The sequence below is a fragment of the Mesorhizobium sp. P2_C5_2 genome (genome assembly GCF_056404535.1).
In genome coordinates this window covers 387,529-440,205 of sequence record NZ_JBFUDV010000004.1, presented here as the reverse complement: position 1 = coordinate 440,205, position 52,677 = coordinate 387,529, and the positions used below count along the sequence as shown (strand labels likewise).

The 52,677-nt window shown below is 63.0% G+C and carries 62 protein-coding genes (2 of these 62 cut by a window edge); 28 read left to right on the top strand and 34 right to left on the bottom strand.

What is annotated here, in order from left to right; genetic code table 11:
• The 3 genes from AC1D1B_RS17335 to AC1D1B_RS17325 all read right to left on the bottom strand — a co-directional run.
• On the bottom strand, positions 1-768 hold the 5' portion of the coding sequence (locus tag AC1D1B_RS17335) for a cysteine desulfurase-like protein (RefSeq protein ID WP_477333688.1). The gene continues 498 nt to the left of window position 1, outside the view; 768 of the gene's 1,266 nt are visible here — the first part of the coding sequence; the start codon lies at positions 766-768; its stop codon lies beyond the left edge, outside the window.
• Between the two features lie 52 nt (positions 769-820).
• Positions 821-1,888 (bottom strand): aldo/keto reductase, encoded by a 1,068-nt coding sequence (locus AC1D1B_RS17330; protein ID WP_477333687.1) that lies wholly within the window; start codon positions 1,886-1,888, stop codon positions 821-823.
• Between the two features lie 113 nt (positions 1,889-2,001).
• Positions 2,002-2,463 (bottom strand): hypothetical protein, encoded by a 462-nt coding sequence (locus AC1D1B_RS17325; protein ID WP_477333912.1) that lies wholly within the window; start codon positions 2,461-2,463, stop codon positions 2,002-2,004.
• Positions 2,464-2,868: 405 nt separating this feature from the next.
• Here AC1D1B_RS17325 and AC1D1B_RS17320 point away from each other — a divergent pair, with 405 nt between their 5' ends.
• Positions 2,869-3,033, top strand: a complete 165-nt coding sequence (locus AC1D1B_RS17320; RefSeq protein ID WP_112395048.1) for a hypothetical protein — start codon at positions 2,869-2,871, stop codon at positions 3,031-3,033.
• 58 nt (positions 3,034-3,091) lie between these two features.
• Here the strand turns inward: AC1D1B_RS17320 and AC1D1B_RS17315 are convergent, their stop codons facing one another.
• Positions 3,092-3,598: a DUF1993 domain-containing protein gene (locus AC1D1B_RS17315; RefSeq protein WP_477333686.1), complete on the bottom strand. Its 507-nt coding sequence runs from the start codon at positions 3,596-3,598 to the stop codon at positions 3,092-3,094.
• A 125-nt stretch (positions 3,599-3,723) separates the two neighbouring features.
• On the opposite strand from AC1D1B_RS17315, the gene AC1D1B_RS17310 reads away from it, so the two are divergent.
• On the top strand, positions 3,724-4,782 hold the full coding sequence (locus AC1D1B_RS17310; protein WP_477333685.1) for a DUF1176 domain-containing protein: 1,059 nt from the start codon (positions 3,724-3,726) through the stop codon (positions 4,780-4,782).
• 15 nt (positions 4,783-4,797) lie between these two features.
• On the opposite strand, the gene AC1D1B_RS17305 is transcribed toward AC1D1B_RS17310, so the two are convergent.
• The 7 genes from AC1D1B_RS17305 to AC1D1B_RS17275 all read right to left on the bottom strand — a co-directional run bounded on the left by AC1D1B_RS17305 (position 4,798) and on the right by AC1D1B_RS17275 (position 11,322).
• Positions 4,798-5,652 (bottom strand): alpha/beta hydrolase family protein, encoded by an 855-nt coding sequence (locus AC1D1B_RS17305; protein WP_477333911.1) that lies wholly within the window; start codon positions 5,650-5,652, stop codon positions 4,798-4,800.
• A 248-nt stretch (positions 5,653-5,900) separates the two neighbouring features.
• The gene (locus tag AC1D1B_RS17300; protein WP_477333684.1) at positions 5,901-7,511 is read right to left on the bottom strand and encodes an NTP transferase domain-containing protein; all 1,611 of its coding nucleotides are present in this window, start codon (positions 7,509-7,511) and stop codon (positions 5,901-5,903) included.
• Positions 7,508-8,212 carry an XdhC family protein gene (locus AC1D1B_RS17295; RefSeq protein WP_477333683.1) on the bottom strand — a complete coding sequence of 235 codons (705 nt, stop codon included), beginning with the start codon at positions 8,210-8,212 and terminating at the stop codon, positions 7,508-7,510. The genes AC1D1B_RS17300 and AC1D1B_RS17295 overlap by 4 nt, the downstream gene beginning before the upstream one ends.
• A gap of 2 nt (positions 8,213-8,214) precedes the next feature.
• Positions 8,215-8,553 (bottom strand): XdhC family protein, encoded by a 339-nt coding sequence (locus AC1D1B_RS17290; protein WP_477333682.1) that lies wholly within the window; start codon positions 8,551-8,553, stop codon positions 8,215-8,217.
• A gap of 45 nt (positions 8,554-8,598) precedes the next feature.
• On the bottom strand, positions 8,599-9,864 hold the full coding sequence (locus AC1D1B_RS17285) for a vWA domain-containing protein (RefSeq protein ID WP_477333681.1): 1,266 nt from the start codon (positions 9,862-9,864) through the stop codon (positions 8,599-8,601).
• 4 nt (positions 9,865-9,868) lie between these two features.
• Complete coding sequence (locus AC1D1B_RS17280) at positions 9,869-10,798, bottom strand: AAA family ATPase (RefSeq protein WP_477333680.1); 930 nt, start codon at positions 10,796-10,798, stop codon at positions 9,869-9,871.
• Positions 10,795-11,322 (bottom strand): flavin reductase, encoded by a 528-nt coding sequence (locus AC1D1B_RS17275; RefSeq protein WP_477333679.1) that lies wholly within the window; start codon positions 11,320-11,322, stop codon positions 10,795-10,797. The genes AC1D1B_RS17280 and AC1D1B_RS17275 overlap by 4 nt, the downstream gene beginning before the upstream one ends.
• A 180-nt stretch (positions 11,323-11,502) precedes the next feature.
• On the opposite strand from AC1D1B_RS17275, the gene AC1D1B_RS17270 reads away from it, so the two are divergent.
• Together AC1D1B_RS17270 and AC1D1B_RS17265 are read left to right on the top strand one after the other, a co-directional pair.
• The gene (locus tag AC1D1B_RS17270) at positions 11,503-12,573 is read left to right on the top strand and encodes a branched-chain amino acid ABC transporter substrate-binding protein (RefSeq protein WP_477333678.1); all 1,071 of its coding nucleotides are present in this window, start codon (positions 11,503-11,505) and stop codon (positions 12,571-12,573) included.
• Entirely contained in the window at positions 12,573-13,592 is a 1,020-nt protein-coding gene (locus tag AC1D1B_RS17265; RefSeq protein WP_477333677.1) for a P1 family peptidase, read from the top strand. The genes AC1D1B_RS17270 and AC1D1B_RS17265 overlap by 1 nt, the downstream gene beginning before the upstream one ends.
• 8 nt (positions 13,593-13,600) lie before the next feature.
• Here the strand turns inward: AC1D1B_RS17265 and AC1D1B_RS17260 are convergent, their stop codons facing one another.
• Positions 13,601-13,855 (bottom strand): DUF2171 domain-containing protein, encoded by a 255-nt coding sequence (locus AC1D1B_RS17260; RefSeq protein WP_477333676.1) that lies wholly within the window; start codon positions 13,853-13,855, stop codon positions 13,601-13,603.
• Between the two features lie 139 nt (positions 13,856-13,994).
• Between AC1D1B_RS17260 and AC1D1B_RS17255 the strand changes: the two genes are divergently transcribed.
• The 3 genes from AC1D1B_RS17255 to purB are packed head-to-tail and all read left to right on the top strand — an operon-like array spanning position 13,995 to position 16,608.
• Complete coding sequence (locus tag AC1D1B_RS17255) at positions 13,995-14,720, top strand: DUF2259 domain-containing protein (protein ID WP_477333675.1); 726 nt, start codon at positions 13,995-13,997, stop codon at positions 14,718-14,720.
• On the top strand, positions 14,717-15,241 hold the full coding sequence (locus tag AC1D1B_RS17250) for a hypothetical protein (RefSeq protein ID WP_477333674.1): 525 nt from the start codon (positions 14,717-14,719) through the stop codon (positions 15,239-15,241). The genes AC1D1B_RS17255 and AC1D1B_RS17250 overlap by 4 nt, the downstream gene beginning before the upstream one ends.
• Before the next feature lie 59 nt (positions 15,242-15,300).
• On the top strand, positions 15,301-16,608 hold the full coding sequence (gene purB, locus AC1D1B_RS17245; RefSeq protein WP_477333673.1) for an adenylosuccinate lyase: 1,308 nt from the start codon (positions 15,301-15,303) through the stop codon (positions 16,606-16,608).
• Positions 16,609-16,819: 211 nt separating this feature from the next.
• On the opposite strand, the gene AC1D1B_RS17240 is transcribed toward purB, so the two are convergent.
• Positions 16,820-17,632: a VOC family protein gene (locus AC1D1B_RS17240; RefSeq protein ID WP_477333672.1), complete on the bottom strand. Its 813-nt coding sequence runs from the start codon at positions 17,630-17,632 to the stop codon at positions 16,820-16,822.
• Positions 17,633-17,878: 246 nt separating this feature from the next.
• On the opposite strand from AC1D1B_RS17240, the gene AC1D1B_RS17235 reads away from it, so the two are divergent.
• Positions 17,879-18,433 carry an RBBP9/YdeN family alpha/beta hydrolase gene (locus AC1D1B_RS17235; RefSeq protein ID WP_112561443.1) on the top strand — a complete coding sequence of 185 codons (555 nt, stop codon included), beginning with the start codon at positions 17,879-17,881 and terminating at the stop codon, positions 18,431-18,433.
• A gap of 20 nt (positions 18,434-18,453) precedes the next feature.
• Here the strand turns inward: AC1D1B_RS17235 and AC1D1B_RS17230 are convergent, their stop codons facing one another.
• A complete protein-coding gene (locus tag AC1D1B_RS17230) occupies positions 18,454-19,227 on the bottom strand; it encodes an HpcH/HpaI aldolase family protein (RefSeq protein WP_477333671.1) in 774 nt (257 codons plus the stop codon).
• A 189-nt stretch (positions 19,228-19,416) separates the two neighbouring features.
• Positions 19,417-19,737, bottom strand: a complete 321-nt coding sequence (locus AC1D1B_RS17225; RefSeq protein WP_477333670.1) for a DUF1476 domain-containing protein — start codon at positions 19,735-19,737, stop codon at positions 19,417-19,419.
• A 275-nt stretch (positions 19,738-20,012) separates the two neighbouring features.
• Between AC1D1B_RS17225 and purC the strand changes: the two genes are divergently transcribed.
• From purC to AC1D1B_RS17200, 5 genes are all read left to right on the top strand, one after another.
• On the top strand, positions 20,013-20,807 hold the full coding sequence (gene purC / locus AC1D1B_RS17220; protein ID WP_013532127.1) for a phosphoribosylaminoimidazolesuccinocarboxamide synthase: 795 nt from the start codon (positions 20,013-20,015) through the stop codon (positions 20,805-20,807).
• A 129-nt stretch (positions 20,808-20,936) separates the two neighbouring features.
• A complete protein-coding gene (gene purS / locus AC1D1B_RS17215; RefSeq protein ID WP_477333669.1) occupies positions 20,937-21,179 on the top strand; it encodes a phosphoribosylformylglycinamidine synthase subunit PurS in 243 nt (80 codons plus the stop codon).
• A gap of 1 nt (position 21,180) precedes the next feature.
• Positions 21,181-21,849 carry a phosphoribosylformylglycinamidine synthase subunit PurQ gene (gene purQ, locus AC1D1B_RS17210; RefSeq protein WP_477333668.1) on the top strand — a complete coding sequence of 223 codons (669 nt, stop codon included), beginning with the start codon at positions 21,181-21,183 and terminating at the stop codon, positions 21,847-21,849.
• Between the two features lie 45 nt (positions 21,850-21,894).
• A complete protein-coding gene (locus AC1D1B_RS17205; RefSeq protein ID WP_477333667.1) occupies positions 21,895-22,305 on the top strand; it encodes a hypothetical protein in 411 nt (136 codons plus the stop codon).
• A 4-nt stretch (positions 22,306-22,309) separates the two neighbouring features.
• The gene (locus tag AC1D1B_RS17200; protein WP_477333666.1) at positions 22,310-22,954 is read left to right on the top strand and encodes a Pr6Pr family membrane protein; all 645 of its coding nucleotides are present in this window, start codon (positions 22,310-22,312) and stop codon (positions 22,952-22,954) included.
• A 12-nt stretch (positions 22,955-22,966) separates the two neighbouring features.
• On the opposite strand, the gene AC1D1B_RS17195 is transcribed toward AC1D1B_RS17200, so the two are convergent.
• Entirely contained in the window at positions 22,967-23,212 is a 246-nt protein-coding gene (locus AC1D1B_RS17195) for a DUF1127 domain-containing protein (protein WP_477266341.1), read from the bottom strand.
• Between the two features lie 93 nt (positions 23,213-23,305).
• Between AC1D1B_RS17195 and AC1D1B_RS17190 the strand changes: the two genes are divergently transcribed.
• Positions 23,306-24,718, top strand: coding sequence for an aminotransferase-like domain-containing protein (locus tag AC1D1B_RS17190; RefSeq protein WP_477333665.1), 1,413 nt, complete (start codon positions 23,306-23,308; stop codon positions 24,716-24,718).
• Between the two features lie 41 nt (positions 24,719-24,759).
• Here the strand turns inward: AC1D1B_RS17190 and AC1D1B_RS17185 are convergent, their stop codons facing one another.
• Positions 24,760-24,924 carry a hypothetical protein gene (locus tag AC1D1B_RS17185; protein WP_477333664.1) on the bottom strand — a complete coding sequence of 55 codons (165 nt, stop codon included), beginning with the start codon at positions 24,922-24,924 and terminating at the stop codon, positions 24,760-24,762.
• 189 nt (positions 24,925-25,113) lie between these two features.
• On the opposite strand from AC1D1B_RS17185, the gene purL reads away from it, so the two are divergent.
• The 3 genes from purL (at position 25,114) to AC1D1B_RS17170 (ending at position 28,207) form a co-directional block, all read left to right on the top strand.
• A complete protein-coding gene (purL, locus tag AC1D1B_RS17180) occupies positions 25,114-27,345 on the top strand; it encodes a phosphoribosylformylglycinamidine synthase subunit PurL (protein WP_477333663.1) in 2,232 nt (743 codons plus the stop codon).
• A complete protein-coding gene (locus tag AC1D1B_RS17175) occupies positions 27,342-27,866 on the top strand; it encodes a hypothetical protein (protein WP_477333662.1) in 525 nt (174 codons plus the stop codon). Before purL ends, AC1D1B_RS17175 begins: the two co-directional genes overlap by 4 nt.
• Before the next feature lie 107 nt (positions 27,867-27,973).
• Entirely contained in the window at positions 27,974-28,207 is a 234-nt protein-coding gene (locus AC1D1B_RS17170) for a BolA/IbaG family iron-sulfur metabolism protein (RefSeq protein WP_010909092.1), read from the top strand.
• A 12-nt stretch (positions 28,208-28,219) separates the two neighbouring features.
• Here the strand turns inward: AC1D1B_RS17170 and AC1D1B_RS17165 are convergent, their stop codons facing one another.
• Positions 28,220-29,026: a phosphodiester glycosidase family protein gene (locus AC1D1B_RS17165; RefSeq protein WP_477333661.1), complete on the bottom strand. Its 807-nt coding sequence runs from the start codon at positions 29,024-29,026 to the stop codon at positions 28,220-28,222.
• Between the two features lie 163 nt (positions 29,027-29,189).
• Here AC1D1B_RS17165 and grxD point away from each other — a divergent pair, with 163 nt between their 5' ends.
• Together grxD and AC1D1B_RS17155 are read left to right on the top strand one after the other, a co-directional pair.
• Positions 29,190-29,525, top strand: coding sequence for a Grx4 family monothiol glutaredoxin (grxD, locus tag AC1D1B_RS17160; protein ID WP_112561431.1), 336 nt, complete (start codon positions 29,190-29,192; stop codon positions 29,523-29,525).
• Positions 29,526-29,642: 117 nt separating this feature from the next.
• On the top strand, positions 29,643-30,911 hold the full coding sequence (locus tag AC1D1B_RS17155) for a multidrug effflux MFS transporter (RefSeq protein WP_477333660.1): 1,269 nt from the start codon (positions 29,643-29,645) through the stop codon (positions 30,909-30,911).
• A gap of 71 nt (positions 30,912-30,982) precedes the next feature.
• On the opposite strand, the gene AC1D1B_RS17150 is transcribed toward AC1D1B_RS17155, so the two are convergent.
• The 3 genes from AC1D1B_RS17150 to rpsD all read right to left on the bottom strand — a co-directional run bounded on the left by AC1D1B_RS17150 (position 30,983) and on the right by rpsD (position 33,457).
• Positions 30,983-31,810 (bottom strand): inositol monophosphatase family protein, encoded by an 828-nt coding sequence (locus AC1D1B_RS17150; protein WP_477333659.1) that lies wholly within the window; start codon positions 31,808-31,810, stop codon positions 30,983-30,985.
• Entirely contained in the window at positions 31,800-32,687 is an 888-nt protein-coding gene (ttcA, locus tag AC1D1B_RS17145; RefSeq protein ID WP_477333658.1) for a tRNA 2-thiocytidine(32) synthetase TtcA, read from the bottom strand. Before ttcA ends, AC1D1B_RS17150 begins: the two co-directional genes overlap by 11 nt.
• Before the next feature lie 152 nt (positions 32,688-32,839).
• Positions 32,840-33,457, bottom strand: coding sequence for a 30S ribosomal protein S4 (rpsD, locus tag AC1D1B_RS17140; RefSeq protein ID WP_023773182.1), 618 nt, complete (start codon positions 33,455-33,457; stop codon positions 32,840-32,842).
• Between rpsD and AC1D1B_RS17135 the strand changes: the two genes are divergently transcribed.
• A complete protein-coding gene (locus tag AC1D1B_RS17135) occupies positions 33,450-33,839 on the top strand; it encodes a hypothetical protein (RefSeq protein ID WP_477333657.1) in 390 nt (129 codons plus the stop codon). The genes rpsD and AC1D1B_RS17135 overlap by 8 nt on opposite strands.
• Positions 33,836-34,045: a hypothetical protein gene (locus tag AC1D1B_RS17130; protein WP_477266350.1), complete on the top strand. Its 210-nt coding sequence runs from the start codon at positions 33,836-33,838 to the stop codon at positions 34,043-34,045. Before AC1D1B_RS17135 ends, AC1D1B_RS17130 begins: the two co-directional genes overlap by 4 nt.
• 71 nt (positions 34,046-34,116) lie before the next feature.
• Here AC1D1B_RS17130 and AC1D1B_RS17125 read toward each other — a convergent pair whose 3' ends face one another.
• Entirely contained in the window at positions 34,117-34,305 is a 189-nt protein-coding gene (locus tag AC1D1B_RS17125) for a DUF3008 family protein (RefSeq protein WP_477333656.1), read from the bottom strand.
• Positions 34,306-34,465: 160 nt separating this feature from the next.
• Between AC1D1B_RS17125 and AC1D1B_RS17120 the strand changes: the two genes are divergently transcribed.
• Positions 34,466-35,848, top strand: coding sequence for an RNB domain-containing ribonuclease (locus AC1D1B_RS17120; RefSeq protein ID WP_477333655.1), 1,383 nt, complete (start codon positions 34,466-34,468; stop codon positions 35,846-35,848).
• Positions 35,849-35,930: 82 nt separating this feature from the next.
• Here AC1D1B_RS17120 and murI read toward each other — a convergent pair whose 3' ends face one another.
• From murI to AC1D1B_RS17105, 3 genes are all read right to left on the bottom strand, one after another.
• Positions 35,931-36,719, bottom strand: a complete 789-nt coding sequence (gene murI / locus AC1D1B_RS17115; RefSeq protein ID WP_477333654.1) for a glutamate racemase — start codon at positions 36,717-36,719, stop codon at positions 35,931-35,933.
• A gap of 147 nt (positions 36,720-36,866) precedes the next feature.
• Positions 36,867-37,475, bottom strand: coding sequence for a hypothetical protein (locus AC1D1B_RS17110; protein ID WP_477333653.1), 609 nt, complete (start codon positions 37,473-37,475; stop codon positions 36,867-36,869).
• A gap of 78 nt (positions 37,476-37,553) precedes the next feature.
• On the bottom strand, positions 37,554-38,402 hold the full coding sequence (locus tag AC1D1B_RS17105; RefSeq protein WP_477333652.1) for an RNA methyltransferase: 849 nt from the start codon (positions 38,400-38,402) through the stop codon (positions 37,554-37,556).
• Between the two features lie 220 nt (positions 38,403-38,622).
• Here AC1D1B_RS17105 and AC1D1B_RS17100 point away from each other — a divergent pair, with 220 nt between their 5' ends.
• Both AC1D1B_RS17100 and AC1D1B_RS17095 read left to right on the top strand, forming a co-directional pair.
• Positions 38,623-39,834: an NADP-dependent isocitrate dehydrogenase gene (locus AC1D1B_RS17100; protein WP_181057229.1), complete on the top strand. Its 1,212-nt coding sequence runs from the start codon at positions 38,623-38,625 to the stop codon at positions 39,832-39,834.
• Between the two features lie 73 nt (positions 39,835-39,907).
• Positions 39,908-40,534 (top strand): glutathione S-transferase family protein, encoded by a 627-nt coding sequence (locus tag AC1D1B_RS17095; RefSeq protein WP_477333651.1) that lies wholly within the window; start codon positions 39,908-39,910, stop codon positions 40,532-40,534.
• Positions 40,535-40,556: 22 nt separating this feature from the next.
• Here AC1D1B_RS17095 and AC1D1B_RS17090 read toward each other — a convergent pair whose 3' ends face one another.
• From AC1D1B_RS17090 to recA, 4 genes are all read right to left on the bottom strand, one after another.
• Positions 40,557-41,036, bottom strand: a complete 480-nt coding sequence (locus AC1D1B_RS17090; protein WP_477333650.1) for a DUF2269 family protein — start codon at positions 41,034-41,036, stop codon at positions 40,557-40,559.
• Positions 41,033-42,346, bottom strand: a complete 1,314-nt coding sequence (locus AC1D1B_RS17085; protein ID WP_477333649.1) for an SDR family oxidoreductase — start codon at positions 42,344-42,346, stop codon at positions 41,033-41,035. Before AC1D1B_RS17085 ends, AC1D1B_RS17090 begins: the two co-directional genes overlap by 4 nt.
• A 10-nt stretch (positions 42,347-42,356) precedes the next feature.
• Positions 42,357-45,023 (bottom strand): alanine--tRNA ligase, encoded by a 2,667-nt coding sequence (gene alaS, locus AC1D1B_RS17080; protein WP_477333648.1) that lies wholly within the window; start codon positions 45,021-45,023, stop codon positions 42,357-42,359.
• Between the two features lie 260 nt (positions 45,024-45,283).
• Entirely contained in the window at positions 45,284-46,384 is a 1,101-nt protein-coding gene (recA, locus tag AC1D1B_RS17075) for a recombinase RecA (RefSeq protein ID WP_112561417.1), read from the bottom strand.
• A 284-nt stretch (positions 46,385-46,668) separates the two neighbouring features.
• On the opposite strand from recA, the gene AC1D1B_RS17070 reads away from it, so the two are divergent.
• On the top strand, positions 46,669-47,613 hold the full coding sequence (locus AC1D1B_RS17070; RefSeq protein WP_477333647.1) for a carbohydrate kinase family protein: 945 nt from the start codon (positions 46,669-46,671) through the stop codon (positions 47,611-47,613).
• A 70-nt stretch (positions 47,614-47,683) separates the two neighbouring features.
• A complete protein-coding gene (locus AC1D1B_RS17065) occupies positions 47,684-48,601 on the top strand; it encodes a pseudouridine-5'-phosphate glycosidase (RefSeq protein ID WP_477333646.1) in 918 nt (305 codons plus the stop codon).
• Between the two features lie 11 nt (positions 48,602-48,612).
• Here the strand turns inward: AC1D1B_RS17065 and AC1D1B_RS17060 are convergent, their stop codons facing one another.
• A complete protein-coding gene (locus AC1D1B_RS17060) occupies positions 48,613-49,587 on the bottom strand; it encodes a quinone oxidoreductase family protein (protein WP_477333645.1) in 975 nt (324 codons plus the stop codon).
• A 110-nt stretch (positions 49,588-49,697) separates the two neighbouring features.
• On the opposite strand from AC1D1B_RS17060, the gene AC1D1B_RS17055 reads away from it, so the two are divergent.
• On the top strand, positions 49,698-50,543 hold the full coding sequence (locus AC1D1B_RS17055) for a LysR family transcriptional regulator (protein WP_477333644.1): 846 nt from the start codon (positions 49,698-49,700) through the stop codon (positions 50,541-50,543).
• Between the two features lie 183 nt (positions 50,544-50,726).
• On the opposite strand, the gene AC1D1B_RS17050 is transcribed toward AC1D1B_RS17055, so the two are convergent.
• Positions 50,727-51,050, bottom strand: coding sequence for a TfoX/Sxy family protein (locus tag AC1D1B_RS17050; RefSeq protein ID WP_477333643.1), 324 nt, complete (start codon positions 51,048-51,050; stop codon positions 50,727-50,729).
• Positions 51,051-51,141: 91 nt separating this feature from the next.
• On the opposite strand from AC1D1B_RS17050, the gene AC1D1B_RS17045 reads away from it, so the two are divergent.
• On the top strand, positions 51,142-51,639 hold the full coding sequence (locus tag AC1D1B_RS17045) for a GFA family protein (protein ID WP_477333642.1): 498 nt from the start codon (positions 51,142-51,144) through the stop codon (positions 51,637-51,639).
• Between the two features lie 37 nt (positions 51,640-51,676).
• On the opposite strand, the gene sufA is transcribed toward AC1D1B_RS17045, so the two are convergent.
• The 3 genes from sufA to AC1D1B_RS17030 all read right to left on the bottom strand — a co-directional run.
• The gene (gene sufA / locus AC1D1B_RS17040) at positions 51,677-52,057 is read right to left on the bottom strand and encodes a Fe-S cluster assembly scaffold SufA (RefSeq protein WP_477317435.1); all 381 of its coding nucleotides are present in this window, start codon (positions 52,055-52,057) and stop codon (positions 51,677-51,679) included.
• A gap of 105 nt (positions 52,058-52,162) precedes the next feature.
• The gene (locus AC1D1B_RS17035; protein ID WP_477333641.1) at positions 52,163-52,549 is read right to left on the bottom strand and encodes an SUF system Fe-S cluster assembly protein; all 387 of its coding nucleotides are present in this window, start codon (positions 52,547-52,549) and stop codon (positions 52,163-52,165) included.
• Positions 52,550-52,554: 5 nt separating this feature from the next.
• Positions 52,555-52,677, bottom strand: partial view of a cysteine desulfurase gene (locus AC1D1B_RS17030; protein ID WP_477333640.1) — the 3' portion only. The gene runs 1,119 nt beyond the window's last position; the window shows 123 of its 1,242 coding nt (coding positions 1,120-1,242); its start codon lies beyond the right edge, outside the window; its stop codon occupies positions 52,555-52,557.

The following is a 52,677-nucleotide window of genomic DNA, read 5'->3' as shown; positions in this document are numbered from 1 at the left end:
CAGGCCGTTGGACGAGCAGCGGCATTTGTAGGGTTGCAACGCGTCGATGACATCGCGACGCCCCCAAAGGATGCCCATATGCGGGCCGAAGAATTTGTAGGCGGAGCAGACCAGAAAATCGCAACCGAGCTCCTGCACATCGATCAGGCCATGCGGGGCGAACTGCACGGCATCGACATAGACCAGTGCGCCGGCCTGTTTGGCGATTGCCGTCAGCGCCTTGACCCGGTTGATCGAGCCGGTGAGGTTCGAGGCATAGTTCAGCGCAACGAGCCTGGTCTTGTCGGTGAGCAGGCCGCTCAGCGTCGCCTCTTCGACCTGCCAGCTGTTCTCGTCGAAGGGCAGGAAGCGAACGACGAGGCCAAGGTCTTCTGCCAGTTGCAGCCAGGGCGAGACATTGCCCTCGTGATCCATGCGGGTGACGATGATCTCGTCGCCCGGCTTGAAGCCGCGGCCGAGCGTGCGCGACATGTGATAGGTCAGCGTCGTCATGTTGGCGCCGATGATGATTTCCTCAGCGCTCGCCGCACCCAGGAAATCGGCCATCGCCGCATGGGCGTCGTCGACCACCTTCTGCGCGGCCAGCGTGGTCTCGAAATAGCCGCCGAGATTGGCGTTGGTGGTCAAGAGGCAGCGCGCTACCGCGTCGGCAACCGCGTGTGGCACCTGCGTGCCGGCCGGATTGTCGAGATAGATGCGCCGGCGGCCTTTGTCGGTCAGGTCCAGCGCCGGAAATTTCCCCCTGACGGTCTCGATCGGAAAATCCATTGCTGTCCCCTTCCCCTTGTCTTTGCTCGGCAATTCTGCCTCGGTGACCTGCCTACGGGCACGGATTGCCGACGCGCTGGTGGATCGCATCCACGCCCCTCTGCATCTCCTCCGTCCAGGTCACGTCGGCTGAGGACAGCGCCATCTCAAGCTGGGCAATCGTCGTCGCGCCGATGATGCTGGAGGTAACAAAAGACCGGCTGGCGACATAGGCGTTGGCGAACAGCGCCGGCTCGAGGCCGAAGGAGCGCGCCAGTTCGTTGTATTCGAGCTGCGCCTCCGCCGCATTCGGCGTCTCGTAACGCTGGCCGCGGTTGAACAGCTGCGAACGCGAGCCTTGCGGGCGGGCGCCGTGGTCGTATTTGCCGGTGAGATAGCCTTGCGCCAGCGGCGAATAGGCAAGAAAGCCAACCTCTTCGCGGTCGCAGACTTCGGCCAGGTTCACCTCAAAGGTGCGGTTGACGAGATTGTAGGCGTTCTGCAGCGAAACGACGCGCGGACCGACGCCCTTGTCGGCCTCGGCGATGAAGCGCATGACGCCCCAGGAGTTTTCGTTCGACAGGCCGAGATGGCGGATTTTTCCCGCCTTCACCAGTTCGTCGAAGACGGCGAGCGTCTCTGCAATCGGCGTCTCGCCTGCCGGCGCGCCGACGGCATCGGCGCGGCGCGGCGTGGCGCCGACGCGGGTCGGATTGGCGCCCCACGGAATGTCGCGCTCCGGCCAGTGGATCTGGTAGAGATCGAGATAGTCGGTGCCGAGCTTGGCCAGCGATTTGTCGATGGCGTCAAAGATGTCGGCGCGCACCAGTTTCGATGGACGGTCGCCACGAAACCAGCTGTTGGCGGTGCGGCCGACCACTTTCGAGGCCAGGATGACCTTGTCGCGATTGCCATTGGCCTTCATCCAGCTGCCGATGATCTTTTCCGTTCGCCCCTGTGTCTCAGCCTTGGGCGGAATCGGGTAAAGCTCGGCGGTGTCGATGAAATTGACGCCACGCTCAAAAGCCAGATCCATCTGCGCATGGCCATCGGCCTCGGTGTTCTGCTGGCCCCAGGTCATCGACCCCAGGCAGATCTGGGTAACAAGAAGATCGGTCCGACCGAGACGGCGCTTGTGCATGGAATTTCTGCTCCGGAGGGAATGCTGGCGCGACTGCGCGGGAAGGAAGTCGCTTTTATAGGGAAAGCAGCGGCGCTCTCCAAGCCTCAGTTGACCGACTTTTGCTTGAAACGTTAGCGCCTTGCACCGGCGACAGCGCGCCGCTTGGCTTCGTCGATCAGCATGTTGGCGACCTGCATGCGGATCATGGCGCGCTGGCGCAGATGCGGCGCGACGCGGTCGGGATGGTTGGCGAAAGCAAAGCTGCGACGCATGCGGCCAAGGTCAGCGCTCTTGACGGGATGGTCGAGGCCGAGTTCGACGGCTATCGCCTCCGGATCGATCGGCGGCAGTTTTTCCTCAGGCTTTGTTTCTTCGCCGGCGAGCGCCAGTTTGGCATGATCGAGAAGGGCTGCAAATTCGGCGGCGAGATCAGCTCCCGCTTCGCGATACTCGGCGGCAAAGGTCTCGCCGGAGACCTTGATGCGGCCGGAGTGAAGTTCGTCGGCCACCGAGAGATAGTCGAACGGGATCGACGGCCGCGCGCCGGTCTCCTCGCCGTCCTTGTCGGAGGCGACGAACAGATCGTCGAGCAAGGAAGCGAAATCCCGCTTGGCGCCGATGTCAGCCTCCCCCTCGTTTTGCGTATGCGAACAGAGCCGGTCGCAGCATAGAACCGGCTCGTTAAAAATGAATGCCACTGATCTTAACCAGTTTAGGCGTTCGCCAGGCTTGCGCGGACCGGTTGATGGTGGGGAAGCTCAACAAAAAGCCGGACTGCACTTTCATGCAGTCCGGAAAATTCGCCAGGAGTGGCGAGGAAAAGCCGGCCATGTGCCAGCGTCTATGCGTACGGTCGGCACCAGCCAAAAGTTTCAGCGCATGAGCCAATTGTGCCGAAAAAAATTAACTCGGCATGGCTGCCATGCAAATGCTGCACTGCACAATCTTCACAATTTTCCTATATTCAGCGTCGTGGAGGATCAACTAGGGGCCGAATCATGGGGTTCTTCACTGAAATGTTTGCTCGTCCGCGTCCGCAGGAGCATCAGCGTTACCGCTCGGCACTGGCATTGCTGCATTCGATGAGCAATGCCGACCGCGCCGACATCGGCATCAAGCCGGCCGATTTTCCGCGCATAGCGCGCGAAATGTCCGTGCGCTGAACCAGCGCGAGATGAGGTCTCCCGGCAGCGACCGGGAAACCTCGGAACGCCGAATTCTTCAACGATTACCGAGATAGGCACCCTTGGTCAGCGGCACGCCATTGTGGCGCAGAATGTCGTAGGCCGTGGTCACGTGGAAATAGAAGTTGGGCATGGCGACCTGCAGCAGATATTGCATGCCGGGCATCGAGACCTCGCGCTGGCCAAACTTCAGTTCGACCACCCTGTCATCCGAACCATCGAATTCGGCAGCCGAGAATGAAGCCAGCAGGTCGAGCGTTTTGGTGAGGCGTGCCTGAAGCTCGGCGAAGGTCGCTTCATTGTCTTCGTATTTCGGTACCTCGCGGCGGGCCAGCCGAGACGGCGCGCCCTTGGCGTGGTCGGTGGCGACCTGCACCTGCCGCACCAGCGCGTACATGTCCGGCGCCAGCCTTGCGGTCAAAAACACCTGCGGGTCGATTTTACGTTCAGTTGCATTCTGTTCGGCCGCCGTCAGCACGCCGGACAGCGCCTTCAGCCTGGCCGAAAACACCGGCACCGAGGCTTCATACATCGATAGTGTCACGTTCAAATCTCCATTGCGGCTGAAGCGCCGACGGCGGGACGTAGCGCCTTCCCCGGCGATTTTTCAAGCGTCACCACGTCGCCGCAATCTCTATGATAGAATCTTGCCGTGGTGGAGATTCTCCGATGAGACGCATCTTTCTGGTGGCGGCCGCCTTTTTTTCCCTTGCTGTATCCGGCCAAGCTGTGTTCGCCGACGATGAACCGGCAGCCGATGACCAGGCGCCTTATGTCGACGACAGGTCGGACGCCGCCGCTGTCATCCGCTCGCTCTACAGCGCCATCAACCGGCACGAATTCGCCCGCGCCTGGGGCTATTACGGCGATACCAAGCCGGCAAAGGATTTCGATACTTTCGTCAATGGCTATGACGGCACCGACAAGGTCGATGTCGAAACCGGTGCGATTTCCGACGAAGGTGCGGCCGGTAGCATCTATTACAGCGTCCCCGTCGCCATCCGTGCCACCGACAAGGACGGCAATGAAGCGGTGTTCGCCGGCTGCTACACACTGCGCCAGGTCAGCGCTCAGATCCAGGCTCCGCCATTCCGCCCGATCTTCATCGACAAGGGCGCGCTGAAGCCGTCCAAGGCCGATTTCGAGGAGGCGCTGCCGGCAAGCTGCGGCGACGGCCCGCCGCCGCCGAAGAAGGACACAGCGCTCGAACAGGCCAAGAAGGCTTTCCTGCCCACCTATGGCGACCAGTGCGACAAACAATTCCTGGCCGATGCACCAACCGTTTTTTCGATCAAATACAAGGACAAGGACGCACAGCCCGGCGATCCCGAAAAAGAGACGCGGCTGTTTCATTTCTCGTGCTCGGCGGCGGCCTACAATGAAGCCTCCATCTACTACATGACCGACGAGGTGTCTGGCGTCCTGCAGTTGCAGTTCACCGAGCCGGAACTGGATATCCGTTACGAGAACAATGACAGCGACGGCAAATTGCTGGGCGTGACCGTCATCGGTTTCCACACTTCGGGCTGGGCGACCAACTCCGATTATGACGAGGAGACCAGGACGATCAGCACGTTCAACAAATGGCGTGGCGTTGGCGATGCCTCGGATGCCGGCACGTATCTGTTTCGCAACGGCAATTTCTCGCTGGTCCAGTACGATGTGGACGCCTCTTATGACGGCGAGGAAAATCCGCAAGCGGTGGTCGACTACAACACCGCACCTTGAGCGATTGCCGTCGGTTCAAGGCGCCTTGGACAGCATCCAGTTCAGCGTTTCGCGCCAGTCGACCATGCGGATCGGCGTGCCATGGGTGCCGGTCTCGAAACGGACGAAACGGGTCGGGTACGGATAGGCTTTCGAGTTCGCAATGATGGAGCGGAAGAAAGCTTCCTGCTTCTCAACGGGAAAAACCGGGTCCTTGCTGCCCTGGCCGAAGAACACCGGCACATGGCGCCTGTAGGCCGGGCTCGACAGGAAACTGTCATCCCATAGCGAGCCGAGCAGCAGCAGCCCGTTTATGCGCCGCCCCGTGTCGTTGCGGCCGGCCAGCTTCCAGCACAGCGTACCGCCCATCGAGCCACAGGCGACGAAGATTTTCGCGTCCGGCGAGGCCTCGGCATAATGGCCGATCAGTGCTGCGACCTGGGCTGCGCCCTTGTCGCCAAAATCGGTGAAATCGGGTGAGAGATAGAGGCCGCCATTCCCGGCCATCAGGTTCTTGATGCGGTTGAAATTGCCGCCGAAGGTGAAGTCGTCGACGCCTTGCTTGCGGCTGCCGCCCTGCCCATGCAGGTAAAGCACGATGATGCCGGCGCCCTCGGTCTTGCCGACGGCCACGTGCCTGACATCGCCGGCATCGGTTTTCAGCATCAAATCCTGCTGCACCTTGCGCACGCCGGTGTCGGTATACTGCGCATGCACGCGCTTTTCCGGCACTTCGTCGCGGGCGTTGATATCGCGCATCTCGCGGTAGTCGATGACGGTGTAAGCGCCCTTGTCCGTGGACGAGAGTGTCGCCGGATAGGCGAAGAGATCGTCCTTGTAGGGTTTTAGCTCGAGCGCGTCGGCGTGGACGCCGGAAAACAGGAAAAGCAGCGCAATCAGAAGGGCATAGAGTGCGGCCACCCCCCTCTGGCCTGCCGGCCATCTCCCCCTCAAGGGGGGAGATTGGACACGCGTTCGGCCTTCGCCAATCTCCAAAGTTACAAGGTGGACGCCGCCATCGAAACTGCCTATCTCCCCCCTTGAGGGGGAGATGGCCGGCAGGCCAGAGGGGGGTAGAAGCGCAGAGGCAAGTGAAGAGAGAACCATCCTTCAGCCATGCGTTTTTCAGCCGGGCTTTGTCAATCCTGCAGCACGCCGCCGGCGCCTTCTAGCGCTTCGCGGGTGTCGACGTCGATCGACGCGCCATCACCGATCTCGACATCGATGACGTCAAGCCCTTCGGCCTCGACCAGATGGCGGGCGCCGGTGTCGCCTTCCAGATGGGCAATGGCTGGAAACAGCGCGCGCGGTAAAAGCACCGGATTGCCGCGGCGGCCGTCATGCGCCGCGCGCACCACCGAATGGCCGCCGGCCTTGCGGAAGGCATCGATCAGCCTGTCGAGGTCGGCTGCGGAGATGCCCGGCATGTCGCCGAGAACGATCATGGCGCCGGCTGCGTCGGCCCCAACCCGGGCAATGCCGGCTTTGAGCGACGAGGACAGGCCGTCGGCGAAATCCGGATTGTCGGCGAAGGTCACGTCAAGGCCCGATAAGGCGTGATGCACCCGCTCACGCTGATGGCCGGTGACGACTACGGTGGCCGAGGCCTTCGAGCCGAGCGCCCGTTCGGCGGTGCGGCGCACCAGCGGCTTGCCGTCGAACAGGGCCAATAACTTGTTCGGCCCGCCCATGCGGCTGGAGCGCCCGGCCGCCAGAAGCACGATGTCGACCTTCAACCCGGCTCTGGCCGGCAGCGGCTCGCGCGGTTGCGGGCGGGTCGGAATTTCCATCAAGAGCCCGCCGACGCCCATGCCGGCAATATCCTTCGCTGTCACCTCGAGGCCGGCGATCAGCCGGTCGAGCACCCAGTCGAAGCCGTTCTCCTTGGGGCTGCGCGCACAGCCCGGCGCGCCGATGACGCGCTTGCCGTCGAGCGTACCGAGCACGAGCAGGTTGCCGGGATCGACCGGCATGCCCGCGCGGATGACTGTACCGCCCGCCCTCTCGATCGCGGCGGGAACGACATCGCTGAAATCGCTCATCGCCGAGGCACCGAAGATCACCACCATGTCGTTGTCACGCGCCAACGCGGCGGCCGCCTCGGCGACGGGCGCAATTTCGTGCGGCGTGCGCCGCTCCGTGGTCAACCGGCCGCCGGAGCGTGCCAGCCGCGCCTCGGTGACGCGCAGCGTCTTGTCGAGCACGCTGGCCTTGATGCCTGGCAGCACGGTCTGGATGACGCCGATGCGCACCGGCCGGTAGGCGTTGACGGCGAAGATTTCGCCGCCGGCGCAGATTTTCGCCACCTCATCGACCAGGGCCGAGGCAACGGCGAACGGGATGATCTTGACCGTCGCCACCATCTGGCCCTGCTCGACCGGCGCGTGCTTCGCCAGCGTGGCGATGGTGATGGTGGGGTCGACGGCGTTGATGGCGTCGATCATGGCCGCGTCGACAGTGAAGACGCCGGCCGCCTTGGCATGGAGGTTGACTCGGCCAGTTGCAGCAGGTTTCGCCTCGATGTTGCGGTGAGCCATGCTGGCAGCAATCTTTTCAGCCGCCGCATCCTCGCTCAGATCATCGGTAGCAAGCACCGCCGCAACGATGTCGGCAATGCCGGCCGCCTTCAACGCCACCACGTCTTCGGCACTCAGCCGGTGTGCCTTGCGAAAGCGTCGCTCGCCGGCCGTGGTGGCATGCGCCAACACCGCGCCTTCAGCCTGATCGATCGGAACTGGCCCGAATTTCACGCCGCAGCGCCTTTCGCTTCCAGCCCGCGCGAGCGGAAGGCATGGATGGTCTGCGCCAGAATGGCGACAGCGATTTCGGCGGGGCTGGCCGCGCCGATGTCGAGGCCGATCGGCGCGTGGATACGGGCGATCTGATCGGCACTGGCGCCCAGCGCCAGCAGGCGCTCGACGCGCTTGGCGTGGGTTTTGCGGCTGCCGAGTGCGCCGACATAGAAGCAATTGGCGTCGAGTGCCGCCTTCAGCGCGAAATCGTCGATCTTCGGGTCATGGGTGACGGCGGCGAGCGCGGTGTAGCTGTCGAGCGGCTGGCGCTCCAGCACATCTTCAGGCCACTCAGCATGCAGCGCGACGTCCGGAAAACGGTCCGGCGTGGCGAAAGCGGTGCGTGGATCGACGATTTCCAGGGGATAGCCGGCGATCTTCGCCATCGGCGCCAGCGCCTGGCTGATATGGACGGCGCCGATCACCACCAGGCGCGGCTGCGGCAGATGCGCGTTGAGAAAGAAGGTGCGCCCCTCAGCCTCGACCGAACCGGAACTGCCTGAACGAAACGCCTTGGCGATCGCTTGCCCGAGTTCGCCGGCGACAGAATCGGCCTCGCGCACGATGCGGTCGCGGCCGTCGCCGAGATCGGTGACCAGGATTGCCGCGCGGCGGGCGCGGCGTTCGGCATTCAGTGTTTTGAGCGCGTACGGATCCATGCTTAACCGAGCCGCTCCACATAGACCTTAATGCGGCCGCCGCAGGACAGGCCGACCTGCCAGGCGGTTTCGTCGGCGACGCCGAATTCCAGCATCTTGGCTTTGCCGGAATCGATGACGTCGATCGCCTCGCTCACCACGGCACCCTCGACACAACCGCCCGAGACCGAACCGTGGAAATTGCCGTCGGCGTCGATGACAAGATGGCTGCCGGCCGGCCGTGGCGCCGAACCCCAGGTCTCGACCACGGTGGCAATGGCGACATCCTTGCCGTCCTTCATCCAGCCTTCCGCGATGATCAGCGGGTCGCGGGCCTCATCGAGATAGATGCTGTTGTCCATGATCGCTTGCCTCAAAGTCTGTTTTTCCGATGGGATAACATATGGCTATGCCGCGCGCCTGACACCAGCGTCCAGCCAGCGGCGAGGATCGACCGAAGCGGCGGACTTCTTGTCCAGCGAGGCGCAGAGGTCGGCCAGCGCGTCGAGATTGTGCACCGAGCGGAACTCATCGACATGCGGCAGCATCGCCTTGACGCCGCGGGCGCGGGCCTCGAAGCCGTCGAAGCGCAGCAAGGGATTGAGCCAGATCAGCCGCCGGCAGGATTTGTGCAGGCGCTCCATCTCTTCCGACAGGCCGGTGACATCGTCGCGCTCCAGCCCGTCGGTGATCAAAAGCACTACCGCGCCCTGCCCGAGCACGCGGCGCGACCACTGCTTGTTGAACTCGGCCAGCGTGTCACCGATACGCGTGCCGCCCGACCAGTCCTTCACCGCCGCCGAACAGTCGGCAAGGGCGGCATCGGGGTCGCGGTGGCGCATCTGCCGGGTCAGATTGGTCAGCCGCGTGCCGAAGACGAAGGTGTGCACGCGCCGGCGTTTTTCGGTCAGCGCATGCAGGAAATGCAGGAAGATGCGCGTGTATTGGCTCATCGAGCCTGAGATATCGGCGAGCACGACCAGCGGTGGGTGAACCTGGCGGGCCGAGCGGAATTTCGGCAAGATCAGCTCGCCGCCGGTGCGCGCGGCCGAGCGCATCATGGCGCGCGGATCGATGCGGCGGCCATGTGCGTCGGCCTTGAAACGCCGCGTCCTGACCATGTCGAAGGGCAGCCGCAGCTGGGCAATCGCCTTCTTGGCATCGGCCATCTCGGCGGCGTTCATCTGGGCAAAGTCCTTGCCGCGCAGTACCTCGTTGCCGGAGAAGGTAAGGCGAGCGTCGACCTCGATCTCGGGGATTTCCCTGACCGGCTGGTTTCTCTCGTGGCCCTCGAACATCGCCTGGCTGACGCGGTTTTCGGCCGCGCGCGGCTTTTGCTTCTCTCTGGTGTCAGGCGCCACCGGCGAGAACATCGCCAGCAGTTTCTCGATCAGTTCGCGCGATTTCCAGAACAGCCGGAAGGCTTCGTCGAAGGTCGGGTGATCTTCGTGCCTGGAAACCAGCACGGCGTGCAGCGTCCAGTAGAAATCGTCGCGCGAGCCGATGCCGGCGGCGAGCACCGCTTCAATGGCATCCTTGACCGAAGCCGGTCCGACCCGCATTCCGGCCTTGCGCAAGGTGCGGGCGAAATAGACGATGTTGTCGGCGATGCGTCCGTCTTCCGTCGCCTCTCTGAGGTCGGCCTCTTTGGGGTAGGCACCCGGCGCGTTCACTGCCCTACTCCGCCGCCGCAAGCTCGGCCTTGACCTCGTCGAGGATGCGCCGGCCCTCGCCCGCGCCGATGCGGGCAATGTCGTCCTGGTATTTCAAAAGCACGCCGATGGTGTCGGAGATGGTTTCGGGATCGAGCGCCACCTTGTCGAGCTCGGTCAGCGCGCCGGCCCAGTCGATAGTTTCGGCAACGCCCGGCGCCTTGAACAGCTCGACCCGGCGCAGCTTCTGGATGAAGGAAACCACCTCCGCCGACAGCCTTTGATTGGCCTGGGGCACCTTACGGCGAACGATCTCCAGCTCGCGCTCGGCATTGGGATAGTCGACCCAGTGGTAGAGGCAGCGCCGCTTCAGCGCGTCGTGGATCTCGCGGGTGCGGTTGGTGGTGATGATGACGATCGGCGGCTCTTCCGCCCTGATCGTGCCGAGTTCGGGCACCGTCACCTGGAAGTCGGACAGGATTTCGAGCAGGAATGCTTCGAAGGCTTCGTCGGTGCGGTCGAGCTCATCGATCAAAAACACCGGGGCGGCACCTGCCTTGCCGGTCAGCGCATCGAGCACCGGTCGGCGGATCAGGTATTTTTCGGAGAAGACATTGCGCTCCATGTCGGAGCGATCGACCTTGCCGGCCGCCTCCTCCATGCGGATTTCGATCATCTGCGCGGCATAGTTCCACTCGTAGACGGCAGACGAAACGTCGAGGCCTTCATAGCATTGCAGGCGGATCAGCCTGCGGCCGAGCGCCTGCGCCAGCACTTTTGCGATCTCGGTCTTGCCGACGCCGGCCTCGCCTTCGAGGAACAGCGGCCGCTGCATGCGCAGCGACAGAAACAGCACCGTTGCCAGCGAGCGGTCCGCGACATAGTCCGCGCCGGTCAGGAGATCGAGCGTTTCGTCGATCGTCCGCGGCGCGGGGCGCGGTTTCAGCTCGGTCATTCTTTCTCCGTTGACGCCTCTGCTCCGCTTTCCAGCACGTGGTAGTCGCGGGCGTGGTAGATCAGCGGCCGCAAATTATCGCCCATGCGCAGGCCTGTCACCTTGCCAAAAAGCACACGATGGGTGGCCAGATCCTTGGTGTCGATCAATTCGCAGTCGAAAACGGCGAGAGCGCCCTTCAAGGTCGGAGCGCCTGTCGATATGACGTCCCACTCGCCGAGCGCGAAACGCTCATCGGACGACAGGTTGGTCAGGCCTGAAAACGCCACCGATAGCGGCTGCTGGTGCGAAGCCAACGTGTTCAGCGCAAACCGGCCGTTTTGCACGAACAGCTCGTTCCTGGAATTCTCGCGGTTGAGACAGACGAGCACGGTCGGCGGCGTGTCCGATACCGAACAGGCGGCGATCACCGTGGTGCCGCGTTTGCCGGCGGGGCCGTCCGTGGTCACCACATGGACGTGGCCGGCAAAATGCGCCATCGCGTCGCGATAGGCCTGCGGCCCTATGTCGTTCAACTTCAACACTGATGATTTTCCATAAGCAGGAACCCAAGCGTTATATATGGCGGCACACAATAGGCCACAAGCGAAGTGCTTGACGCCAATCCGCAAATTCCCGTGTTGCGCCTGGGGCGGGCAGCCTTTAGGTCTTGGCGGAAGTGGCGCTGGAAGCATGCGACCGGCACGGAGGAATTCTTCGTCAGAATGCGACCCCTAACAGTTGCAATAGCGGCACTGCTCTGGCTGCTGCCGGCAAGCGCCGGCGCTCAGACGCTGCTAGTCGGCGTCGCCGCCCCCCTGTCCGGCCCGTCGGCGATCCTCGGCAAACAGATCGAGGCAGGCGCTGGCTTGGCGGCGGAAGCCAATGGCCTGGAGATCAAGACGATCGACGATGCCTGCACCGCCGATGGCGGGGCGGCGGCTGCCAGGGAATTCGCGGCCGCGAAGGTCAATATCGTTGTCGGCTTCCTCTGCACCGAGGCAATCCAGGCGGCGTTGCCGATCCTGAAGGACGCCAACATACCGGTCATTACCGTCGGCGTGCGCACCGAAAGCCTGACCGATCGCCGCGCCAAGACCGGCTGGCCGGTCTATCGGCTGGGTCCGCGCGGCGACGACGAGCGCAATGCGGTGGCCGCCATCCTCACTCGGCTGTGGCAGAGCGAACTGTTCGCCATCGTCGATGACGGCACTATCTATGGCCGCGAAATCGCCGAGACGCTCAGGGCCGCAGCCGAACAGGCGGCGCTGAAGCCGGTCTTCACAGATACGTTCCGGCCGCAGCTCGACAACCAGATCGGGCTGATCGGTCGGCTGAAGAAATCAGGCGCAACGCATGTCTTTGCCGGCGGCGACGGCGACGACATCGCCGTTATGGGCCGCGACGCCGGCCAACTCGAGGCGGGCATTGTTTTTGCGGGGGGCGAGAACATGCGTGCGCCAACCGGCGACGTGCCTTACGCCGTGGGTACGCTGATGATCGCGCCGCCGGAATGGGCCGATGTCGCCGATCCCAAGGTGCTGGCCGCCTTTGCCGCCAAAAACATTGCGCCGGATGGCTACACGCTACCGGCCTATGCGGCGGTGGAGATCGCCAAGGCTGCCTCGGCAGCGTCCGAAACGTCAGGCAAGGGGCTGGCCGACGCGCTCACCGCGCATGATTTCACCACGGCGATCGGGCCGCTGCGGTTCGACGACAAAGGCGATCTGAGCCAGAGCCTCTATCGCGCCTTCCGTTTCGACGGAACGCGTTTTGTACCGGCGGAGACCAACTGATGTTCCGCACCGGGCCGCGCAATCTGATCACCGATGTCACCGGCTTGCGCGTCGGCAACGCCAGCGATGCCCGGTTGAAATCCGGGGTGACGGCGGTGCTGTGCGACGAACCGGCGGTGGGCGGCGTGCAGATCCTCGGCGGCGCGCCGGGCACGCGCGAAACCGACCTGCTCGAACCGCACAATTCCATCGAAGCGGTTCATGCCGTCGTGCTTTCGGGCGGCTCGGCCTTCGGTCTCGACGCCGCCTCCGGCGTACAGGCAGCGTTGCGCGAAAAAGGCATCGGCGTCGACGTCGGCGGCTTTCGCGTGCCGATCGTGCCGGCGGCGATCCTGTTTGACCTGCGCAATGGCGGCGACAAGGATTGGGGTCGTTATCCCCCCTACCGCGACCTCGGCTACGAAGCCGCCCAGACCGCTGCGATCGACTTTCCGCTCGGCACCGTCGGCGCCGGTACCGGAGCGCTTAGTTCCGGGCTGAAGGGCGGTCTCGGCTCGGCCTCGACCGTGCTCGACAGCGGCATCACCATCGGCGCGCTCGCCGCCGCCAACCCGACCGGCTCGGTGACCATTGCCCGAACGCCCTATTTCTGGGCAGCACCGTTCGAAATCGGCGATGAGTTCGGCGGCCTCGGCTATCCCTCACCGATGCCCGACGATGCCAGGCGGATCCTTTTGAAATATCGCGACAAGCGTGTCGGCGGAAATGGCGAGGCCGGCGGCAACACCACCATCGCCGTCATCGCCACCGACGCCGTGCTGACCAAGGCGGCTGCCAAGCGTCTGGCCATCTCAGCGCATGACGGTTTCGTGCACGCCATCTGGCCGGTGCACACCCCGGCTGACGGCGACCTGGTGTTCGCACTGGCGACTGGCAAGAGCGGCATCGAGCTCACCGCCGACGCGGCGGTCGACTTCTTTGCCGCGGCGGGCGCCACCATGGCGCGCGCCATCAGCCGCGGCGTCCATTCCGCGACGCCGGCCGATGGCGATCTGTTTCCGGTCTGGTCGTCGCGCTGAATTGCCGATCAGGTCGGGTCGGATTTTTCTTCCTCGAAGCTGACCGCCACATCAGAATTCGCCGACAGCCAGACTTTCTGGCCATCGACCTCGGCCAGCAGGCTCAAGGGAATGTAGTGGTGATGGCCTTTGTGCACACCCATGCCGCTGTCGGCCTTGGTCAGCTTGATCCGGTCGCCATCGACCCTGTCGACGGTGCCGATGTGAACGCCGTCTGCGCCAACCACTTCCATATGTTCGCGAATCTTGCTGGCCTCGGTCATGGGGTATTCTCCTTTTTGAAAGCGATCGACGATAACAAGCAGAGGTGCAATTGGATGCATCGCCTTTTGGATAGCACGATGTTTTGACTGTCTCATGATAGGGAACGATCGAACCATGGCAGCCGGAGCGGGAATCCCGATGCGAAATCTTGTCCTGATTGGCGTTTGCCTGCTGGTGCAGCTGGCATCTGGCATCGCCGCCCGGGCGGGCGATGTCGCCGAGCTCGAAATTCTCGGCTTTACGAGAGATGGTGTCGTCTTCGCCTTTGAGGAATACGGCGTCGCGGATGGTTCGGGCTTTCCCTATGCCAACCGCTACTACATCGACACCGCCGACGACACGTTCCTGAAGGGCACGCCGATTCGTGTCCGGCTGGAGGACGAGACCGCCTCGCTCGATACGGCCCGCCAGCAAGCCAGGCAGAAGGGCGAAGCGATCATTGCCCAGGCTGAGCTTACCGCCAATCACGGCATCACCGCCGGCTTCAATCCGGTGACCGAACTGTCGGCCGACCCGTTCCGCATAGTGGTCAACCCGCGGCCGATCTTTTCACCGGTCGACCCGCCGCTGGAATTCAGACTCGACGAGATCGGCATGAACAATACGGCAGGCTGTGAGAGCCAAGGCGAGATCAACGGCTTTCGCCTGTTGCGCGTCGAGGCCCGGGATGGCGGCCAGACGCACCTGTTGCACGAGGACAAATCGATCCCGAAAAGCCGCGGCTGCCCGAACGGCTACCGGATGGGCGCGGTGCAGACCTTCTCGATGGACAGTATCAGCGCCTATGCGGTGCTGATCGCGGTGCGCCGGTACGGCTTCGAAGGGCCGGATTTTCGCTGGATCGCCGTGACCGGCCGCCTGTGACATCGTTCGATCAATCCAGCTGGCGCAAGCGCGCCGGCAATCGTGTCAGCCGCGCCGTGCCATCGACGGGCTCGGCGCTTGTCGGCGCCTTGCTGTGGGCGATGGCCATGGGCGCCAGTGCGCTCACCGGCCTTTGGCTCGACAATTGGGAGACGCCTGAAAAGATCCGCTTCGTGGTCTTGCTCTATGCCATGGGTGCAGCAATCGCCTTCCCCATCGGCCTGTTCGCGGCGCGGCTGGTCTCGCTCGACCGGCACTGGGAAGTGGCGCTGGCCGCCGCCTTCGTCTGCCTGCTTGCCGCGACACTTGCCTTCACCGGCGGCCTTTTCGCCCTGCAATACCGCTCCTACTACGCCGAATGGCACGCGGAGGCCTTCACCGTCCGTTGGGCGTTCGAACTGGTGTTCACTTCGCTGACGGCGCTCTACCAATTCGTGGTGCTGGGCGTGCGGCTATACTTTCCACTTGGATTCATCGCGCTTGCCTGCGCCAGCGTGTGGTTTGCGCGCCAGCAGCGTTGAGCATTCGGTCCGGCTCTGATAGGAGGCGCACTTACTCACCGACACATCAGGACTGACGGATGATCCCTCGCTATTCCCGGCCGGAAATGGTCGCCATCTGGTCGCCGGAAACCCGCTTCCGCATCTGGTTCGAAATCGAGGCGCATGCCTGCGATGCGCTGGCCGAGCTCGGTGTCATCCCCAGGGAAGCCGCCAAAACCATCTGGGAAAAGGGCAACGCGGCGAAATTCGATGTCGGCAAGATCGACGAGATCGAGGCCGTCACCAAGCATGACGTCATCGCCTTCCTGACCCATCTCGCCGAATTCGTCGGGCCGGATGCGCGTTTCATCCACCAGGGCATGACCTCGTCGGACGTGCTCGACACCTGCCTTGCGGTGCAGCTCAGCCGCGCCAGCGACATATTGCTGGCCGACCTCGACGGTCTGCTGGCCGCACTGAAGCGCCGTGCCTTCGAGCACAAGGACACCGTCACCATCGGCCGCAGCCACGGCATCCATGCCGAACCGACCACCTTCGGCGTCAAGCTGGCGCAGGCCTATGCCGAATTCTCGCGCTGCCGCGAGCGGCTGGTGCATGCGCGCGAAGACATCGCCACCTGCGCCATATCGGGGGCAATCGGCACCTTCGCCAACATCGACCCCTATGTCGAAGAGCATGTGGCGAAGAAGCTCGGGCTGAAGCCGGAACCGGTGTCGACGCAGGTGATCCCGCGCGACCGCCACGCCATGTTCTTCGCCACGCTCGGCGTCATCGCCTCGTCGGTCGAGCGGCTGGCGACCGAAATCCGCCATCTGCAGCGCACCGAAGTGCTGGAAGCGGAGGAGTATTTTTCGCCGGGGCAAAAGGGCTCGTCGGCGATGCCGCACAAACGCAACCCGGTGCTGACCGAAAATCTCACCGGTCTTGCCCGTATGGTGCGGTCGATGGCGCTGCCGGCAATGGAGAATGTAGCGCTTTGGCACGAGCGCGACATTTCGCATTCCTCCGTCGAGCGCATGATCGGGCCGGACGCCACGGTGACGCTGGATTTCGCGCTGTCGCGGCTGACCGGCGTCGTCGACAAATTGCTGGTCTACCCCGACAACATGCTGAAGAACATGAACAAGTTCCGCGGTCTTGTGCATTCGCAGCGCGTGCTGCTGGCGCTGACGCAGGCCGGCATATCACGTGAGGACGCCTACCGGCTGGTGCAGCGCAACGCCATGAAGGTTTGGGAACACGGCGCTGATTTCCTTGAGGAATTGTTGGCCGACCAGGAGGTCACTGCAGCGCTGCCCGAAGCCGAGATCCGCGAGAAATTCGACCTTGGCTATCACACCAAGCATGTCGACACGATCTTCAAGCGGGTTTTTGGGGAAGCTTAGCTTCCTTCTCCCCGTCACTATACGGGGAGAAGGTGCCGGCAGGCGGATGAGGGGCGGCGCCGACTTCGGCGATGATCGAACCCACTCACGCTTTGATAATCTCAGGATATTGGCGCTGCCCCTCATTGCCCTGCCGGGCATTTCTCCCCGTATAGTGACGGGGAGAAAAACTCTGTCGCCGGCGGTTTCGCCAATCGCCGGCGTTGTCCAATTACGCCTTGCCCGGCACGGTCCTAATCACCGTGCCCCACGGATCCTCACGGCTCGTTTCCTTGGTCACATTGTCCGACCGCATCTCGACCCAGGCCAGACCCGAGCGGGACGGATCGCGACGGCCGGCACCGGCGCTGTGCCACGAATTGCCACCGATATGGTGGTGGTAGCCGCCGGACGACAGGAACACCGCCTGGCCGCCATATTTGGCCACCGTGTCGAAGCCGAACTCCTGGTGCCACCAGGCCTCGGCGTCTTCCGGCCGGCCGACGCGCAGATGGACATGGCCGACGATGCTGTTTTCCGGCGCGCCCTGCCAGCCGGCGTCACCGGCCGGCACGCTGGCAGCCACGGCGGCCAGATTCAGCCGCTCGGTTGCCATGGCGATCTTGTCGCCGTTCCACTTCCACTCCTCCGGCAGGCGGTCTCTATAGATTTCAATGCCATTGCCTTCGGGATCGGTCAGATAGAGCGCTTCGCTGACCAGATGATCGGAGGCGCCCTCGATGCGGATCTTGTTGGCGGCGGCATGGTTGATCCAGCGGCCGAGATCGGCGCGGCTGGGCAGCAGGAAAGCGGTGTGGAACAGGCCGGCGCTGCGCGGATCGTCGGGCTTGGCTGCCGTATCCGCCTCGATGACCAGCAAGGGGCGCTCGGCGGCGCCCAGCGTGATCGCGCCATCGGCGCGGCTCAGTTCCTGGAAGCCGACGACAGCCCGGTAATACGCTGCAAGGCTCTCGGCATCGCGAGCCTTCAGGCCAACACGTGACACACTGACGGGGGTGGTCGCGGCAAAAGGCAGTTCGCTCATCAAAATCTCCGTTTGGGCAGCGTTCGACGAGGTTTTCCAAGCCAGAAGCCCGGCGCCGCAACAACTGCAACGCCGCTTCAACCAAGAAAACCCTGGTTTTCGCAGCCATTCTTTCCCATCGACAGATCGTCTATCCTGATCGTTCACACAAGATGGAAAGAATCGAACACGTTGTTCACAATTGTGATGCATTGCGCGCGCATCAGCATGGTTGCACGAGACAGAGCTGCTCGCTATCTCAGCGCAATGAAAGTCAAAGACGCAGATATCTTGATCGTGCCGGGCTACACCAATTCAGGCCCAGAACACTGGCAGACACGCTGGCAGTCGAAACTGTCGACGGCACGTCGGGTCGAGCAGGCCGAGTGGTCGAAGCCGGTGCGCGAGGATTGGACAGCGAGCGTGGCGAACGCCGTCAACGAAGCTGAGCGGCCGGTGGTGATCGTTGCCCATTCGCTGGGCGTGGCAGCCGCGGTGCAGGCCATTCCGCAATTTCGGAAGCCGGTCGCCGGCGCCTTCTTTGTCGCGCCGCCAGATGTCGCCAATCCGGAGATAAGGCCGAGGCACCTGATGACCTTCGGCCCCTATTCGCGCGAGCCGCTGCCCTTTCCATCCATTGTGATTGCCAGCCGCAACGATCCGTTCTGCGCCTTCGAGGTTGCCGAGGACATTGCCGGCGCGTGGGGTTCGCTGTTCATCGATGCCGGCGAAACCGGTCACCTCAACGAGGACGCCGGCTTCGGCCCGTGGCCGGAGGGATCGATGACCTTCGCCAAGTTCCTGACCGACCTCAAGGCCTGACCGGGGCAAGGCACCACGCCTCAGCCCTTGATCGAATCGTTCATGCTCTTGATGAGGGTCTTTGCGCCTAGCGAAATCAGCGCGTGGTCCGAGCCCATGGCCAGCAGCCGGTACCCCATCGCCACGACGCGGCCGGCAATGGCCGGCTCGATAACGTAGATAGCCGCATGCTTGCCCGCCTTGCGCGTGCGCTCGGCGATGGAAGCGACGGTTTCCATCATGCTTTCCAGCGTCGAATTGACGGTGGCGCCGTTCGACCAGGCGATCGAGAAATCCGATGGACCGAGGAAGATGCCGTCAATGCCGGGCGTGTCGAGAATGCCGTCCAGCGCATCGAGCGCGGCACGCGTTTCGACCATGGCAAAGGCCATGGTGCGGGCATTGGTGTCGCGCAGCCACTCGGCCTGGTCGCCCTTGCCGTGGCGCGGAAAGGCATAGGTCGGGCCCCAGGAACGCTCGCCGAGCGGCGGATACTTCATGGCGGCGGCAAACAGTTTTGCATCGGCCACCGAATTCACCATCGGCGCAATCACCGCCTCGGCGCCGAAATCGAGGGCGCGGCTGGCCATATCGAAGCGGCCGACCGGAATGCGCACCAGCGCCGGCTTGTTGGCCGCCAGCACCGGCACGAGACCGCGCAAGACCGAGTCTTCGTGGTGTCCGCCATGCTGCATGTCGAGCGTGACGGCGTCAAAACCTTGCCTGGCGATGATTTCGACCGTCAGAGCGTCCGGAACCCCGGACCAGGCGGTGAACAGCGTTTCATCCGCCGCCAGGCGTGATTTCAGGGACATCGGCGCTTTTCCTTGTTGGCTAGGACCTTTTCTAGCAGGCCCACGCACAGTTTCAGCCGGAAAAGGCTGAAAAGGCAAAGAAAAACCGCCCGGTTGGGCCGGGCGGTCGATTGGTCCAGTCATTCCTTGTTTGTCGCAGGTTCTGTCGCAAAACCGCGGGACACTTTTGCGGAACCTGCTTCGGAAGGATCAGGTGTTCTTGATCTGCTCGATCGCCTGCGCCATCAGCTCGTCCATGGTGCGGCGGATCTGATGGTCCGACTGGTCGACGCCAGCGGCGTCGAAATCTCCACGGATCTTGCGAAACACGTCGTGGTCGCCAGCTTCCTCGATGTCGGAGACAACCACTTCCTTGGCATAGGCGTCGGCATCAGTGCCGGACTTGCCCAGTTTTTCGGCGGCCCACAGGCCGAGCGCCTTGTTGCGGCGTGCCGAGGCCTTGAAGCGAAGTTCTTCGTCGAAAGCGAATTTGCGCTCAAAACCCTCTTCGCGGTCTTTCATGCTGCTCATGGCTTCCCTCCGGTGAAATCGATTCGCGTTGGCGGTGGATATGTGTGTTGCCGCAGCACAAACCAAAAGGGCGCGGGTCGGTCAATATGCTACATCACTTGCTGCGCTGCGGCATTTCATTCCTGAAAGCGGTAGATGGAAAGGATTTGCCGATTGAGCAAACGGTGTGATTGGGATAGACCCGGCATTGAACCCCACCCGTCGCCGCACTAATTTAGGCAGACGGACAGGAACTGGTCGCTTGCCGCCTGCCCGCAAATCCAGAGAAAAATCAGATGAAAAATCGCCGCCGCATTTATGAAGGCAAGGCCAAGATCCTCTATGAGGGACCCGAACCCGGCACGCTGATCCAGTTCTTCAAGGATGATGCGACCGCGTTCAACAAGAAGAAGCACGAGGTCATCGACGGCAAGGGCGTGCTCAACAACCGCATTTCCGAGTACATCTTCAATCATCTGAACCGCATGGGCATTCCGACCCACTTCATCCGCCGGCTCAACATGCGCGAGCAGCTGATCAAGGAAGTCGAGATCATTCCGCTCGAAGTGGTGGTGCGCAATGTCGCCGCCGGTTCGCTGTCGAAGCGCCTCGGCATCGAGGAAGGCACCGTTCTGCCGCGCTCGATCATCGAATTCTATTACAAGGCCGATGCACTCGACGACCCGATGGTGTCGGAAGAGCATATCACCGCTTTCGGCTGGGCGAGCCCGCAGGAGATCGACGACGTCATGGCGCTCGCCATCCGCGTCAACGACTTCCTCTCCGGCCTGTTCATGGGTGTCGGCATCCAGCTCGTCGACTTCAAGATCGAATGCGGCCGCCTGTTCGAGGGCGACATGATGCGCATCGTCGTCGCCGACGAGATCTCGCCCGACTCCTGCCGGCTGTGGGACGTGGCGACGCAGGACAAGCTCGACAAGGACCGTTTCCGCCGCGACATGGGCGGCCTCGTCGAAGCCTATCAGGAAGTCGCCCGCCGCCTCGGCATCATGAACGAGAACGAGCCGCCGCGCCCGACCGGCCCGGTGCTCGTCGCCTCGACAGACGGCCTCAAAGGCAAGCCGCACTAGAACTGTTCATCGTTTCGAGGAAACGCTGAACAGTTCTAGCTCTTTGTTTTGACGCAATTCCGGACGGAAAACCGCTTCACACTTTTCCTGGAATTGCTAAGACCAAACTCGAACAGGAACCTGTCCAGCATGATCAAGGCCCGCATCACCGTCACCCTCAAGAACGGCGTGCTCGACCCCCAGGGAAAAGCCATAGAGCACGCCCTGTCGGGACTGGGGTTCGGCGGTGTCGGCCAGGTGCGGCAAGGCAAGGTCTTCGACCTTGAGCTTTTGGAGACCGACAAGGCCAAGGCCGAAGCCGATCTGAAAGCCATGTGCGACAAGCTGCTGGCGAACACCGTGATTGAGAATTACGCGGTGGAGATCGCCTGATATGAAATCCGCCGTTGTCCTTCTGCCCGGCCTTAACCGTGACCGCGACATGATCGCCGCGCTGACCAAGATTTCCGGACAGGCGCCGGCGACCGTGTGGCAGACCGACACCGAAATCCCCGATGTCGACCTTATCGCCATTCCCGGCGGCTTTTCCTTCGGTGACTATCTGCGCTGCGGCGCCATTGCCGCGCGCATGCCGGTGATGCGGGCGGTCGCTGAAAAGGCGGCCAAGGGTGTCATGGTCATCGGCGTCTGCAACGGGTTCCAGATACTGGTCGAGGCCGGCCTGTTGCCCGGCGCGCTGATGCGCAATGCCTCGCTGAAATTCGTCTGCCGGCAGGTCAAGCTCGAGATCGCCAACGCCAACACCATGTTCACCCGCCGCTATCAGCCGGGCCAGATCATACGCACGCCGGTGGCGCATCATGACGGCAATTACTTTGCCAATGCGGACACGCTTGCCCGCCTCGAAGGCGAAGGACAGGTAGTGTTTCGTTATGCCGAGGGCACCAATCCCAATGGCTCGATCAACGACATTGCCGGTATCATCAGCGAAAAAGGCAATGTGCTCGGCCTGATGCCGCATCCGGAAAACCTGATCGAGGCCGCGCATGGCGGCAGCGACGGCCGGGCGCTGTTCGAAGGCGCACTCGGTATTGCCGCCTGATATCTTTTTTTCGAAATTCCTTTCAAAGCGCGGGGGCGGCTGACCATGAGACTGACGATTGCCCGGATGGCTCTCCTGACTGCCGCCGGGTTGGCGCTGGCGTCCTGCCAGTCGAGCCCGAAGAGCGCGCCGGCGCCGATGGGCAAGAGCGCTTCGCTGCTGGCCATGGAACAGGTGGCGATATCAGCCCACAAATGCTGGGTCGCCAGCAAGGATCCCGCCTTCAAATCGTATCAGATGGCCAATGAGCTGAATTCGTTCAGCGGCACGCCGCGCTTTCTGCTGGTGCCAGCCAAGCATTATGGCGGCAAGCCGCTGCTGGTCGTGCAGGCGCAAGGCAATTCCAGCCGCATCGACGTGTTCGGCCCGCTGATGGACGATCCGCTCGGCGCGCGCATCGGCTCCGATATTGCGCGCTGGCAGACGGGCAACCCCTCCTGCAACGCGGCCGCCTGACGCCATGGGCCGCTTCCTGCAGATTGCGGGATTGATCGTCGGTCTGGCCGGGCTTGTCCTGCAAGCCTGCATCACCATCCCGGCGTCGATGGAAGCCGGCCGCAGTTTTCTCGGCTCCATCGTCTTTCTGTTCAGCTTCTTCACCATCTTGACCAACATCGGTGCGGTGCTGGTCCACACCTCGCTGCTGTCGCCTTCGGGCTATGCCTGGCTGCCGGCCTTCGCCGGACCACGGATGCGAGCGGGCGTCGCGGTTTCAATCGCGCTGGTCTTCATCGTCTATGCGACGGTTCTGGCGCAGCTCTGGCAGCCGCAGGGCCTATTCCTGCTCTGCGACGTGCTGCTGCACTATGTGACCCCGGTGCTGTTCGTGCTGTGGTGGCTGGTGGCGGGCGCCGACGGCAGGACTCGCTGGAGCGACATTTCCTGGTGGATGGCCTATCCGATCGCTTATCTCGCCTATGCGCTGGCGCGCGCGCCAATCGCAGGTGAAGTGCCCTACCCCTTCCTCGACGTTGCGAAAAACGGTGCGGCCAGCGTCGCGTTTGCGGCGCTGGCCGTCACCGGAGTTTTTCTGGTGCTGTGCATCCTCGCCGTGCTTGCCGACAAGGGCGTCTCGCGCCTAAGGACATCCGGCGCGCGCCGCTGACCCGGTTCAGGGTCAGTCCCAGAAGCGCCGGATCCCCTCGCGGTGAGCGTCGCCACGCGACACACCGATATCCCTAAGCTGCTCGTCGGTCATTTCCAGCAGAGCCAGGCGGCCGCGGCGGCGCTCGATGAGCGCGTCGATCTGCTGCGCCAGTGATCTGACCACATGCACGATGCGGCTGACAAAGCCTCGCCGTCCAGACGGGCGCGGCCCGACCAGTTCAATGCCCGTATAGCGGATTGTCTCGATTGTGCTCATTGTCTTTCTGCCAAGATTGCAAATTGTACCCATTTCGGTACGACGCTGATATGTATTGACTCCTATTTCGGTGCAATATACAAAATTGTCACCATGACAAATTGGCTTCCCGACCTCTCCATTGGTTCTGGCCCGCTTTATCAGCGCCTCGCCGACAGCATCGAGTCCGATATCGACAAGGGCGTCATCGATGCCGGGGCAAAACTCCCGCCGCAGCGCGATCTCGCCTATGACATCGGCACGACGGTCGGCACGATCGGCCGGGCCTATCAGCTGTTGCGCGAGCGCGGCCTGGTGAGCGGCGAGGTCGGCCGCGGAACCTATGTGCTGGCGCAGCAATCGGAAGCGGCGTCACCAGAATTCGTCGAGCCCACCGTGCAAGGCACGCGTTATGTCGATGCGCCGCCGGGCAAGCTGCGCTTCGACAGCACGGCCGCGCCCGACATCGGCCAAGGCGCCATTGTCGCCGACATGCTCTCGCGCACGGTGCAGGATCATCCGCACCAAATTTCAAGCTATGTCACGGATTTTCCGGAGCGCTGGTTCGAAGCCGGCGCGCGCTGGCTGTCACGCAATTCGTTCCGCCCGGCCGCGGAGACCATCGTTCCCACGATGGGCACCCATGCCGCTGTCATGGCGGCAATCGCGGCGCTGACCACGCCCGGCGACTATGTCGCTTTCGAGCACCTCACCTATTCGCAGATCGCCCGCAGCGTCGGGCTGATCGGGCGGCGCACGGCGCTGGTGGCATCGGACGACGAAGGCCTCGATCCCGAGGACTTCGAGCGCGTCTGCGCGCAAAAGCACCCGAAGATGATCTTCCTGATGCCGACGGTGCAGAACCCGACGCTGGCGATCCTGTCGGTTTCGCGCCGCCAGGCGATCGCCCGCGTCGCGCGGGAATACAATGTCATCCTCATAGAGGACGATCTCTATGGCGGCTTGACCGACGATCCGACGCCGCTGCTGGCCGAATATGCGCCCGAGCGCACCATTGTCGCCGGCGGCCTGTCGAAATCGGTCGCGGCCGGTGTTCGCGGTGGCTGGCTCTCCTGCCCGCCCGCCTATCGCCATCGCATCCGCGTCGCCCACAAGATGATGACCGGCGGCATGCCGTTCCTGCTGGCGGAGGTGAATGCCCGGCTGGTTCTGTCAGGGCAGGCTGGCGATATCCGTCGGCGCAGCATCGCCGAAATCGGCGCTCGCATCGCCATCGTGCGCCAGACTTTGGCCGGCTTCGCCTTCAGGTCACACGACAGCGTGCCCTTCGTCTGGCTGACCCTGCCCGATCCCTGGCTGTCCGGCACCTTCAGGAGCGCCTGTCTCGAAAATGGCGTGCTCCTCGACGACGAGGACGAATTCAAGGCCGGGCGCTCCGAGCAGGTTTTCCACGGCGTGCGTTTCGGCGTCTCGCAACCAAGGCGGCGTGAGGAGATCGCCGGTGGCGTCGCGGTGATCCGTCGGCTGCTGGAAGAAGGCCGCGCCGGCTACGACAGGTCTTCCTGACCCGTTAGCGCTGAACCTGGTCTCCCGGACCTAGTCTCAGGTCAGCCCTCGGCCTTGAAGTTCCTGGCTTCCTTCGCGGCCTTGTCCTTGCCGTGCTTCTCGGCCAGGTCCTTGGCCTGCTTGGGCGAAACGTCGGTGGTCTCGGCAATATGCATGGCCTCCTTGTCCGAGAGGCGATTGTCTTTCTTGCCTTGCTTCGTGGCCATGGCGAAATCTCCTGATTGGTTGGAGACGTAACGGCCGGGGTGCCACAGCGTTCCCGAGCGCTCCCCGCTGCCATCGTCACCTTGTGGCTTTCCGGCGTTTTTCGTCAGCGGATGGGGTGTATCGCGCCAAAGCTTGCGATAAGAGGGGACTCAGAAATCCCCCTCTCCCACGGATACAAATCGCTGCCCATGACCATTTCCAATTCCGTGCCGATCACCCCGGAACTCATTGCCGCGCACGGGCTGAAGCCCGACGAATACCAGCGCATCCTCGATCTGGTCGGGCGCGAGCCGAGCTTTACCGAACTCGGCATCTTCTCGGCGATGTGGAACGAGCATTGTTCCTACAAATCCTCGAAGAAATGGCTGCGCACGCTGCCCACGACCGGGCCGCAGGTGATCCAGGGCCCGGGCGAGAATGCCGGTGTGGTCGACATTGGCGACGGCGACTGCGTCGTCTTCAAGATGGAGAGCCACAACCACCCTTCCTACATCGAGCCCTACCAAGGGGCTGCGACCGGCGTCGGCGGCATTCTGCGCGACGTCTTCACCATGGGCGCGAGGCCGATCGCGGCGATGAATGCGCTGCGCTTCGGCGCACCGGACCATCCCAAGACCAGGCATCTGGTCAGCGGCGTGGTTTCCGGCGTCGGCGGCTATGGCAACGCATTTGGCGTGCCGACCGTCGGCGGCGAGGTCAATTTCGACGCCCGCTACAATGGCAACATTTTGGTCAACGCCTTTGCCGCCGGCCTTGCCAAGACCGATGCGATCTTCCTGTCGGAAGCCAAGGGCGTCGGCCTGCCCGTCGTCTATCTCGGCGCCAAGACCGGCCGCGACGGCGTCGGTGGCGCCACAATGGCTTCGGCCGAATTCGACGACAAGATCGACGAGAAGCGCCCGACCGTGCAGGTCGGCGACCCCTTTACTGAAAAATGCCTGCTGGAAGCCTGCCTCGAACTGATGGCGTCTGGCGCGGTCATCGCCATCCAGGATATGGGTGCGGCCGGCCTCACCTGTTCGGCGGTCGAGATGGGCGCCAAGGGCGACCTCGGCATCGAGCTTCAGCTCGACCAGGTGCCGGTGCGTGAAGAGCGTATGAGCGCCTATGAGATGATGCTCTCGGAAAGCCAGGAGCGCATGCTGATGGTGCTGCGCCCCGAAAAGGAAAAGGAAGCCGAGGCGATCTTCCATAAGTGGGGTCTCGACTTCGCCATTGTCGGCAAGACCACCGACGATCTGCGTTTTCGCGTCATCCATCAGGGCGACGAGGTCGCCAATCTGCCGATCAAGGACCTTGGCGACAAGGCGCCGGAATATGACCGCCCCTGGGTCGAGCCGAAGAAGCCGGTTGCGTTGGCGGCTGGCGATGCACCGGAGGCCGATGTCGCCGACGCGCTGCTGAAGCTGCTCGGCGGGCCGGATTTGTCCTCGCGCCGCTGGGTGTGGGAACAATACGACACGCTGATCCAGGGCAATTCGCTGCAGCTGCCGGGCGGCGATGCCGGCGTTGTGCGCGTCGAAGGCCATCCGACCAAGGCGCTCGCCTTCTCCTCCGACGTCACGCCGCGCTATTGCGAGGCCGACCCCTATGAGGGCGGCAAGCAGGCGGTGGCCGAATGCTGGCGCAATCTCACCGCCACCGGCGCGCTGCCGCTGGCAGCGACCGACAACCTCAATTTCGGCAATCCGGAGCGGCCCGAGATCATGGGCCAGCTGGTCGGCGCGGTAAAAGGCATTGGCGATGCCTGCCGCGCGCTCGGCTTCCCGATCGTGTCGGGCAACGTCTCGCTCTACAACGAAACCAACGGCCAGGGCATCTTGCCGACGCCGACCATTGGCGGTGTCGGGCTGATCGCCGACTGGTCGAAGATGGCGCGGATCGGCTTTGCCGCCGAGGGTCAGATGATCCTGCTGGCCGGCGCGCCGGCGACGTGGGGCAGCCATCTCGGCCAGTCAGCCTATTTCAGAGACGTTCATGGCCGCACCGACGGCCCGCCGCCGCCAGTCGACCTCGCGCATGAAAAGCGCGTCGGCGACCATGTGCGCGCGCTGATCGCGTCGGGCGTCGTGACAGCGGCGCACGACCTTTCCGACGGCGGTCTTGCCGTGGCGTTGGCCGAAATGGCGATGGCGTCCGGCATCGGCGCCACCATTCCGGGCCTTGCCGGCACCGACCCGATCCCGGTCTGGTTCGGCGAAGACCAGGGCCGCTACCTTCTGACGCTGTTGGTCGATCCGCAAAGTAAGGAATGGGACGCCATCCGCGAGGAGCAGAGCAAGCTCGGCATTTTTGCGCCATGGATCGGCTCGACCGGCGGGCGGGAGCTGAAACTCGGCGATGCCAGGGCGATACCGGTCAGTGAATTGACCGCCGCCCACGAAGGCTGGTTCCCTGGCTTTATGGACAAGGCCAGTTGACCAGCCTGGCTGCCCGGACGCTGATCGCAGTCGTCTTCTGGCCGTCGCTGTTCTTCTTCTGGTTCCTCGGGCCGTTCGTCTTTTTCCTGCTGTCGACGACCTCGAGCGAGGTTTGCCCGCTGCTGGAAAGGCGTGAGCAGTTCCTTGAGGCGGCCAACGGCACGCTGCCGATGCTGGTCCTTCAGAACCTGATCTATGCGGTTCCGGTCATCTGCCTTGTGCTTTGGATCCGGCTTTTGCCGGACCCGGCGCGAGCAAGGCATGTCGTCACCTGCATCAAGCTTTTTATTGCTGCTGCGATCATAGGAGCGCTGTGGGAGTACGGCTCATCGCTGGCCTGCGACGGCTACGGCCAGGCGTTTTTCTTGCCGCTGTGGCAGATGACCAGCTATCTCCCCATCGTCATTCTGGTGATCAACATTCCGCTCTATGTCCTGGTCTTCAGCCTTGGTCGGGGGTTCTCGACCCGCGATGACATCACCGAGGATGGTGTGGTCCACCCGCGGCAGGATGGCCCCTAGACACTGCGTCATCGACAGGACGTCTTCAACCCGAGCCAGAAAGGCTTTAGGCTTGCGCCCGAGTCACTTCGCAATAGCTGCCTAGCCCGCCAGAACAGGATTTTGCCATGGCAATGGATGCCCACGACATCGAAAAACTGATCAAGGACGGCATTCCGGACGCCAAGGTGACGATCCGCGACCTCGCCGGCGACGGCGATCACTATGCGGCCGAAGTGGTGGCCGAGAGCTTTCGCGGCAAAAGCCGCGTCCAGCAGCACCAGATGGTCTATGACGCGCTGAAGGGCAATATGGGCGGCGTGCTGCACGCGCTGGCGCTGCAGACCAGCGTGCCCGACTGACGCCAGACTGGTCTACTGCGTCAGCGGCTGCTTTGCCAAAACGGCAATGATTGGACCGGCCGGGTATTTTCCGCCAACGATCATCCTGTCGCCATCCGATAGCGCCGAAACCGCTCCGTCGAGGAACAGCGCGTTGCGGCATTGAAGTGGATCGCGAAACAGTCGCGCGAAACTGCCGAAGCTCACTTCCGAGCGCGAGATCGCCAGCACCACGGTTTTTTCATCGCGCACGCCGACGCCGTTCCTGATGTAGCGGGAAGTGCCGTTCGGCTCGAAGCGCGGGTGAATCTGGCCGTCGATCACCAGCATCGGGCCGGACTGCGTGGCGAAAGCGACGTCAGGCTTGGCAGCGGCATAGGCGCTGCTTTCCATGACCGCGGCCTTGCCGTCCTTGCCGACCAGGAAGACGCCGTTCGGCTTCAGGAAGAAATTGCCTTCGCCGTCGGCACTGGTGAGCGGCGACTTTTCAACGCCGTTCTCGACCAGCAGGCCGACCGGCGACAAATCCTCGTGATACATGCCGCCGTTCATGGCGAGCAGCACCGACCTGCCCTCGCCTGCCATTGCCTTGTCGAAGGCTTCCAGCGAGCCGAAGGGCTTGCCGTCGGCGCCGACATGGAAAACACCGATGCTGTCGGCTCGAAGATCGATCTCGCAGACGACATAGGTCACGGCCTCGAAGGCGACATTCCGGCAAGGCGCGGGCAGTTCGCCACCGATGACCAGCGGCGGCGGCGCGGGACGTTTTGGCCACCAGACAACAGCAATCGCCGCAAGCAGGATGGCGATCAGAAGGGCGGCGCCATATCGTCTTTTCATCATGTCCCGGAGGCCGCAATCGGCTCGGATGCTTGGCCCAAGACAGGCGATCCTTTGCGCCATTTCCGCGGCAGCGGCGCAAACATCTTGTTTCGGCCCATCTATGGGTTTATTTGATGGCTATGCTTCGAGCCTGACTCCCACAGGCGTGAAAGGATATTCCATGAGCGGCATCAACGACTACATCGACAGCGAAGTGAAGGGCAACGACGTCGTCCTTTTCATGAAAGGCACGCCGGGTTTTCCGCAGTGCGGATTTTCCGGCCAGGTGGTGCAGATCCTCGATTACATCGGCGCCGACTATAAGGGCGTCGACGTGCTGACCTCGGCTGAACTGCGCCAGGGCATCAAGGAATATTCGAACTGGCCGACGATCCCGCAGCTCTACGTCAAGGGCGAATTCGTCGGCGGCTGCGACATCATCCGCGAAATGTTCCAGGCGGGCGAGTTGCAGACGTTCCTCGTCGAAAAGGGCGTCAGCGTCAAAGCGACAGCCTGATTTTGGTTTGATACGGGGCAGCCCCGCCCCGACAAAATGCTGCCTCCCCTATTGGGGTGAGGACGAACCGATGCGCCGGCATGCCGGCGCATATTCGTTTTGAAGATCGGACCCGCCGTGGACCAGCAGTCAGGAGCGCCGCAACAGGCAAGCAAATTGCCTATTCCGCGCTGGGAATTCATCGCGCTGTGCGCGGCGCTGATGGCGTTGAACTCGCTGGCCATCGACATCATGCTGCCGGCGCTGCAGCAGATCGGCGCCACGCTCGGCGTCGAAAATGAAAACCACCGCCAGTATGTGATCACCGCCTATATTTTGGGCTTCGGCGGCGGACAGCTTTTCTTCGGACCGATCTCGGACCGGTTCGGGCGCCGCGCACCTCTGGTCGTCGGGCTGGCGATCTACGTCGTGGCGGCGGCGGCTGCCGCCATCGCCCCGTCATTCGCCATCCTTCTCCTGTGCCGGCTGGTGCAAGGCATCGGTGCGGCCGCCACCCGCGTCATCGCGGTGTCGATCGTACGCGACACATTCGACGGCCGGCGCATGGCCGAGGTGATGTCACTGATCTTCATGGTGTTCATGGCCATCCCGGTCATCGCTCCGGGCATCGGCCAGTTCATCATGCTGTTCGCAAGCTGGCACTGGATCTTCGTCACCATGGCAGTCGGGGCGCTGATCGTGTCGGCCTGGTCGCTGCTGCGGCTGCCGGAGACGCTGCATCCGGAATACCGCCGGCCGCTGACGGTCTCATCCGTCGTTGGCGGTTTCCGCATAGTGCTCACCAACCGCATCGCGCTCTGCTATGCCTTCGCCAGCACCTTCATCTTCGCCGCCATGTTCGGCTTCATCGCCTCGGCACAGCAGATCTATGTCGACATTTTTCATGTCGGCGAGATGTTTCCGGTCATCTTCGCGGGTGTCGCGGCCGTTCTTGCTTTTTCAAACTACCTCAACTCGCGCCTGGTCGGCCGCATCGGCATGCGCCGGCTGTCGCAGAGTGCGCTGCTGTTGTTCCTGGTGATCAGCCTTGCCTGGCTTACTGTGTCACTGGAGATGACAATGCCGCTGTGGCTGTTCATCACCTTTTTTGCCAGCGCGATGCTGCCATTCGGCGCGCTGGGCGCCAATTTCAACGCGCTGGCCATGGAGCCGCTCGGTCAACTGGCCGGCACTGCGTCGTCAATCCTGGGCTTCATGCAGACCTTTCTTGGCGGCATTCTCGGCACACTGATCGGTCAGGCCTTCAACGGCACAGTGACGCCGCTGGCGGCCGGCTTCTGCAGCGTCTCGGTCGCCGCGCTGCTGATGATCCTCATCGCTGAGCGGGGCAAGATGTTCCAGCCGCACAACCCACCCGTTTCAGGGCATGTCACCGATCTGCATTGATTTTGGCCTGCATTAATTTTGGTCTGGAGGCCGGAAGCCTGGCGACTTAAGCGCCAGAGCAGGAATTGATCCTACTCAGCCCAGAGTTCCCGGCGCAACTCCTGCCAGCTTTCCTTGTCGGGAGCGACGAGGATGCCGCCATCGACATGCGAGGGCAGATAGGCGCTGCCGTCGATACGCGCGGTGTGGCCGCCGGCCTCGGCGTGGATCAAAACGCCGACCAGATGGTCCCACGGCATCAGCTTGTTGTAGACGACGAAATGCGCGTGGCCGCTGGCCAGCAGCCGGTATTCATGCGCGGCGCAGCGGTAGCCGAACTGCGACAGCGTCTTGGTCTGGTTGCGGGCCAGAAGCGAGCGTTGCGGCTCGGCCAGATATTGCCAGGAAACCGAACCGGTCATCTGCGAAACCTGCACGGCATCGGCGACACGCACCTTCTCCAGCGCGCCATGCGCATGGCGGATGTGGCTGCCGGCGCCTTTGGCGCCGATCAGCCAGTCCTTGCCGACGGGATCATGGACGATGCCGGCGACAGTCTCGCCCTTGACCACGACGCTCAGCATGACGCCGAACAGCGGCACGCCGGAGGCGAAGTTGAAGGTGCCGTCGACCGGGTCGACGACGAAGGCGAGATCGGCATCGCCGAGCCCCTGGAGCAGCGCCGGATTGTCGGAACAGGCTTCCTCGCCGACGATCATCGCTCGGGGATAACGCTCGCGCAGCCGCGCCGTGATCAGCCGCTCGGCATTGACGTCGGCCTCGGTCACCAGATCGGCGGCCGAGGTCTTTTGGCGGACATCGCCCTCGCCTAGCCGACGAAAGCGCGGCATGATCTCGGCTCTGGCTGCATCGGCGAGAAGCTCGGCCAGCCAGTCGATCGCACGGTCGTCAAAAATCATCGGAAATGTCTTGTCCTGCGGTGAGACTGTCGTTGAGGGCGGCAAAGTCGAACAGTTTGCGGTCGAGCAAATGCGAGGGCCTGGTGTTAGATAGCGCGCGCAGCATCGTGTCCTTGCGGCCGGGCATGCGCTTTTCCATATCGTCGAGCATCGCCTTCGTGGCGTTGCGCTGCAGGCCTTCCTGGCTGCCGCAGAGATCGCAGGGAATGATCGGGAATTTCATCGCGCCGGCGAATTTTTCCAGATCCGCCTCGGCGCAGTAGCTCAGCGGCCTCAGCACCATGACGTCGCCATCGTCGTTGAGCAGCTTTGGCGGCATGGCGGCAAGACGGCCGCCATGGAACAGGTTCATGAAGAAGGTTTCGAGGATGTCCTCGCGGTGGTGGCCGAGCACCAGCGCCGAACAGCCCTCTTCGCGCGCGACGCGGTAGAGATGGCCGCGCCGCAGCCGCGAGCACAACGAGCAATAGGTGCTGCCCTGAGGCAGCTTGTCGGTGACCACAGAATAGGTGTCCTGGTACTCGATGCGATGGGCAATGCCGTGCGCATTGAGGTAGTCGGGCAGAATCTGCTTCGGAAAGTTCGGCTGGCCCTGGTCGAGATTGCAGGCGAGCAGTTCGACCGGCAAAAGCCCGCGCCATTTGAGGTCGAGCAGCACGGCGAGCAGGCCGTAGGAATCCTTGCCGCCCGACAGCGCCACCAGCCAGCGGTCGCCGGGCCTGACCATGGCGAAATCCTCGATCGCTTGGCGAGTCTGCCGCAACAGCCGCTTGCGCAGTTTGTTGAACTCGACCGAGGACGGCACGTCGGCGAACAGCGGATGGAAGCCGCCTTCGGCATCGGGCTCAAGCAAATCGGCGTTTGGCAACATGTTCATGGCGCGTCGGCCCAAATCCCTGTTGCGCCCGGATTAGCGCATTGGCCGCAAAATCGAAATCGGTTTTTGGTCCATGCTTCGCAAAGCGCGATGCACAAAGAAAAAGGCCGCCCTGAAAGGCGGCCTTTGATGTCTGCGGCAAAAAAGGCCGATCAGCGCGAATAGAATTCGACGACCAGGTTCGGTTCCATCTGCACGGCGAACGGAACGTCGGCCAGGCCCGGGATGCGCGAGAAGGTCGCGACCATCTTGTTGTGATCGGCTTCGATGTAGTCCGGCACGTCGCGTTCGGCGAGGCCGACCGATTCCAAAACGATCACCAGCTGCTTCGACTTTTCGCGCACTTCAACGACGTCGCCCGGCTTGCAACGGTACGAGCCGATGTTGACGCGCTTGCCGTTGACGTTGACGTGGCCGTGGTTGACGAACTGGCGGGCGGCGAAAATGGTCGGCACGAACTTGGAGCGGTAGACGACCGCATCCAGACGCGACTCGAGCAGGCCGATCAGGTTCTCCGAGGTGTCGCCCTTGCGGCGGTCAGCCTCTTCATAGACCTTGCGGAACTGCTTTTCCGAAACGTCGCCATAGTGACCCTTCAGCTTCTGCTTGGCGCGCAGCTGCAGGCCGAAATCGGAAAGCTTGCCCTTGCGGCGCTGGCCATGCTGGCCGGGGCCGTATTCACGCTTGTTGACCGGGGACTTCGGGCGGCCCCAGATGTTTTCGCCGAGACGGCGGTCGATCTTGTATTTCGCGGATTCGCGCTTGCTCATCGCATTCCCTTTCAAAACAAACCACCCGGAACCTCATGGTCCGGGTGAAGGAAACGCGCCCTCCTCTGGCCTCCGTTTTCGAGACCTGACAGGGTTTTCCACGCAATGCGATGGAAAACCCACGGGACACGTCATTTCAAACAAGACCAAGGAAACGAAAAACCTGTTTTCCCTGATGTCTTGCCATGCAAAAGAAACCACCGAGCATTGCGGCCCGGTGTTGGTGGGCTCGTTAAACGGAGATTTAACCGGAGTCAAGCTCGCCGCTGGCACCGCCTGCGGCAACCATATAGCATTTCTGATGTTAAGTGCCGGACGTGGCGGGGTCGTTGCCGACGGCATTAGGAAGGGACTGGAGCTAGAGGAGCCTGAAGTCGCATGAAGAAGTTCTTCCTTTCGTTGGTAAGTGCAGCCGTCTTGGCGGGATCGATGTCGATTGCCGTTCCCGAGCCGGCGATGGCCAGGCATTGGCACGGTCACCGACATTATCAGGTCTGCCGGATCGTGGTCACGAAGAAGGTCGTCTGGCGGCACGGCCACAAGAAGGTCATCCGCTACAAGGTGAAGCGCTGCTGGTGGCGCTGGTAGTTTCGGCTTCGGTTTGAAATGAAGAGCCCGCGGTCTCGGCCGCGGGCTTTTTGTTTGGACTGGTTCGGGACTCAGTCCACCGATTTCTTCTGGGGAAGCCCTTTACGCTTGGTCTCGGCGAACTCCTCAAGCTGATTTTCGCTCATCGATTCATACATTTCGCGTGCAGCGCCTATGAGTTCGCTTTTCTTGGTTTCGCCGCGTTTGGCCGAAAGCGCGGCGCCGGCGGCCTTTTGCTGGGCTTGTGATTTTGCAGGCATATCGGTTCCTCCTTTGCTGCCAGAAGAAGAAACGTTGCGCTTCGATGACGGTTCCAGCGCTGGCGGTCAACTCCGGGTCCGCGCTCGTGTCTGCCCATGGCCGGCCCGCCTGTCAGCAATCGGCCTTCCCGTGTCCGAAACGCCAGTGTAGGACGGCGCCATGAAATCGTTGAACGATCCCTCGCAAGCACTCGCTAACGGCCTCGCCAAAATCCGCACCGAGTTCCATGTGCCGGAGGGATTTCCGCCCAACGTGCTGGCCCTTGCACAGACGGCGGCCAAGCGCGTGCCCAATCAGCATGCCGACCGCACGGCGATGCCTTTCGTGACACTCGATCCGGCGACTTCCACCGATCTTGATCAGGCGTTTTCGATCGAGGCGAGTGGCAGCGACCTTCTGTTGCACTATGCCATTGCCGACGTGGCCTGGTTCGTCGAGGACGGCGACGCCGTGGACCTCGAAGCCTGGACGCGGGGCGAGACCTTGTATTTGCCCGACGGCAAGGCTGGGCTCTATCCCCCGGTGATTGCCGAGGGTGCCGCGAGCTTGCTGCCCAGCGGACCGCGCCCGGCTGTTATCTTCACGGTTCGGATCGCTGCGGACGGAGCGGTAAAGCTGGACGGCGCGGAGCGGGCAATCATTCAGAGCCGCGCCAAGCTCGCCTACGACAGCGTGCGAGCCACCGACGTTCCCACAGGCTTCGCCGAAATTGCGCGGCGCATGGCGGCAGCGGAAGAACGTCGTGGCGCTTCCCGCGTCGACCCGCCCGAGCAGGAGGTGGAACAGCTTGCCGATGGCACCTTCCAGCTTGCGTTCAGGCCGCTGCTGCAATCCGAGAAAGACAACGCCGCGCTTTCGCTGGCCGCCAACATGGCGATTGCCGACGCCATGCTGGCACACCGGACCGGGCTGTTCCGGGTGATGGCGCCGCCGGATGCTTCCAAGGTGCAAAGGCTGCGCAACGCGGCACAGGCTCTCGGCCTGTCGTGGCCGGCCTCGACCAGCTTGCGCGACTATCAGCGAACCCTCGATCCGGGCAACAAGCAACAGGCAGCGCTGATGCTGGAAATCCGCCGTGCCGGTTCCGGTGCGTCCTACCAACCCTATGCGGAAGGCGTTGTCCCGTGGCACGAGGCGATGGCCGCGACCTATGCCCACGCCACCGCGCCGCTGAGGCGGCTGGCAGACCGCTATGTCGTGCGCTGCACGCTGGCAATCGCCAACGGACAGCCGGTGCCGCAGGCCGTTACCGATGCGTTCGCCAGACTGCCCAGGGTTATGGGGCGCGCGGATGCCCGCGCCTCCCAGATCAACCACGCGGCCATCGACCTTGCAGAGGCAGTCATGCTGAAGGGACGTGAGGGTGAGATGTTCAAGGCCGTCGTCACCGACGTCGCCGACCAGCGTATGCGCGTTCAGCTCTCGGACATGCCTGTCGTTGCCAATGTGAAGGCCTCCGGGTCCAGACAAGGCGATCGTCTGGCGTTAAGGCTGGTTTCGGCCGATCCGGATCAACGCAGCGTCGTCTTCGAACCTGCCTAGTTCTTTTTTGACGCAATTCCTCAAGGGAAAGCGCTACGCGCTTTTCCCGGGAAAACCGCTTCACACTTTTCCTGGAATTGCTCTAGCGCGCGCTCAATCCAAAACCCTGCATCAGCCGGCTGATGGCGAAATCCGCCTTTCCCGAGGTAAAGACAGCGATGTCGGGCTGGCTTTGCGGCAACGGCCCGTCGACTGCGGGAAGCAGCGACAAGGCGCGGCGGGCAATCGCCTCGGCCGGGTCGATCCAGTCGACCGGCCAGGGCGCGGTCTTGCGCATGCGGTTGGCCAGGAACGGGTAGTGCGTGCAGGCGAGCACGACAATATCGGTGCGCAAATCGTCATGCTGGACGAAGCACGGCGCGATCTCGGCGCGCACCGCCTCCTCGTCGACAAAGCCCTCGCGCATGTAGACTTCGGCCAATCCGGCCAGATTGTTGCTGCCGACCAGGCGGACATGGCATTTCTGCGCCCATTTGCTGATCAGGTCGCGCGTGTACTGGCGCTTCACCGTGCCTGGCGTCGCCAGCACAGAGACCAGCCCGGAGCGGGTACGCTCGGCCGCCGGCTTGATCGCCGGCACCGTGCCGACAAAAGGATGGCCGGGGAATCTGTCGCGCAACGCATCGATCACCAGTGTCGAAGCGGTATTGCAGGCGATGACCGAGATCGCCGGCTGAAACCGGTCGAGCAGCCTTGCGAAGAGCTCGAGTATATGCGCCTGCAGTGCGGGCTCTTCCCAGGCGCCGTAGGGAAAGGCACTGTCATCGGCGACGTAAACAAAGCGCCGGTCGGGCATCAGCACCCGCGCTTCGCGCAGCACGGTCAGTCCGCCAACGCCGGAATCGAACATCAGGATCGGACGGTGACTCATTGATGTCGGACCATGGAAAGAGGGTGGAGATCAGAGGGGCTGGCCCGTGATGTGGCCGATGCCGTTCTATCCGCAACGATCATGGTCTTGAAGTGGCGAATTCAGCCAAGTTTTGCGCAGAGCCCGCGAAGATCGCTTTCCTATTGCTCAGAGCCCGCGCTTGCCGAAACCCGCGGGCTTTGGCCGGCCCATCGGTTGGACCGATGGAACCGAGCGTGTGGCCGGTGCGGCGGCGCGCGCAGTGGATGGCGCAGAGCTGTTGGCCATCCGGCCGCTGCCCGATTGTGCCGGAACGGCTCCCTCGAAATCGAAACCCGATGTCAGCTCATCGATATTGATGCCCGCCACCGGCTTTGCCACCAGGATCGTGCACCAAAGGCCAAAGATCGACAGCGCAAGCAGGTTGAGACCGCTGGACGTGTTTTCCGGATTGTTGAAATCCATGACCAGCAATGTGCCTGCCTGCAGAAAAGCGTAGATGGCGCAGAACACGATGTAGGACCACAGGATCCAGGCCTTGCCGTTGGCGTCGCGGCTGCGACGCCACGCGAAGTTGCCGCGCATGACCACAGCCAGCAGGGAGACGATGAGGACCGCGCCGGCCATCCCTTGCCGCGATGGACCAGGCGCGGAGTTCATGAAGCCCTCCAAGCCCATCGTGCCGACAATGCACACCAGAGCAGCCATAGCCTCGAGGAAAGCTACCCCGAGGGAATAGAGGAAGAAGCGCATGCGGCCGATATTGGAGGTGAACATGAGCAACCACCGTTTTCACAACAATGGATCACAACCGAATAATATTCGGTTACGCCGGACGTTCGAAGCTTACTAATCTTAACCTTCTTGGTCTGTCTTCCGGCTTTTTGCGGCGGCCGGAAGCCGTCTTGGATCGTCTCCCGGCGAGCCGTCTCCGCGCGGCATTGCCGGTGAGAACCGGTCGAGCGACGAGATGATGCCGCGCAGCACCTTGAGTTCCGGCTCGGCGAAACCGGCGCGCGTCAGGACGGCACGCAGATTGTCGACCATCTTGGGTTTCTTCGGCGCCGGGCGGAAATAGCCGCGCGCTTCGAGCGCGCCTTCGAGATAGGCAAACAGGCCGTGCAACTCTTCCTTGCTCGCCGGCATCATTTCGGGACTGGAGAAATTGGTCGCCGTCTCGTCCTCCAGGCTCGACTTCATCCATTCATAGGACATCAAAAGCACGGCCTGGGCGATGTTCAACGACGAAAAGCTGGGATCGACCGGGAAGGTGACGATCTCGTCGGCTAGGCCGACCTCGTCATTGTAGAGGCCGAAGCGTTCACGCCCGAACAGGATGCCGGTGCGCTGGCCACTTGCCTGACGCGCCCTGAGCGCCCTGCCCGCCTCGACCGGCCCGCGCACGGCCTTGAAGCCGTCGCGCTCGCGCGCCGTGGTGGCGAAGACGAAATTGAGGTCGGCGACCGCCGACGCCAGATCGCCAAACACTGTGACGGCGTCGATGACATGGTCGGCGCGGCTGGCGGCGGCGCGCGCCTTCTCGCTTGGCCAGCCATCGCGGGGATTGACGAGCCTCAGTTCGGCAAGGCCAAAATTGGCCATGGCGCGCGCAACCATGCCGATATTCTCGCCGAGCTGCGGCTCGACGAGGATAATCGCCGGGCCGGCGGCGGAGGCGTTTTCAGGAGGTTGCACGGCGGACATGATCTCGATGAACTGCTGTTTGCTGCATTTTCAGCGTTCCCTGCCACATCCGGCCGCCAAAATGAAGCTTTTGCAAAACACCGGGTCGCCGCACGGACGATCCGTTCCGCGCCGATCGGCGTTTGCGTGGCCAAATAGGCTTTGATATACGCTCCGCATCCCCGGCCGAAAGCCATGCGGGCAAGGCCGTTTTGTTCCCCAAAAGCGAGGCATTCTTTCCATGGCGAAGATCAAGGTGGCGAACCCGGTCGTCGAACTCGACGGCGACGAGATGACCCGCATCATCTGGCAGTTCATCAAGGACAAGCTGATCCACCCTTATCTCGACCTGAAGCTTGAATATTACGACCTTGGCGTCGAACACCGTGACGCCACCAACGACCAGGTGACGATCGATTCGGCCAACGCCATCAAGAAATGGGGCGTCGGCGTGAAATGCGCGACGATCACGCCCGATGAGCAGCGCGTCGAGGAATTCAAGCTGAAGAAGATGTGGAAGTCGCCGAACGGCACCATCCGCAACATCCTCGGCGGCACCATCTTCCGCGAGCCGATCATCATGAAGAATGTGCCGCGGCTGGTGCCCGGCTGGACCAAGCCGATCATCGTCGGTCGCCATGCCTTCGGCGACCAGTACCGCGCCACCGATTTCCGCTTCCCCGGCAAGGGCAAGCTGACCATCAAGTTCGTCGGCGAGGACGGCAAGGTGATCGAGCACGACGTGTACGACGCGCCCGGCGCCGGTGTCGCCATGGCCATGTACAATCTCGACGATTCGATCCGCGAATTTGCGCGCGCCTCGCTGAATTACGGCTTGCTGCGCAATTATCCTGTCTATCTCTCGACCAAGAACACCATCCTCAAAGCCTATGACGGCCGCTTCAAGGACATTTTCCAGGAAGTCTACGAGGCCGAATTCGAGGCCGAGTTCAAGTCGAAGAAGCTGTGGTACGAGCACCGTCTGATCGACGACATGGTGGCCTCCGCCCTGAAATGGTCCGGCGGCTATGTCTGGGCCTGCAAGAACTATGACGGCGACGTCCAGTCCGACACGGTTGCGCAAGGCTTTGGTTCGCTCGGCCTGATGACCTCTGTGCTGATGACGCCGGACGGCAAAACGGTGGAAGCCGAAGCCGCGCACGGCACCGTCACCCGCCACTATCGCCAGCACCAGAAGGGCGAGGAAACCTCGACCAACTCGATCGCCTCGATCTTCGCCTGGACGCGTGGCCTGGCGCACCGCGCCAAGCTCGACGACAATGCCGAATTGAAGCGGTTTGCCGACACGCTGGAGAAGGTCTGTATCCAGACTGTCGAGAGCGGCTTCATGACCAAGGATCTGTCGCTTTTGATCGGTCCCGACCAGCCCTGGCTTTCGACCACCGGCTTCCTCGACAAGATCGACGAGAATCTGCAGAAGGCGATGGCGTAAGCCGACAACGAAGGCTCCGAGAGGAGCCTTCGTTTTTTGGGCGAGCAATGCGAGCAGGAGCGAGGGCTGATCGATGACCAAGCCGATCCTCTACGGCGCTGATTACAGCGTCTATGTCCGCATTGCGCGGATGGCGCTTGCGGAAAAAGGCGTCGACTATGAGTTGGTGCCTCTCGACATCTTCGCGGCCGAGGGCATTCCGGCCTGGTATCTGGAGCATCACCCGTTCGGCCGCATTCCGGCTTTCGAGCATGACGGCTTTCGACTGTTCGAGACCAGTGCGATCGCGCGCTATGTCGATGAAGCGTTCGACGGCCCGGCGCTGCAGCCAAAAGACGCCCGCACCCGCGCAACCATGAACCAGATCATCGGCATGCTCGACGCCTATGGCTATCGCGCCATGGTCTGGGACGTCGCCGTCGAGCGGCTGGAGAAGGAAGCGCCTGAAGAGGCGCTGATCGCCAACGGACTGCGCCAGGCCGAAACGGTGCTCACGGTGCTCACCGCCCTCAAAGCGCCCGGGCCGTGGCTGCTCGGCGATCAGCTGACGCTGGCCGACCTGCATGCAGCATCCATCATTGGCTATTTCCTCAAGGTCCCCGAGGGACAAAAGCAGCTCGCCGCGTTCGCTGACATCCAGGGCTGGTGGGACCGCATCGCCGCCCGGCAGGCCTTTGCCATGACCGAAAAGGCCGATTGAGCAGCCCGCGGATGGCGGCGGGCTAAAACCCTATTTCGGGCCGGGTGACCATCAGCCACAGAATCGCAAGCACTCCTGCAAAGGCCGGAAAGCCGCAAACAAACCAGATGCGAAACAGGCGCTTTTCCTCAGGCGGCAGCGGCGCGTTTTCGCTGGCCGCCTGCCGCGCCAGGTTGCGGATGCGTATCTGGATCCAGACCACCGGCAGCCAGAACAGGCCGGTCACGACATAGAGCAGCAGGGACAGCACAATCCAGCCTTCCGACAGCGGCCAGCCCACGGCCTGCGCCAGCAACACGCCGGTGGTCGGCTGCACGACGACGGCGGTCGCGGTGAAAATGGTGTCGGCGATGACAACGGTGCCGGCGACATGGGCGACGAGTTCGGCGCGCCCGGTGCGCTGCGCCATCAGCATGAAGAAAGCGATGCCGGCACCAGTGCCGAACAACACCGTGGCGCCGATGATGTGCAGCCAGCGCAGAGTATCCGCCCAGAGGTTCATCGCTCGTCCAAGATCGCCAGGGCCACCAGGGTAAGGCAAAGCGCGGGCACCGCCTTGACCATTGCCCCCAGAGGGTCGAGCCACAGATCGGGCGCAAGTACGGTTGCTGCGCTGAGATAGACCAAGGTGATGGCGATCATGCCCATCAACGCAAGACGCGCGAAGGACCGCACGAGAACAACGGCGCCGACAAGGATGTCGGCAACGCTTCCCGCAATGACCATTCCGAGCGCGAGCGCTGGCGACAGACCATGCGAGACCAGAACGCCGGCTGCCGCATCGTGCCTGATAAAGCCGACAATGCCGGACACCAGCCAGAACAGCGATAGCACGCCGAACACGAGCGGTTTCAGCAGCCAAAGGCGCGCGAACCAGCGCTCCTGGACATGCGCCGGCATGGCGGCCAAGGTTGCCTCCAGCGGCTGCAGCTTGTGATCGGAAAGCTCGCTCCAGGACGCGGCGTTGCCGGTCATGCCGCGCGCCAGCGCGGCAAGGGCTGCGCTGCGCAAAGGCGAACGCCAGCCAAGCAGGCCGAGGCCATCGGCTACAACGGCCGCGATCCGGCCGAGAAGGGCCGGCATCGGCACAATGCGGGCCGGCGGCAGGCCAAGCCAGGCACGGAAGGCAACCAGCACGTCGGCAAGCGAGCGAGCCCCGGCTTCGACGAGATCGACGGACAGACGCGGCGGCAGGGATCCGGCAATCACGCGCGACACCGCCTCAGTGAGGTCCGTGACAGCCACGGTCTGGATCGGCTGGCGCGCCATGACCGCAGGGACAAAACCCGGAAATGCCGCAAGTGCGCGCAGAAGTGCCGTGCCGCCATAGGCGGCGGGCGCGATCACCAGAACCGGACGCAGGATGGTCCACTCCAGCGAGGAGTTTGCGATAGCTTTGTCGCCTTCACCCTTGGTGCTGAAAAAAGCGTCCGGCGAGGCGGGATCGGCGCCGATCGCGGAGATCTGCACAAAGCGGCTGATACCAGCCTGTTCGCAAGCGGCAACCAGCGCCACCACCGCGCCGCGGTGGATGGCGTCGAGCTGGTCGCGCGGGCCGTCCTGCAAGGCACCCGCAGCATTGATGACCGCATCCATGCCCGCGACCATCGGCAGCCAGTCTTCAGCGGCAGGCAGCTGCGCCATGTCGGCCGCGATCCAACGTACCGCCGGCCAGCGCCGCGCGGCATCTCTGATATCGCGGCCAAGGCCGGTCACTTGATGCCCGTCGCCAAGCAGGCGGCCGACGACAGCTTCGCCGATCAGTCCGTAGCCGCCGAGGACAAGCACCTTCTTGCCGGGACTATCGGGCATAGGATGGCTTTCAGGCTGCCTCCAGCGCCGCCTTGACGGCTGCGATCGCATCATTGGCCTTCGAGGCATCCGGGCCACCGGCTTGCGCCATGTCGGGCCGTCCGCCGCCGCCCTGCCCGCCCAAAGCGGCCGAGGCGACGCGCACCAGATCGACGGCGCTGAAGCGGCTGACGAGATCGTCGGTGACGGCGACCACGACACTTGCCTTGTTGTCCTCACCGGCGCCGACAAAGACCACCACGCCGGAGCCGAGCGAAGTCTTGCCGGCATCGGCCAGCGGCTTCAAATCCCTAGGCGAGACGCCGGAGACGGCCTTGCCGAGGAAGCCGACACCGGCGACGGTCTCGTTCTCAGCCGGCGCGCCGGCAGCGGCGCCGCCGCCCAGCGCCAGTTTCTTGCGCGCTTCGCTCAGTTCCTTCTCGAGCTTCTTGCGTTCCTCGAGCAACGTCTCGACACGCGCCGGCACGTCGGCCGGCGAGATCTTCAGCACGGCGGCTGTCGCCTTCAGGCGCCTGTCCTGCTCATCGAGATGTTTGCGCGCGGCTTCGCCGGTCAGCGCCTCGATGCGGCGCACGCCGGCGGCGACCGCGCTGTCGGAGACGACGCGGACCAGGCCGATATCGCCAGTCGCCCGCACATGGGTGCCACCGCAGAGCTCAACCGAATAGGGCCGGTTGGCCTTGGCGCCATGCACGCCGGTGCCCATCGACACGACGCGCACCTCGTCACCATACTTTTCGCCGAACAGCGCCATGGCGCCCTCGGCAATGGCGTCGTCGACCGACATCAGGCGCGTCGTCACCGGGCTGTTCTGGACGACGATTTCGTTGGCCATGCGCTCGACCTCTTCGAGGTCTTCGGCGGAAATCGGCTTGTTGTGCGAGATGTCGAAGCGCAGCCGCTCCGGCGCCACCAGCGAGCCCTTCTGCGCGACATGGGTGCCCAGCACCTCGCGCAGCGCCTCGTGGATCAGATGGGTCGCGGAATGGTTGGCGCGCAGCCGGGTGCGCCGTGCATGGTCGACCTTCAGCTCGACGGCGGCGCCCGTTTTGACCGTACCGCTCGCCACCTTGCCGAGATGCACGAACAGGCCGTCGGCCTTCTTCTGGGTATCGGTGATCTCGATCGAAAAACCTTCGCCAGAGATAATACCGGTGTCACCCATCTGGCCGCCGGATTCGCCATAGAACGGCGTCTGGTTGACGACCACGGCCACCGCATCGCCCTTGCCGGCGCTGTCGACGGTCTTGCCGTCCTTGACCAGCGCCTGGATGAGGCCTTCCGCAGCTTCAGTCTCGTAGCCGAGGAACTCGGTGGCGCCAGCCTTTTCGCGCACCGAAAACCAGATGGTCTCGGTGGCCGCGTCGCCGGAGCCAGCCCAATGCTTGCGCGCCTCGGCCTTCTGCAGCTCCATTGCATGGGTGAAGCCGGCAAGATCGACCGAGATGCTGCGCTGGCGCAGCGCGTCCTGCGTCAAATCGAGCGGGAAGCCGTAAGTGTCGTAGAGCTTGAAGGCGGTCTCACCGTCCAGCATGTCGCCGGCATGAAGCGTTTCGGTCGCTTCGGAGAGCAGGCCGAGGCCGCGCACCAGCGTCTTGCGGAACCTCGTCTCCTCAAGCTTCAGCGTCTCGGTGATCAGCTGTTCGCCGCGCAGCAGTTCGGGATAGGCCTGGCCCATCTCGCGCACCAGCGCCGGCACCAGCTTCCACATCAACGGTTCCTTGGCGCCGAGCAGCTGCGCATGGCGCATGGCGCGGCGCATAATGCGACGCAGCACATAGCCGCGGCCCTCATTGGACGGCAGCACGCCATCCGCCACCAGGAAGGAGGACGAGCGCAGATGGTCGGCAATGACGCGGAAGGACGCGACCGTCTCCTTGTCTGGTCCCTGCCCGAGCGCGGACGAGGCCGCATCGATCAGGTGGCGGAACAGATCGGTCTCGAAGACGCTCTCCACCCCTTGCAGGATGGAGGCCATGCGCTCCAGGCCCATGCCGGTGTCGATCGACGGCCGCGGCAGGTCGATACGCTCTTCCTTGGTGACCTGCTCATACTGCATGAACACCAGGTTCCAGAATTCGAGGAAGCGATCGCCGTCCTCTTCCGGGCTGCCGGGAGGGCCGCCCCAGATGTGCTCGCCGCGGTCGATGAAGATTTCCGAGCACGGGCCGCACGGTCCGGTGTCGCCCATCGCCCAGAAATTGTCCGAGGTCGGGATGCGGATGATGCGGTCGTCGGAGAAACCGGCGATCTTCTTCCAGAAGCCGGCCGCCTCGTCATCGGTGTGATAGACCGTGACCAGCAGCTTGTCCTTGTTCAGCCCGAACTCCTTGGTGATCAGGTTCCAGGCAAGCTCGATTGCGCGCTCCTTGAAATAGTCGCCGAAGGAGAAATTGCCGAGCATCTCGAAGAAGGTCAGGTGGCGCGCGGTGTAGCCGACATTGTCGAGGTCGTTGTGCTTGCCGCCGGCGCGCACGCTTTTCTGCGCGGTCGTGGCACGCGAATAGGGCCGCTTCTCCAGACCGGTGAAGACATTCTTGAACTGTACCATGCCGGCATTGGTGAACATCAGCGTCGGGTCGTTGCGCGGCACAAGCGGGCTCGAGGCCACGACCTCGTGGCCCTCCTTGCGGAAATAGTCGAGAAATGTCGACCGGATCTCGTTCACGCCACTCATGACTGCTGCCTTTTCGCGAAAACCGCCGGCGCGGCCGGCGGCAAATGGACGTTGCCCATTGGAAGATGGACTTGGCCTTTTAGCGGTCGCACCGCACCCTGTCCAGAAACACGGAATTGGGCCAATCCGTGCGTTCGCCGGACTTCCAAAAACGAAAACCGCCGGCGCGAAGGCCGGCGGTTTGGAACGCGATACAAAGAACTCTGTTACTTAAGCATCAGATGATATGCCTGATTTATGGCCGAACTCTGGCGAGTGCCTTACATGGCGCCGGATTCTTCCTCAAAGCCGTCGTCTTCGCCGCGCTCAGGGCCACCATTTTCGAGGAATTTCTCGGCGATCAGCCCGGCATTCTGCCGCAGCGCCAGTTCAATCTCACGCGCCGTGTCGGGATTGTCGCGCAAGAACAGCTTTGCGTTCTCTCGGCCCTGGCCGAGGCGCTGCGAATTGTAGGAGAACCAGGCGCCTGACTTTTCGACCACGCCGGCCTTGACGCCGAGGTCGACCAGTTCGCCGGTCTTCGACACGCCCTCGCCATACATGATGTCGAACTCGACTACCTTGAAGGGCGGCGCCAGCTTGTTCTTGACCACCTTGACGCGGGTCTGGTTGCCGACGACCTCGTCGCGGTCCTTGACCGAGCCGATGCGGCGGATGTCGAGGCGGACCGAAGCATAGAATTTCAGCGCGTTGCCGCCGGTCGTGGTTTCCGGCGAACCGAACATGACGCCGATCTTCATGCGGATCTGGTTGATGAAGATGACCATGGTGTTGGAGCGCGAGATCGAGGCGGTCAGCTTGCGCAGCGCCTGGCTCATCAAACGCGCCTGCAGACCGGGCAGCGAATCGCCCATCTCGCCTTCGATTTCGGCGCGTGGCGTCAGTGCTGCGACCGAATCGACCACCAGCACGTCGATGGCGCCGGAACGCACCAGGGTATCGCAGATCTCCAGCGCCTGCTCGCCGGTGTCGGGCTGCGAGATCAGTAGGTTTTCGAGGTCAACGCCGAGCTTGCGGGCATAGACCGGATCGAGCGCGTGCTCGGCATCGACGAAGGCGCAGATGCCGCCCTTCTTCTGGGCTTCGGCAACCGTGTGCAGCGCCAGCGTCGTCTTGCCCGAGCTTTCCGGCCCGTAAATCTCGACGATGCGGCCGCGCGGCAGGCCGCCGACGCCAAGCGCGATGTCAAGGCCGAGCGATCCGGTCGGCACGGTTTCGATCTCGACGACCTGCTCATTGGCACCCAGCCGCATGATCGAGCCCTTGCCGAATGCGCGCTCGATTTGCGACAGCGCCGCGTCCAGAGCCTTTGATTTGTCCACCGCTTTGTCCTCTACAAGCCGCAAAGAATTCTGAGCCATGATACATCACCCCTTGGTCGTCAATGAAGGCCGGACAATCCGTAATCCCTGCCCCAGTTTGTACCTTTTTTGTTCTCGTTTGGCAAGGGGGATCAAATAACTGAAAAACAATCAGTATCCGGATTTGTTCTTTTTTTGTCTCAGGGCTCTGTTTCCGGATGCATCCGACATTGGGCCAGCCGGTCCGGCTGTTTCGATCAACCCGAATCGCTGGCTTGCCTGCGAAGCTCCGCCGCACAGCCTAGCGCTTGTGCGGCAGGAATAACAAAGGTCATATCGCCGGCATGGTGAAATCTGCAAAAATCCTCGCCGTGGGCGGCGCCCATATCGACCGGCGCGGCCAGGTGTCCGGCGCTTACGTGCCGGCTGCCTCCAATCCCGGCACGATGCGCGAGGATGTCGGCGGCGGCGTCTTCAACGCGCTGCGCAGCCTCGTGCGACGCGGCGTCTCGGCCTCGCTGCTATCGGTACGCGGCGGCGATGCCTCGGCCGACACGGTGTCGCGCGCCATCGCTGAAGCCGGCATTGCCGATCTGTCGGCTGTGTTCCTCGACCGCACGACGCCGAGTTACACAGCGCTGATCGACAGCGACGGCGAACTGATCACCGGCTTTGCCGACATGGCGCTCTACGATCTGGCGTTCCCCAAGCAGATCCGCCGCTCCAAGGTGCGCGAGGTGGTTGCGGAGGCCGACGCGGTGCTGTGCGACGCCAATCTGCCGTCCTCCGCGCTGGAACGGCTGGTGGGGTTGGCTGCCGGCAAGCCGGTCTACGCCATTGCCATTTCGCCGGCCAAGGTGGTGCGGCTGATACCGGTGCTGAAGGAGCTCGCGCAGATCTTCATGAACCGGCGCGAGGCCATGGTGCTGGCCGGCGTCAGCACCAATGCCACCGAGCGCGAGACCGTCGACGGCTTGCGCTGCAGCGGCCTCAGGAGTGGCGTGGTGACGGCGGGCGATGGCCCAGTGCTGGGTTTCGATGAAGCCGGCGCCTTCTCCATCCTGCCGCCGGCGCCCAGAAAAATTGCCGACGTCACCGGCGCCGGCGACGCGCTGGCGGGTGCTACCATCGCTGCCCTGCTGCGCGGCCTGCCTCTGCGCCGGGCCCTGCGCGAGGGCGTGGCCGCGGCAACGCTTGCCATCGAAAGCGCGGACGCGGTCCCCGCTTTTACGGCCGAGACCTTCGCCGAGGCGCTGGCCCTTGTGCCCGACGCGCAGGAAATGGCATGAGGGCGGCGAATTGCCATTGTCAGAGCACGGCGTCCAAGGGGACGTGCGGCGCACCGGATCGGAGACCATCATGACCCCGCAAAGCGCCCGCCCCTTCATCGACATCCACAAGCCGGTGGCCGAGGCGCTTGCCGCCGGCCGGCCGGTGGTGGCGCTGGAGAGCACCATCATCACCCATGGCATGCCCTACCCCGACAATGGCGCCATGGCGGCCAATGTCGAGAAGATCATTTTGGACAATGGCGCGGTGCCGGCGACGATCGCCGTGGTCGCCGGCCGCATCAAGATCGGCCTGTCAGACGGCGAGCGCGAGTCGCTGGCAATGACCGGCGACGCGATGAAACTGTCGCGCGCCGATCTCGGCTTTGCGGTGGCGCAAGGCCGCACCGGCGGCACCACGGTCGCCGCCACCATGATCGCGGCCGACATGGTCGGGATAAAGGTCTTCGCCACTGGCGGCATCGGCGGCGTGCACAAGGGTGCCGAAAAAAGCTTCGACATTTCGGCCGATCTCGACGAGCTGGCGCGCACGCCGGTCATCGTCGTCTCGGCCGGCGCCAAGGCGATCCTCGACATTGAAAAGACGCTGGAAGTGCTGGAAACGCGCGGCGTGCCGGTCATCGGCCATGGCTGCGAAACCATGCCGGCCTTCTGGTCGCGGCAATCGCGGTTTCGCGCCCCGCTGACCCTGCACACTCCGGAAGAGATCGCACATTTCTACAAGACCAGGGCTGCGCTGGGCCTCGGTGGAGGCATGCTGATCGCCAACCCGGTGCCGCAGGGTGACGAAATCCCGGCCGACGAGATGGCCGGTTACATCGAGGCCGCGCAGAAGGCGGCGGAAGTGCAGAACGTGACGGGCAAGGCAGTGACGCCGTTCCTGCTGGGAAAGATCCTCGAACTCACCGGCGGCCGAAGCCTCAAGACCAACATCGCGCTGGTGGAGAACAATGCGCGGCTGGCGGCCAAGATCGCGAAGGCGCTGTAGGTTCACTTGGTTCACGGTCTCAGCAGGATCGAGCCGACGGTCGCACCCATCTCGAGCTGCGCTTGGGCCTTGGCCGCTTCGACGAGCGGGAACTCGATGCCGATCTTGATCTTCAGCCCTCGTCCAAGCTCCTCGAATAGGCCCGTCGTGGCGAGAGCGTAGGATTTAGGGTCGTTGGCATAGGCAAACGAACTGGGCCGTGCAATCGACACCGACCGTCGGGGTCCCAACTCGCCAAGTGCGATCGCGGGCAGCGTTCCGCTGGCCTGGCCGACGCTCGCGATCATTCCGAAAGGCTTCATGGCATCGAGCGTGCGTGTCAGCGTTTCGCCGCCCACGCCATCGTAGGCCACATCGACGCCGGCGCCATCGGTCAGACGCCGCACCTGGGCGACGAAATCGGTTTCGCGATAAAGGAGCGCGTGATCGAGACCATGGCTCACCGCGAGTTCGGCCTTTTCGTGCGAGCCGACCGTGCCGATCACTGTTGCGCCGAGACGCTTTGCCCATTGAGTCAGAATTAATCCCAATCCACCTGCGGCGGCATGCACCAGCACCACCATACCCGACCGCACCGGGCAAACGCGATAGAGCAACATGTGTGCGGTCACGCCGCGCAACATGGCCGCCGCCGCGATATGGTCGTCGATGCCGTCGGGAATGCGCACCAGCCTGTTCGCTGGCAAGTTGCGGGCCTCCGCATAGCCGCCCAGCGGCAGGCCTGCATAAGCGACACGATCTCCCCCGCGAAGCATCTTCACATCGGTCCCGACGGCTTCCACAACGCCGGCGCCCTCCACGCCGAGAACGACGGGCATGGCAGGCACGGGGTAGAGGCCCATGCGCTGGTAGATGTCGACGAAGTTAACGCCGATCGCGGTCTGGCGCAGCCGAACCTCGCCCGCAGATGGTGGCGGAAGATCCGCGCGTAGCGGCTTGAGAACCTCGACGCCGCCGATGGCGGTCATGGCAATGCTGAGGGTCATGATTGATCTCCTGTAAGGTGACCCATTAGGCGCGCAGTCTCTCCGCCCGAAAATTCCTTATCCGTGCGCAGATTCTGTGCAAAAATTCGCATATGGGCAAAAATTCGCATATGGATTGGGACGACCTTCGCTTCTTTGCCGAGCTGGTGCGCCAAGGCAATCTTTCGGCGACCGCCCGCCGGCTTCGCATCGACCACTCGACAGTTGCAAGGCGGATCGACAGCCTTGAGCGGGCGCTCAACATGAAGCTGTTCGATCGCCTGCCACGCGGTTATGTGCTCACCGCGGAAGGCGAGCGCATTGCCGAGCGCGTGGGTGTGCTCGAAGAGGCCGTTTTCTCAATTCAGCGCCTTCAAGGTGGCGAAGCAGCGATCGAAGGTCGGGTGAGGATCAGTGCACCGCCTGCCTTCGCGAGCCTCTGGCTGGTCCCGCGGCTTGCCACCCTGATGAGGGATCATCCAGGTCTTGTCCTCGACGTGATCGGTGCCACCGCCGCCGCAAGCCTGGCGCGGCGTGAGGCCGACATCGCGTTGCGGCTCTCACGGCCAACGAACGGAGCCTTGAAGGCACGAAAATTGGGACGTCTGCGTTATGGAATCTATGGTGCGTGCACCTATCTGGACGAGGTCGCTGAGGAGGATCGGGGCTTCCTCGCCTATGATGAAGCGCTTGAAGCCTCGCCGCAGCAGCGCTGGCTGCGCAAAATCACGCAAGGGCGACCGGTTGGAATGCTAACCAACGATCTGGTGTCGTTGATTTCGGCCACCCGGGCCGGGATGGGGCTGGCGGCGCTGCCCCATCTGCTGGTTGAGGAGGCAAAAGATCTGCGTTGCGTAGCCGAGAGCGAGGAGGCCACACGCGAAATGTGGCTCATCTATCATCCCGACATCGGCCGTTCCGCCCGCATTCGTGTCGTCATTGACCATCTCATAGCCATCACCCAGTGTCTGCGGTGATTTGGCAGACTTCGCAGGCGGCTCGCGAGTTTCCGGTTGGCTAGCTAGTTTCCGTCCAAAAACGTCTCTTTTTGCAAGTAGTTGCAAGCACTTGTCGAACGTCGAGAGAGGCCGGTAAGGGACGAAGGGGATGTAGAACGCTGGTATCGGCGGAAAGGCGTTGTTGACACGCTAGTCTGGGCCCTACTTGCCAGCCCGCCTTCCCGCCTCGTAGGCCCGCCGTGCCCAGACCGCCATCTCGTCGGGATCGTCGAAAGCGCTGTCCGGAATGCTCCAGTAGGGCATGGCGACCAGCTTGCCGTGTCGCGAACCGGTATAGGTCCATTGCTGGCAGCCGGCGGCTTCGAAATCGGGCGCGCTTTCTCCATCGGCCTTCAGCTTCAACTCGCCACGCAGCACGATGGCGACGATGACGCCGTCGCAATAGATGCCCTTGCCACCGAACAGTTTTCGGATGCTGACCGGGCCCAGGCTTTCGAAAAGTTCTTCTATGCGTTCATTATCCATGCCGCGATCATGTCACCGGGATTCGGCCTTGTCATCGCCGCAACCAAGACCATGCTGACAGGTTGAGAACGAAATTCGTCGGAGTGCTTTCATGCCGCTTCTCCTCAAAGGATCCTGCCGCTGCGATGCCGTCCGCTTCGAGGTGGAAAGCCACACGCCGGTGCCGTTCATGCTGTGCTACTGCTCGATATGCCGCAAGCAGCAGGGCGGCGGCGGTTTCGCCATCAATCTCGGCGCCGACTACAAGACGCTGAAGATCAAGGGAAAGCGCAGCCTCGGCGTCTACCAGGCCGAGATCGAGGACGACGAACACCCACTGTGCGAGATCTCGTCGGGCGAGCGCAATTTCTGCAAGAAATGCGGCTCGGCGCTGTGGCTCTACGACCCGACATGGCCGGATCTGGTGCACCCCTTCGCCTCGGCGATCGACAGCGAGCTGCCGACGCCGCCGGAAAAGGTGCATCTGATGCTGAAATACAAGGCGAGCTGGGTCGAGCCAGTGATCGGCAGACAAGATAAGGTCTTCGACGTCTATCCCGAGGAATCGATCGCCGACTGGCACAAGCGGACGGGGATGTGGGTGAAGTAGCCTTCTTCTCCCCGTGAACGGGGCGAAGGAAGAGGCCTCAAGCCGACTCGCGTGCCTCGGCCAAAGCCTTCAAATCCGCCGGCTTCAGCTCGACCGATTCGCCGCAGCCGCAGGCCGAACTCTGGTTCGGGTTGTGGAAAGTGAAGCCGGTGCGCAGCGTCGTCTGCTCGAAATCCATCTGCGTGCCAAACAGGAAAAGGGCAGCCTCAGGCGCCACATAGACATGGGCGCCGTCGCGCTCGATATGGTCGTCCTTGGTGTTCGGCTCGGTCACCAGATCGACCGTGTATTCCATGCCGGCGCAGCCGCCCTTCTTGATGCCGAGGCGAATGCCATGCGCGTTGTCGCGGGTGGCAACGATCTCGCGCACCCGGTCGGCGGCCTTTTCGGTCATCGTGATGACGGCGAAGCGTCCCATTCTTTTTCCTCTTCCATTCCATGCAGGTTCAAGGCCTGCCGAATGATTCCTCACCTAAAATGGTGAAGTTTTACCACTGGCGCAAGTACGCCAGCCTCTACCAGCCTAGTACCAACCCACAGCCACCTGCGCCTCTTCCGACATGCGGTCGGGGGACCAGGGCGGGTCGAAGGTCATGTTGACCTCGACGCCGGACACGCCTTCGACGGCGCCGACAGCGTTTTCCACCCAGCCCGGCATTTCGCCGGCAACCGGGCAGCCGGGCGCGGTCAGCGTCATGTCAATCTTGACCGAGCGGTCGTCTTCGATGTCGATCTTGTAGATCAGGCCGAGCTCGTAAATGTCGGCCGGGATTTCCGGGTCGTAGACCGTCTTCAGCGCCGAGACGATGTCGTCGGTCAGCCGTGCCAGTTCGTCAGCGGGAATGGCCGAGGCGGACACCAACGGATTGATGGCTGCTTCCGGCGCGGTGGTGTGGCTCGCATCATCCATGGTCATCATCCAAAGAACTTGCGCGCTTTCTCAAGCGCTTCGGCCAAAGCGTCGACTTCGGCCCTGGTATTATACATGCCGAACGATGCCCTGCATGTGGAGGTTACGCCAAAGCGTTTCAACAGCGG

Bases quoted from the DNA above. Each gene is read 5' to 3' on its own strand.
- AC1D1B_RS17330 (WP_477333687.1), bottom strand. From the start codon at position 1,888: ATGCACAAGCGCCGTCTCGGTCGGACCGATCTTCTTGTTACCCAGATC.
- AC1D1B_RS17320 (WP_112395048.1), top strand. From the start codon at position 2,869: ATGGGGTTCTTCACTGAAATGTTTGCTCGTCCGCGTCCGCAGGAGCAT.
- AC1D1B_RS17310 (WP_477333685.1), top strand. From the start codon at position 3,724: ATGAGACGCATCTTTCTGGTGGCGGCCGCCTTTTTTTCCCTTGCTGTA.
- AC1D1B_RS17295 (WP_477333683.1), bottom strand. From the start codon at position 8,212: ATGGATCCGTACGCGCTCAAAACACTGAATGCCGAACGCCGCGCCCGC.
- AC1D1B_RS17290 (WP_477333682.1), bottom strand. From the start codon at position 8,553: ATGGACAACAGCATCTATCTCGATGAGGCCCGCGACCCGCTGATCATC.
- AC1D1B_RS17280 (WP_477333680.1), bottom strand. From the start codon at position 10,798: ATGACCGAGCTGAAACCGCGCCCCGCGCCGCGGACGATCGACGAAACG.
- AC1D1B_RS17270 (WP_477333678.1), top strand. From the start codon at position 11,503: ATGCGACCCCTAACAGTTGCAATAGCGGCACTGCTCTGGCTGCTGCCG.
- AC1D1B_RS17265 (WP_477333677.1), top strand. From the start codon at position 12,573: ATGTTCCGCACCGGGCCGCGCAATCTGATCACCGATGTCACCGGCTTG.
- AC1D1B_RS17260 (WP_477333676.1), bottom strand. From the start codon at position 13,855: ATGACCGAGGCCAGCAAGATTCGCGAACATATGGAAGTGGTTGGCGCA.
- AC1D1B_RS17255 (WP_477333675.1), top strand. From the start codon at position 13,995: ATGCGAAATCTTGTCCTGATTGGCGTTTGCCTGCTGGTGCAGCTGGCA.
- purB (WP_477333673.1), top strand. From the start codon at position 15,301: ATGATCCCTCGCTATTCCCGGCCGGAAATGGTCGCCATCTGGTCGCCG.
- AC1D1B_RS17240 (WP_477333672.1), bottom strand. From the start codon at position 17,632: ATGAGCGAACTGCCTTTTGCCGCGACCACCCCCGTCAGTGTGTCACGT.
- AC1D1B_RS17235 (WP_112561443.1), top strand. From the start codon at position 17,879: ATGAAAGTCAAAGACGCAGATATCTTGATCGTGCCGGGCTACACCAAT.
- AC1D1B_RS17230 (WP_477333671.1), bottom strand. From the start codon at position 19,227: ATGTCCCTGAAATCACGCCTGGCGGCGGATGAAACGCTGTTCACCGCC.
- AC1D1B_RS17225 (WP_477333670.1), bottom strand. From the start codon at position 19,737: ATGAGCAGCATGAAAGACCGCGAAGAGGGTTTTGAGCGCAAATTCGCT.
- purC (WP_013532127.1), top strand. From the start codon at position 20,013: ATGAAAAATCGCCGCCGCATTTATGAAGGCAAGGCCAAGATCCTCTAT.
- purS (WP_477333669.1), top strand. From the start codon at position 20,937: ATGATCAAGGCCCGCATCACCGTCACCCTCAAGAACGGCGTGCTCGAC.
- purQ (WP_477333668.1), top strand. From the start codon at position 21,181: ATGAAATCCGCCGTTGTCCTTCTGCCCGGCCTTAACCGTGACCGCGAC.
- AC1D1B_RS17205 (WP_477333667.1), top strand. From the start codon at position 21,895: ATGAGACTGACGATTGCCCGGATGGCTCTCCTGACTGCCGCCGGGTTG.
- AC1D1B_RS17200 (WP_477333666.1), top strand. From the start codon at position 22,310: ATGGGCCGCTTCCTGCAGATTGCGGGATTGATCGTCGGTCTGGCCGGG.
- AC1D1B_RS17195 (WP_477266341.1), bottom strand. From the start codon at position 23,212: ATGAGCACAATCGAGACAATCCGCTATACGGGCATTGAACTGGTCGGG.
- AC1D1B_RS17190 (WP_477333665.1), top strand. From the start codon at position 23,306: ATGACAAATTGGCTTCCCGACCTCTCCATTGGTTCTGGCCCGCTTTAT.
- AC1D1B_RS17185 (WP_477333664.1), bottom strand. From the start codon at position 24,924: ATGGCCACGAAGCAAGGCAAGAAAGACAATCGCCTCTCGGACAAGGAG.
- purL (WP_477333663.1), top strand. From the start codon at position 25,114: ATGACCATTTCCAATTCCGTGCCGATCACCCCGGAACTCATTGCCGCG.
- AC1D1B_RS17170 (WP_010909092.1), top strand. From the start codon at position 27,974: ATGGCAATGGATGCCCACGACATCGAAAAACTGATCAAGGACGGCATT.
- AC1D1B_RS17165 (WP_477333661.1), bottom strand. From the start codon at position 29,026: ATGAAAAGACGATATGGCGCCGCCCTTCTGATCGCCATCCTGCTTGCG.
- grxD (WP_112561431.1), top strand. From the start codon at position 29,190: ATGAGCGGCATCAACGACTACATCGACAGCGAAGTGAAGGGCAACGAC.
- AC1D1B_RS17150 (WP_477333659.1), bottom strand. From the start codon at position 31,810: ATGATTTTTGACGACCGTGCGATCGACTGGCTGGCCGAGCTTCTCGCC.
- ttcA (WP_477333658.1), bottom strand. From the start codon at position 32,687: ATGAACATGTTGCCAAACGCCGATTTGCTTGAGCCCGATGCCGAAGGC.
- rpsD (WP_023773182.1), bottom strand. From the start codon at position 33,457: ATGAGCAAGCGCGAATCCGCGAAATACAAGATCGACCGCCGTCTCGGC.
- AC1D1B_RS17130 (WP_477266350.1), top strand. From the start codon at position 33,836: ATGAAGAAGTTCTTCCTTTCGTTGGTAAGTGCAGCCGTCTTGGCGGGA.
- AC1D1B_RS17125 (WP_477333656.1), bottom strand. From the start codon at position 34,305: ATGCCTGCAAAATCACAAGCCCAGCAAAAGGCCGCCGGCGCCGCGCTT.
- AC1D1B_RS17120 (WP_477333655.1), top strand. From the start codon at position 34,466: ATGAAATCGTTGAACGATCCCTCGCAAGCACTCGCTAACGGCCTCGCC.
- murI (WP_477333654.1), bottom strand. From the start codon at position 36,719: ATGAGTCACCGTCCGATCCTGATGTTCGATTCCGGCGTTGGCGGACTG.
- AC1D1B_RS17110 (WP_477333653.1), bottom strand. From the start codon at position 37,475: ATGTTCACCTCCAATATCGGCCGCATGCGCTTCTTCCTCTATTCCCTC.
- AC1D1B_RS17105 (WP_477333652.1), bottom strand. From the start codon at position 38,402: ATGTCCGCCGTGCAACCTCCTGAAAACGCCTCCGCCGCCGGCCCGGCG.
- AC1D1B_RS17100 (WP_181057229.1), top strand. From the start codon at position 38,623: ATGGCGAAGATCAAGGTGGCGAACCCGGTCGTCGAACTCGACGGCGAC.
- AC1D1B_RS17095 (WP_477333651.1), top strand. From the start codon at position 39,908: ATGACCAAGCCGATCCTCTACGGCGCTGATTACAGCGTCTATGTCCGC.
- AC1D1B_RS17090 (WP_477333650.1), bottom strand. From the start codon at position 41,036: ATGAACCTCTGGGCGGATACTCTGCGCTGGCTGCACATCATCGGCGCC.
- AC1D1B_RS17085 (WP_477333649.1), bottom strand. From the start codon at position 42,346: ATGCCCGATAGTCCCGGCAAGAAGGTGCTTGTCCTCGGCGGCTACGGA.
- alaS (WP_477333648.1), bottom strand. From the start codon at position 45,023: ATGAGTGGCGTGAACGAGATCCGGTCGACATTTCTCGACTATTTCCGC.
- recA (WP_112561417.1), bottom strand. From the start codon at position 46,384: ATGGCTCAGAATTCTTTGCGGCTTGTAGAGGACAAAGCGGTGGACAAA.
- AC1D1B_RS17070 (WP_477333647.1), top strand. From the start codon at position 46,669: ATGGTGAAATCTGCAAAAATCCTCGCCGTGGGCGGCGCCCATATCGAC.
- AC1D1B_RS17065 (WP_477333646.1), top strand. From the start codon at position 47,684: ATGACCCCGCAAAGCGCCCGCCCCTTCATCGACATCCACAAGCCGGTG.
- AC1D1B_RS17060 (WP_477333645.1), bottom strand. From the start codon at position 49,587: ATGACCCTCAGCATTGCCATGACCGCCATCGGCGGCGTCGAGGTTCTC.
- AC1D1B_RS17055 (WP_477333644.1), top strand. From the start codon at position 49,698: ATGGATTGGGACGACCTTCGCTTCTTTGCCGAGCTGGTGCGCCAAGGC.
- AC1D1B_RS17050 (WP_477333643.1), bottom strand. From the start codon at position 51,050: ATGGATAATGAACGCATAGAAGAACTTTTCGAAAGCCTGGGCCCGGTC.
- AC1D1B_RS17045 (WP_477333642.1), top strand. From the start codon at position 51,142: ATGCCGCTTCTCCTCAAAGGATCCTGCCGCTGCGATGCCGTCCGCTTC.
- sufA (WP_477317435.1), bottom strand. From the start codon at position 52,057: ATGGGACGCTTCGCCGTCATCACGATGACCGAAAAGGCCGCCGACCGG.
- AC1D1B_RS17035 (WP_477333641.1), bottom strand. From the start codon at position 52,549: ATGGATGATGCGAGCCACACCACCGCGCCGGAAGCAGCCATCAATCCG.